This window comes from Sinorhizobium medicae (assembly GCF_007827695.1).
GTDB lineage: Bacteria > Pseudomonadota > Alphaproteobacteria > Rhizobiales > Rhizobiaceae > Sinorhizobium > Sinorhizobium medicae.
This window is the reverse complement of record NZ_VITA01000009.1, coordinates 1-57,166: the sequence shown is the minus strand read 5'-3', so window position 1 is coordinate 57,166 and position 57,166 is coordinate 1. Positions and strand designations below refer to the sequence as shown.

50 protein-coding genes, 3 tRNA genes and 1 pseudogene are annotated in these 57,166 nt (G+C 61.1%); 27 read left to right on the top strand and 27 right to left on the bottom strand.

Annotation, left to right across the window (positions count from 1 at the left end; genetic code table 11):
• The first annotated feature begins 81 nt into the window (after positions 1-81).
• From proS to dnaE, 4 genes are all read left to right on the top strand, one after another.
• Entirely contained in the window at positions 82-1,410 is a 1,329-nt protein-coding gene (gene proS / locus FB009_RS16770; RefSeq protein WP_011975110.1) for a proline--tRNA ligase, read from the top strand.
• Positions 1,411-1,425: 15 nt separating this feature from the next.
• The gene (locus tag FB009_RS16765) at positions 1,426-2,739 is read left to right on the top strand and encodes a lipoprotein-releasing ABC transporter permease subunit (RefSeq protein WP_018208662.1); all 1,314 of its coding nucleotides are present in this window, start codon (positions 1,426-1,428) and stop codon (positions 2,737-2,739) included.
• A gap of 17 nt (positions 2,740-2,756) precedes the next feature.
• Positions 2,757-3,443, top strand: a complete 687-nt coding sequence (locus FB009_RS16760) for an ABC transporter ATP-binding protein (RefSeq protein WP_011975112.1) — start codon at positions 2,757-2,759, stop codon at positions 3,441-3,443.
• 423 nt (positions 3,444-3,866) lie between these two features.
• On the top strand, positions 3,867-7,364 hold the full coding sequence (gene dnaE / locus FB009_RS16755; RefSeq protein WP_018011499.1) for a DNA polymerase III subunit alpha: 3,498 nt from the start codon (positions 3,867-3,869) through the stop codon (positions 7,362-7,364).
• A 42-nt stretch (positions 7,365-7,406) separates the two neighbouring features.
• On the opposite strand, the gene FB009_RS16750 is transcribed toward dnaE, so the two are convergent.
• From FB009_RS16750 to FB009_RS16740, 3 genes are all read right to left on the bottom strand, one after another.
• Positions 7,407-8,633, bottom strand: a complete 1,227-nt coding sequence (locus tag FB009_RS16750; RefSeq protein ID WP_011975114.1) for a L,D-transpeptidase family protein — start codon at positions 8,631-8,633, stop codon at positions 7,407-7,409.
• Between the two features lie 125 nt (positions 8,634-8,758).
• Positions 8,759-10,051: a DNA polymerase IV gene (locus tag FB009_RS16745; RefSeq protein WP_011975115.1), complete on the bottom strand. Its 1,293-nt coding sequence runs from the start codon at positions 10,049-10,051 to the stop codon at positions 8,759-8,761.
• 173 nt (positions 10,052-10,224) lie between these two features.
• On the bottom strand, positions 10,225-10,497 hold the full coding sequence (locus FB009_RS16740; RefSeq protein ID WP_011975116.1) for a DUF3572 domain-containing protein: 273 nt from the start codon (positions 10,495-10,497) through the stop codon (positions 10,225-10,227).
• Between the two features lie 156 nt (positions 10,498-10,653).
• On the opposite strand from FB009_RS16740, the gene FB009_RS16735 reads away from it, so the two are divergent.
• A complete protein-coding gene (locus tag FB009_RS16735; RefSeq protein WP_003537642.1) occupies positions 10,654-11,025 on the top strand; it encodes a response regulator in 372 nt (123 codons plus the stop codon).
• 17 nt (positions 11,026-11,042) lie between these two features.
• The gene (locus FB009_RS16730; protein ID WP_024311649.1) at positions 11,043-12,410 is read left to right on the top strand and encodes a PleD family two-component system response regulator; all 1,368 of its coding nucleotides are present in this window, start codon (positions 11,043-11,045) and stop codon (positions 12,408-12,410) included.
• Positions 12,411-12,935: 525 nt separating this feature from the next.
• On the opposite strand, the gene rpmG is transcribed toward FB009_RS16730, so the two are convergent.
• From rpmG to FB009_RS16680, 10 genes are all read right to left on the bottom strand, one after another.
• Positions 12,936-13,103 carry a 50S ribosomal protein L33 gene (gene rpmG / locus FB009_RS16725; RefSeq protein WP_011975118.1) on the bottom strand — a complete coding sequence of 56 codons (168 nt, stop codon included), beginning with the start codon at positions 13,101-13,103 and terminating at the stop codon, positions 12,936-12,938.
• A 95-nt stretch (positions 13,104-13,198) separates the two neighbouring features.
• On the bottom strand, positions 13,199-14,383 hold the full coding sequence (locus FB009_RS16720; RefSeq protein ID WP_011975119.1) for an MFS transporter: 1,185 nt from the start codon (positions 14,381-14,383) through the stop codon (positions 13,199-13,201).
• Between the two features lie 11 nt (positions 14,384-14,394).
• Positions 14,395-15,111, bottom strand: coding sequence for an NUDIX hydrolase (locus tag FB009_RS16715; RefSeq protein WP_011975120.1), 717 nt, complete (start codon positions 15,109-15,111; stop codon positions 14,395-14,397).
• Positions 15,108-15,563 carry a DUF983 domain-containing protein gene (locus tag FB009_RS16710; RefSeq protein ID WP_011975121.1) on the bottom strand — a complete coding sequence of 152 codons (456 nt, stop codon included), beginning with the start codon at positions 15,561-15,563 and terminating at the stop codon, positions 15,108-15,110. The genes FB009_RS16715 and FB009_RS16710 overlap by 4 nt, the downstream gene beginning before the upstream one ends.
• A 34-nt stretch (positions 15,564-15,597) precedes the next feature.
• Entirely contained in the window at positions 15,598-17,967 is a 2,370-nt protein-coding gene (gene rnr, locus FB009_RS16705; RefSeq protein ID WP_011975122.1) for a ribonuclease R, read from the bottom strand.
• Positions 17,968-17,969: 2 nt separating this feature from the next.
• Complete coding sequence (gene topA / locus FB009_RS16700) at positions 17,970-20,654, bottom strand: type I DNA topoisomerase (protein WP_024311648.1); 2,685 nt, start codon at positions 20,652-20,654, stop codon at positions 17,970-17,972.
• Between the two features lie 210 nt (positions 20,655-20,864).
• On the bottom strand, positions 20,865-22,016 hold the full coding sequence (gene dprA, locus FB009_RS16695; protein WP_018011506.1) for a DNA-processing protein DprA: 1,152 nt from the start codon (positions 22,014-22,016) through the stop codon (positions 20,865-20,867).
• Positions 22,016-22,627 carry a glycerol-3-phosphate 1-O-acyltransferase PlsY gene (gene plsY, locus FB009_RS16690; RefSeq protein ID WP_011975125.1) on the bottom strand — a complete coding sequence of 204 codons (612 nt, stop codon included), beginning with the start codon at positions 22,625-22,627 and terminating at the stop codon, positions 22,016-22,018. The genes dprA and plsY overlap by 1 nt, the downstream gene beginning before the upstream one ends.
• Before the next feature lie 29 nt (positions 22,628-22,656).
• Complete coding sequence (locus FB009_RS16685) at positions 22,657-23,949, bottom strand: dihydroorotase (protein ID WP_011975126.1); 1,293 nt, start codon at positions 23,947-23,949, stop codon at positions 22,657-22,659.
• Positions 23,946-24,887, bottom strand: coding sequence for an aspartate carbamoyltransferase catalytic subunit (locus FB009_RS16680; RefSeq protein ID WP_011975127.1), 942 nt, complete (start codon positions 24,885-24,887; stop codon positions 23,946-23,948). The genes FB009_RS16685 and FB009_RS16680 overlap by 4 nt, the downstream gene beginning before the upstream one ends.
• Positions 24,888-25,071: 184 nt before the next feature.
• On the opposite strand from FB009_RS16680, the gene FB009_RS16675 reads away from it, so the two are divergent.
• Positions 25,072-26,724, top strand: coding sequence for an acyl-CoA dehydrogenase family protein (locus FB009_RS16675; protein WP_011975128.1), 1,653 nt, complete (start codon positions 25,072-25,074; stop codon positions 26,722-26,724).
• Here FB009_RS16675 and FB009_RS16670 read toward each other — a convergent pair.
• Positions 26,706-27,641, bottom strand: a complete 936-nt coding sequence (locus FB009_RS16670; protein ID WP_011975129.1) for an AEC family transporter — start codon at positions 27,639-27,641, stop codon at positions 26,706-26,708. The genes FB009_RS16675 and FB009_RS16670 overlap by 19 nt on opposite strands.
• Before the next feature lie 197 nt (positions 27,642-27,838).
• Between FB009_RS16670 and FB009_RS16665 the strand changes: the two genes are divergently transcribed.
• A complete protein-coding gene (locus tag FB009_RS16665; protein WP_192923580.1) occupies positions 27,839-27,994 on the top strand; it encodes a hypothetical protein in 156 nt (51 codons plus the stop codon).
• The gene (locus tag FB009_RS16660; protein ID WP_011975131.1) at positions 27,991-28,326 is read left to right on the top strand and encodes a DUF6105 family protein; all 336 of its coding nucleotides are present in this window, start codon (positions 27,991-27,993) and stop codon (positions 28,324-28,326) included. Before FB009_RS16665 ends, FB009_RS16660 begins: the two co-directional genes overlap by 4 nt.
• On the opposite strand, the gene ruvX is transcribed toward FB009_RS16660, so the two are convergent.
• Positions 28,260-28,757 carry a Holliday junction resolvase RuvX gene (gene ruvX, locus FB009_RS16655; RefSeq protein WP_024311646.1) on the bottom strand — a complete coding sequence of 166 codons (498 nt, stop codon included), beginning with the start codon at positions 28,755-28,757 and terminating at the stop codon, positions 28,260-28,262. The genes FB009_RS16660 and ruvX overlap by 67 nt on opposite strands.
• A 118-nt stretch (positions 28,758-28,875) precedes the next feature.
• On the opposite strand from ruvX, the gene FB009_RS16650 reads away from it, so the two are divergent.
• The 3 genes from FB009_RS16650 (at position 28,876) to gatA (ending at position 31,494) form a co-directional block, all read left to right on the top strand.
• Positions 28,876-29,580, top strand: a complete 705-nt coding sequence (locus tag FB009_RS16650) for a metal-dependent hydrolase (protein WP_011975133.1) — start codon at positions 28,876-28,878, stop codon at positions 29,578-29,580.
• Between the two features lie 95 nt (positions 29,581-29,675).
• Positions 29,676-29,963, top strand: a complete 288-nt coding sequence (gene gatC / locus FB009_RS16645) for an Asp-tRNA(Asn)/Glu-tRNA(Gln) amidotransferase subunit GatC (RefSeq protein ID WP_011975134.1) — start codon at positions 29,676-29,678, stop codon at positions 29,961-29,963.
• 49 nt (positions 29,964-30,012) lie between these two features.
• Positions 30,013-31,494, top strand: a complete 1,482-nt coding sequence (gene gatA, locus FB009_RS16640; protein ID WP_011975135.1) for an Asp-tRNA(Asn)/Glu-tRNA(Gln) amidotransferase subunit GatA — start codon at positions 30,013-30,015, stop codon at positions 31,492-31,494.
• 102 nt (positions 31,495-31,596) lie between these two features.
• Here the strand turns inward: gatA and FB009_RS16635 are convergent, their stop codons facing one another.
• Positions 31,597-31,851, bottom strand: a complete 255-nt coding sequence (locus tag FB009_RS16635; protein ID WP_024311645.1) for a YjhX family toxin — start codon at positions 31,849-31,851, stop codon at positions 31,597-31,599.
• 334 nt (positions 31,852-32,185) lie between these two features.
• Here FB009_RS16635 and gatB point away from each other — a divergent pair, with 334 nt between their 5' ends.
• The 4 genes from gatB (at position 32,186) to FB009_RS16615 (ending at position 35,371) form a co-directional block, all read left to right on the top strand.
• Complete coding sequence (gene gatB / locus FB009_RS16630; RefSeq protein WP_011975137.1) at positions 32,186-33,688, top strand: Asp-tRNA(Asn)/Glu-tRNA(Gln) amidotransferase subunit GatB; 1,503 nt, start codon at positions 32,186-32,188, stop codon at positions 33,686-33,688.
• A 2-nt stretch (positions 33,689-33,690) separates the two neighbouring features.
• Positions 33,691-34,188, top strand: coding sequence for a GNAT family N-acetyltransferase (locus FB009_RS16625; RefSeq protein ID WP_024311644.1), 498 nt, complete (start codon positions 33,691-33,693; stop codon positions 34,186-34,188).
• A gap of 152 nt (positions 34,189-34,340) precedes the next feature.
• Positions 34,341-34,736, top strand: coding sequence for an NADH:ubiquinone oxidoreductase subunit NDUFA12 (locus FB009_RS16620; protein ID WP_011975139.1), 396 nt, complete (start codon positions 34,341-34,343; stop codon positions 34,734-34,736).
• A 182-nt stretch (positions 34,737-34,918) separates the two neighbouring features.
• Positions 34,919-35,371 carry a DUF2155 domain-containing protein gene (locus tag FB009_RS16615; RefSeq protein ID WP_102045561.1) on the top strand — a complete coding sequence of 151 codons (453 nt, stop codon included), beginning with the start codon at positions 34,919-34,921 and terminating at the stop codon, positions 35,369-35,371.
• A gap of 154 nt (positions 35,372-35,525) precedes the next feature.
• Here FB009_RS16615 and FB009_RS33160 read toward each other — a convergent pair.
• From FB009_RS33160 to FB009_RS16585, 6 genes and pseudogenes are all read right to left on the bottom strand, one after another.
• Positions 35,526-35,711, bottom strand: a pseudogene (locus FB009_RS33160) (DUF2167 domain-containing protein); the annotation flags it as partial.
• 121 nt (positions 35,712-35,832) lie between these two features.
• Positions 35,833-36,447, bottom strand: coding sequence for a leucyl/phenylalanyl-tRNA--protein transferase (aat, locus tag FB009_RS16605; RefSeq protein WP_011975141.1), 615 nt, complete (start codon positions 36,445-36,447; stop codon positions 35,833-35,835).
• A 9-nt stretch (positions 36,448-36,456) separates the two neighbouring features.
• Positions 36,457-37,800 carry an acetyl-CoA carboxylase biotin carboxylase subunit gene (accC, locus tag FB009_RS16600; RefSeq protein WP_011975142.1) on the bottom strand — a complete coding sequence of 448 codons (1,344 nt, stop codon included), beginning with the start codon at positions 37,798-37,800 and terminating at the stop codon, positions 36,457-36,459.
• Positions 37,801-37,812: 12 nt separating this feature from the next.
• Entirely contained in the window at positions 37,813-38,289 is a 477-nt protein-coding gene (accB, locus tag FB009_RS16595; RefSeq protein ID WP_011975143.1) for an acetyl-CoA carboxylase biotin carboxyl carrier protein, read from the bottom strand.
• Between the two features lie 23 nt (positions 38,290-38,312).
• Positions 38,313-38,759 carry a type II 3-dehydroquinate dehydratase gene (gene aroQ, locus FB009_RS16590; RefSeq protein ID WP_011975144.1) on the bottom strand — a complete coding sequence of 149 codons (447 nt, stop codon included), beginning with the start codon at positions 38,757-38,759 and terminating at the stop codon, positions 38,313-38,315.
• Between the two features lie 156 nt (positions 38,760-38,915).
• A complete protein-coding gene (locus FB009_RS16585) occupies positions 38,916-39,683 on the bottom strand; it encodes a DsbA family protein (protein ID WP_011975145.1) in 768 nt (255 codons plus the stop codon).
• 227 nt (positions 39,684-39,910) lie between these two features.
• On the opposite strand from FB009_RS16585, the gene FB009_RS16580 reads away from it, so the two are divergent.
• The gene (locus tag FB009_RS16580; RefSeq protein ID WP_024311643.1) at positions 39,911-41,068 is read left to right on the top strand and encodes a pyridoxal phosphate-dependent aminotransferase; all 1,158 of its coding nucleotides are present in this window, start codon (positions 39,911-39,913) and stop codon (positions 41,066-41,068) included.
• A 250-nt stretch (positions 41,069-41,318) separates the two neighbouring features.
• On the opposite strand, the gene FB009_RS16575 is transcribed toward FB009_RS16580, so the two are convergent.
• Complete coding sequence (locus FB009_RS16575) at positions 41,319-44,147, bottom strand: Rne/Rng family ribonuclease (RefSeq protein WP_024311642.1); 2,829 nt, start codon at positions 44,145-44,147, stop codon at positions 41,319-41,321.
• Positions 44,148-44,904: 757 nt separating this feature from the next.
• Between FB009_RS16575 and FB009_RS16565 the strand changes: the two genes are divergently transcribed.
• The 3 genes from FB009_RS16565 (at position 44,905) to prfB (ending at position 50,299) form a co-directional block, all read left to right on the top strand.
• Positions 44,905-46,125: an N-acetylmuramoyl-L-alanine amidase gene (locus FB009_RS16565; RefSeq protein ID WP_024311641.1), complete on the top strand. Its 1,221-nt coding sequence runs from the start codon at positions 44,905-44,907 to the stop codon at positions 46,123-46,125.
• Between the two features lie 435 nt (positions 46,126-46,560).
• Positions 46,561-49,014 carry a penicillin-binding protein 1A gene (locus tag FB009_RS16560; protein WP_011975149.1) on the top strand — a complete coding sequence of 818 codons (2,454 nt, stop codon included), beginning with the start codon at positions 46,561-46,563 and terminating at the stop codon, positions 49,012-49,014.
• 153 nt (positions 49,015-49,167) lie between these two features.
• A protein-coding gene (gene prfB / locus FB009_RS16555) for a peptide chain release factor 2 (protein WP_101777569.1) occupies positions 49,168-50,299 on the top strand; the annotation gives its coding sequence in 2 pieces (ribosomal slippage) (positions 49,168-49,236 and positions 49,238-50,299; 1,131 coding nt in all).
• Between the two features lie 112 nt (positions 50,300-50,411).
• Here the strand turns inward: prfB and FB009_RS16550 are convergent.
• On the bottom strand, positions 50,412-50,912 hold the full coding sequence (locus tag FB009_RS16550; protein ID WP_011975151.1) for a hypothetical protein: 501 nt from the start codon (positions 50,910-50,912) through the stop codon (positions 50,412-50,414).
• A gap of 86 nt (positions 50,913-50,998) precedes the next feature.
• A complete protein-coding gene (locus FB009_RS16545; RefSeq protein ID WP_011975152.1) occupies positions 50,999-51,772 on the bottom strand; it encodes an NAD kinase in 774 nt (257 codons plus the stop codon).
• A 182-nt stretch (positions 51,773-51,954) separates the two neighbouring features.
• Between FB009_RS16545 and FB009_RS16540 the strand changes: the two genes are divergently transcribed.
• A tRNA-Thr gene (locus tag FB009_RS16540) sits at positions 51,955-52,030 on the top strand.
• A 342-nt stretch (positions 52,031-52,372) separates the two neighbouring features.
• Positions 52,373-52,741, top strand: coding sequence for a hypothetical protein (locus tag FB009_RS16535; RefSeq protein ID WP_011975153.1), 369 nt, complete (start codon positions 52,373-52,375; stop codon positions 52,739-52,741).
• Positions 52,742-52,942: 201 nt separating this feature from the next.
• Here FB009_RS16535 and FB009_RS16530 read toward each other — a convergent pair whose 3' ends face one another.
• A complete protein-coding gene (locus FB009_RS16530) occupies positions 52,943-53,887 on the bottom strand; it encodes a LysR family transcriptional regulator (RefSeq protein ID WP_011975154.1) in 945 nt (314 codons plus the stop codon).
• Positions 53,888-54,093: 206 nt separating this feature from the next.
• Between FB009_RS16530 and FB009_RS16525 the strand changes: the two genes are divergently transcribed.
• The gene (locus tag FB009_RS16525; protein ID WP_102045559.1) at positions 54,094-54,714 is read left to right on the top strand and encodes an FMN-dependent NADH-azoreductase; all 621 of its coding nucleotides are present in this window, start codon (positions 54,094-54,096) and stop codon (positions 54,712-54,714) included.
• A 201-nt stretch (positions 54,715-54,915) separates the two neighbouring features.
• Entirely contained in the window at positions 54,916-55,200 is a 285-nt protein-coding gene (locus tag FB009_RS16520) for a hypothetical protein (protein ID WP_011975156.1), read from the top strand.
• On the opposite strand, the gene FB009_RS16515 is transcribed toward FB009_RS16520, so the two are convergent.
• Positions 55,190-56,065 carry a TrmH family RNA methyltransferase gene (locus tag FB009_RS16515; RefSeq protein ID WP_011975157.1) on the bottom strand — a complete coding sequence of 292 codons (876 nt, stop codon included), beginning with the start codon at positions 56,063-56,065 and terminating at the stop codon, positions 55,190-55,192. The two genes, FB009_RS16520 and FB009_RS16515, sit on opposite strands and share 11 nt — an antisense overlap.
• 216 nt (positions 56,066-56,281) lie before the next feature.
• Here FB009_RS16515 and FB009_RS16510 point away from each other — a divergent pair.
• The 3 genes from FB009_RS16510 to FB009_RS16500 form a co-directional block, all read left to right on the top strand.
• Positions 56,282-56,366: transfer RNA gene (locus FB009_RS16510), tRNA-Tyr, on the top strand.
• 23 nt (positions 56,367-56,389) lie between these two features.
• Positions 56,390-56,463: transfer RNA gene (locus FB009_RS16505), tRNA-Gly, on the top strand.
• Between the two features lie 263 nt (positions 56,464-56,726).
• The coding region (locus FB009_RS16500; protein WP_145161685.1) for a GTP-binding protein at positions 56,727-57,166 on the top strand (440 nt) is incomplete at its 3' end.

The following is a 57,166-nucleotide window of genomic DNA, read 5'->3' as shown; positions in this document are numbered from 1 at the left end:
TACGTTGTAGAGGCGGCCGAAGCCAACGTCATTTCGCCCGAATCCGTCGATAGTGCGAATTCACCAGTTCTGGAACCCGTCATGCGCCTGTCCCGCTTTTTCATGCCCATCCTGAAGGAAAATCCGAAGGAAGCGGAGATCGTTTCCCATCGATTGATGTTGAGGACAGGCATGATCCGCCAGCAGTCCGCCGGCATCTACACGTGGCTGCCGCTCGGCAAGCGCGTGCTGGACAAGGTCAATGCGGTCATTCGCGAGGAGCAGAACCGGTCGGGCGCCATCGAGCTGCTGATGCCGACGCTGCAGTCGGCGGAGCTCTGGCAGGAGAGCGGGCGATATGACGCCTATGGCAAGGAGATGCTGCGTATCAAGGACCGGCAGGACCGGCCCATGCTCTACGGACCGACGAATGAGGAGATGATCACCGACATCTTCCGCTCCTATGTCAAGTCCTACCGGAACCTGCCGCTGAACCTCTATCATATCCAGCTGAAGTTCCGCGACGAGATCCGCCCGCGCTTCGGAACCATGCGCTCGCGCGAGTTTCTGATGAAAGATGCCTATTCCTTCGACCTGGACCGGGCAGGGGCGGAGCACGCATACAAGCGGATGTTCGCCGCCTATCTGCGCACTTTCGACCGGCTGGGCCTGCGCGCGATCCCGATGCGCGCGGACACCGGTCCGATCGGCGGAAATCTGAGCCACGAGTTCATCATCCTTGCAGACACGGGCGAGTCCGAGGTGTTCTGCCACAAGGACTTTCTCGGCTTCGACATTCCGGGCGAGGATACGAACTTCGACGATGTCGCGAGCATGAATGCGATCTTCGAAAAATGGACGTCGCGTTATGCGGCGACATCGGAAATGCATGAAGAGGCTGCCTTCGACGCCATTCCGGAAGGTGAGCGCCTTTCCGCTCGCGGGATCGAGGTGGGGCACATCTTCTATTTCGGTACCAAATATTCGGAGGCGATGGGAGCCAAGGTGCTTGGACCGGATGGCAAGGAACACACGGTGCACATGGGCTCCTATGGGATCGGCCCGACCCGCCTCGTGCCTGCCATCATCGAAGCGTCGCATGACGATAACGGCATTATCTGGCCGAAGGGCATCGCCCCCTTCGACATTGTCGTCATCAACATGAAAACGGGCGATGATGCTTGCGATACGGCTTGCGGCAGGCTCTACTCCGATCTGGGCAAGGCTGGATTCGACGTTCTTCTTGACGACACCGACGAGCGTGCCGGCGGAAAGTTTGCGACCGCCGACATCATCGGTGTGCCGGTGCAGGTGATCGTCGGGCCTAGGTCGATCGCAAATGGCGAGGTCGAAGTGAAGGACCGCAAGACCGGTGCGCGAGAGACGATGACAGTCGAAGCGGCGATCAACAAACTGGTCGCGGCGAGATAACAGGCGAAGGGATCAATGATGACTGCGGCGACGGACGAGCAAGTGCAGGCTGCCGCTCCATCCAGCATACCTTCCGGCCGTCCCTTCTCCGCTTTCGAGCGTATGGTCGCCTGGCGCTACCTGCGTTCGCGGCGGAAGGAAGCCTTCATCTCGGTCATCGCCGGCTTTTCTTTCATCGGGATCATGCTCGGGGTCGGAACGCTGATCATCGTCATGGCGGTGATGAACGGCTTCAGAACCGAGCTCATTTCACGCATTCTCGGCATGAACGGCCATATGATCGTTCAACCGCTGGATGGACCGCTCACAAATTACGCCGATCTCGCCACCAGGTTTTCCGCCGTTCCCGGCGTCACCATGGCCATTCCGATCGTCGAGGGCCAGGTTCTCGCGCAAGGCTTCGGGGATGCCTCGACGGGTGCGCTCGTTCGCGGAATACGCGCTGACGACCTCACCAAGCTCAAGTCGGTCTCGGAAAAAATCCAGGCGGGCGACCTCGTCGGTTTCGCTTCGGGCAGCGGCGTCGCCATCGGCTCGCGCATGGCCGAGCAATTGGGTATCCGCGTGGGCGGGACGATCACGCTCACCTCGCCGAACGGCGACGTGACGCCGATGGGCATGAATCCGAGGGTCAAGGGCTATACCGTTTCGGCCATATTCGAGATGGGCATGTCGGAATACGACGCGACCATCATCTTCATGCCGCTCGAGGAAGCACAGCTCTATTTCAACGCCGAGGGCCTCGTCCAGTCGATCGAGCTTTTCGTCGAGCATCCGGATGCCGTCGACACGCTTCGCGAGCCGGTGGAGAAGGCGGCCGGCCGGCAGATATTCATCACCGACTGGCGCGAACGGAACAGGACGTTCTTTTCCGCGCTCGAGGTGGAGCGGAACGTCATGTTCATGATCCTGACGCTCATCGTGCTGGTCGCGGCGCTGAATATCATCTCCGGCCTGATCATGCTGGTGAAGGATAAGGGCAGTGACATCGCGATCCTCAGGACGATGGGGGCGACCTCCGGCTCGGTGATGCGAATCTTCTTCATGACCGGCGCAGCCATAGGCGTCACGGGAACGATCGCCGGCGTCGTCCTCGGGGTCGTCGTCTGCCTGAATATCGAATCGATCCGCCAGTTCTTCTCCTGGGTCTCGGGCGCCACGCTTTTCGATCCGGAGCTTTACTTCCTGAGTCAGCTTCCGGCTGACATGAATGCCGACGAGACTGTCACCGTCGTCATCATGGCGCTCGCGCTTTCCTTCCTTGCCACGATCTTCCCGGCCTGGCGCGCCTCGCGCCTCGATCCGGTGCAGGCCCTGCGGTACGAATAACAAGGACATCAGCATAAATGAATGCGCGCGTGGCACTGCAGCTCTCCGGCATCGAGCGGCATTATGGCGAGGGCGAAACCTTCCTGCCGATCCTCAAGGGGGCGGACCTGACTTTGCGAAGCGGCGAGACGGTCGCCCTCGTGGCGCCGTCCGGCACTGGCAAATCGACATTGCTTCACATCGCCGGGCTGCTCGAACATCCCGATGAGGGGGAGGTGCTCGTGAACGGAGCCTCCTGCAATGGGCTCAGCGACGACCGGCGCACGGCCATCCGCCGCAACGAGATCGGGTTCGTCTACCAGTTTCACCATCTCCTGCCGGAATTCTCCGCGCTGGAGAACATCATGATGCCGCAGCTGATCGCGGGGTTATCCAAAGCCGAGGCGGCGGAGCGGGCATCGGCTCTCCTGGACTATATGCGCATCGGCCATCGGGGCAGCCATCGTCCAACCGAACTTTCCGGCGGCGAACAGCAGCGCGTTGCCATTGCAAGAGCGGTCGCCAATGCTCCGCTAATCCTTCTGGCGGATGAGCCCACCGGCAATCTCGATCCGGAGACGGCCGGCTATGTGTTCGAGGCGCTGGAAGCGCTGGCGCGCCAGTCCGGCCTGGCTGCGCTGATCGCAACCCACAATCACGAGCTCGCTTCCCTGATGGACCGTCGCGTTACGATCGAGGACGGCAAGGTGGTCGAGCTAAGATAGTTCGGCCTTCGCGGCATCAGAACAGACCTCGGCACTCACGCAATCCCAGACCCGGGACGCGGCGGAAATTCGCGCGCGTTAACCATGGAGATCGGTCAGCAAGTCTTCCATGCAGTCTTCCTTGACTACCGAACAAAAATGGAACATAACAGGAACATTAGCGGAAAAGGAGACAAGTTATGGCTGATTTCATACGCGATCTTGCTGCCTTCGCCTCGATGAGCCTCTTCATCGCGAGCATCTCGGTAATCGCCCTGGGCTTGTGACCCGCATACGTGCCCCTGCATTCGCCCAGCTCATGAGTGCCCCTCTAGCGGTGTGTGCCACGGACTGATCAAAACCTCTGTCCTTCCACGCTTGAGACTGGACAGCGGGGACAGGAAACAGGATATCCTCGACGCCGACGAGAATCGGAGTGCGGCGATGACAGGCAACCAGGGTATCGGACAGGTCGCAGGGGCTGTGGCGGATCCGCAGTTCGTCCACCTGCGCGTGCATTCCGCCTATTCCTTGCTGGAAGGCGCCTTGCCCTTGAAGAAGATCATCGGCAAGGCGATCGCCGACGATCAGCCGGCGATCGGTATCGCCGACACCAATAACCTCTTCGCGGCGCTCGAATTCTCGCAGAAGGCCGCCGGGGACGGACTGCAACCGATCATCGGTTGTCAGCTCTCGATCGACATGGAGGATGAGGCCGAAGGCGAGCGGCGCGGCCATGCGCATCAGTTCGTCAAACTTCCGTCGCTTGTGCTGATCGCAGCAACCGATGACGGTTATGCCCGCCTCGTGGAGCTGGTTAGCCGCGCCTACCTCGAAGGCGAGGGGCACCATCAGGTGCGAATAAGCCGCTCCTGGCTTTCGGCGGGCGGCACATCCGGTCTCATTGCGCTTACCGGGGCAGGTACCGGGCCGATCGATATGGCGGTGAAGGCGGGTTCGCCGGCCCTGGCCGAGGCGCGGTTGAAGACGCTGATCGAACTTTTCGGCGATCGGCTCTATGTCGAGTTGCAGAGGCATGGGAATTACGACCGCAGTCACGAAAACCGCATGATCGATCTTGCCTATCGGCTCGACGTTCCGCTCGTTGCCACCAATGAGGCGTTTTTCCCGTCGCCGGCGGACTACGATGCCCATGATGCGCTGATGGCCGTCGCCCATAATGCCATGGTCTCCGACGACAGCCGTTTTCGTCTGACGCCGGACCATTATCTGAAAAGCCGCAAGGAGATGGCGGCGCTTTTCGCAGACCTGCCGGAGGCGCTGGAGAATACGATCGAGATCGCTCGACGCTGCTCCTTCATGCTGAAGACCCGCAGCCCGATCCTACCGCGCTTTACCGGCGCTTCGGGTGATCCGGAGCAGGCGGAACGCGCCGAGGTGGCCGAGCTGCGCCGTCAGGCGGAGGAGGGATTGGAGGGGCGCCTCGCCAAGCTCGGCATGGCCCCCGGCTACAAGGAAGAGGACTACCGGGAGCGGCTGGCCTTCGAACTCGGCGTCATCGAGCGGATGAAGTTTCCGGGTTACTTCCTCATCGTTGCCGACTTCATCAAATGGGCCAAGCAGCATGACATCCCGGTCGGGCCGGGGCGCGGCTCCGGCGCCGGCTCACTGGTCGCCTATGCACTGACGATTACCGACGTCGATCCGATGCGCTTCTCGCTGCTGTTCGAGCGCTTCCTCAATCCCGAGCGCGTGTCGATGCCGGACTTCGATATCGATTTCTGCCAGGATCGGCGTGAGGAGGTCATCCGCTACGTACAGCAGAAATATGGACGCGAGCAGGTAGCGCAGATCATCACCTTCGGATCGCTGCAGGCGCGCGCAGCACTTCGTGACGTCGGTCGCGTCCTGGAAATGCCCTACGGCCAGGTCGACAAGATCTGTAAGCTGGTGCCGAACAATCCCGCAAATCCGACACCGCTTTCCAAGGCCATAGAGGAGGAGCCGCGGCTGCAGGAAGAGGCGGAGAAGGAGCCGGTCGTCGGCCGGCTTCTCGACATTGCGCAGAAGATCGAAGGACTTTACCGCCACGCCTCCACACATGCGGCCGGTATCGTCATCGGCGACCGCCCGCTCTCGCAGCTTGTGCCGATGTATCGCGATCCGCGCTCCGACATGCCGGTGACCCAGTTCAACATGAAATGGGTCGAGCAGGCAGGCCTCGTGAAGTTCGACTTCCTGGGCCTGAAGACGCTGACGGTGCTGAAGACGGCGGTCGACTTCGTCGCCAAGCGCGGCATCCATATCGACCTTGCAAGCATTCCCCTCGACGACCCGAAGACATATGAGACCCTCTCGCGCGGCGAGACGGTCGGCGTGTTCCAGGTGGAAAGTGCCGGCATGCGCAAGGCGCTTATCGGCATGCGCCCGGACTGCATCGAGGACATCATCGCGCTTGTGGCGCTCTATCGTCCGGGGCCGATGGAGAACATCCCTATCTACAACGCCCGCAAGCACGGCGAAGAAGAGATCGAATCGATCCATCCGAAGATCGATTACCTGCTCAAGGAGACACAGGGCGTCATCGTCTATCAGGAGCAGGTGATGCAGATCGCCCAGGTGCTCTCGGGTTACTCGCTCGGCGAGGCAGACCTTCTGCGCCGTGCCATGGGCAAGAAGATCAAGGAGGAGATGGACAAGCAGCGTGCCCGCTTCGTCGATGGCGCAGTCAGGAACGGCGTTTCCAAGCCGCAGGCCGATCTGATCTTCGACCTTCTCGCCAAATTCGCCAATTACGGGTTCAACAAATCGCACGCGGCCGCCTACGCCATCGTTTCCTATCAGACCGCCTATATGAAGGCACACTATCCGGTCGAGTTCCTCGCAGCCTCGATGACGCTCGACATGTCGAACACCGAGAAGATCAACGATTTCCGCCAGGACGCGATGCGCCTCGGAATACAGGTGATCGCGCCATCCGTGCAGACCTCGCACCGTCACTTCGAAACCGGCGAAAAGCGCATCTATTACTCGCTTGCCGCCCTCAAGGGCGTCGGCGAGTCGGCCGTCGACCACATCGTCGCCGTGCGTGAAGACCGGCCTTTCGCAAGTCTCGAGGATTTCTGCCTGAGGATCGACCCGAAGCTCTTGAACCGCCGTGTCTTCGAAAGCCTGATCGCTGCCGGTGCTTTCGACTGCTTCGGCTACGACCGGGCGGAACTCGTCGGCGGGCTCGATCGTATCCTCGGTTTCGCGCAGCGTGCCCAGGAGAACAAGGTGAGCGGCCAGAGCGACATGTTCGGCGCGGGTGCCGCTACCGGGCCCGAGAAGATCGCGTTGCCGCCCTATACCCCTTGGCTCGCCTCGGAAAAGCTGCACCGCGAGTTCCAGGTGCTGGGCTTCTATCTCTCCGCTCATCCGCTCGACACTTACAACAGTCTTCTGGCGAAGATGCGCGTGCAGACATTCGCGGATTTTTCGGCCGCCGTAAAAAAGGGAGCGACGGCGGGCCGCCTCGCAGGGACGGTGACGTCGAAGCAGGAGCGCAAAACGCGCACCGGTAACAAGATGGGGATCGTCGCCTTCTCGGACGCCTCCGGCCAGTTCGAAGCAGTCCTTTTCTCCGAAATGCTGAACCAGTATCGCGATCTCTTGGAGGCCGGCAAATCGCTGGTGATGACCGTCGACGCCGAAGAGCGGCCGGAGGGCATCGGCCTTCGCATTCGCACACTGCGTTCCCTCGAGGAGGAATCGCTGCAGATGCAGAAGGCGCTGCGCGTCTATGTGCGCGACTGCGGACCGTTGCGCTCCATCGCGTCGCATCTCAACGCCAGAGGAGACGGCCTGGTCTCCTTCATCGTCATCAAGGATAACGGGCAGCGGGAAATCGAAGTCGAACTCAGCGAGAAATACCGGATATCACCCGAGATTGCGGCCGCCCTTCGCTCCGCACCCGGTGTCGTGGACGTCGAACTGGTTTAATCGGCGAGGGGGCAAACCATGCAGCGGAGTTCACCAGTTTCCTCATTCGCGTGTCTCTCTGGTGATCGTGATGAAATCCGTACCCTTGCCGGTCTCCAGCCCAAATTCGATATCGGTGATGGAGAGTGACGAACCGTTGGACAGGAGGCCGGAGATGCGTTCGCGAACGTCCTCGGGCACAGTGATGCGATCGAGCGTCCATTCCAGTGTAGAGGTCAGGTCAGGGCCGCCTTCGGCTGTGATACCGAGCCGCTTCTTCGTCGCCTTTGACAGCCTGTTCTCGAGTGAAATGCCGAACCATTTGCCCTCTCCGGTTCGCGCGTCGAGATTCTGAAACTGCAGCAGATGCGTTCCGAGCGGGCTTTCCGGTTCTGCAATGGCGATCTCGGCCTCGAAAACCGGCTGGAATTGTCTGCGCACCCGCAGCACGCCGTTCAGCGGTGCACTGCGGCCCGCCTTGCGAAAGACGGCGTCGATCAACTCCGGTGTTATCTTGCCGTCGACGGGTCGGCCCTCTTCCCCTTGAAATGTTTCGATCGCAGCGGCGGTCGTCGGGCCGTTGACGCCGTCCGGCACGCCGGCATCGTAGCCGAGCGTGTTGAGGAGTGTCTGGAGATCGCGCACGTTTTCTTGGGTGCCGCGGCGTGTGATCAATATGCGGATCGGGGCCTTCTCTTCGGCGGATGCAATGGGCGCGGGGCGCTTGTCGGTCATCGCGACTTCGACTGCGCTCCGGTTGAGACCCCCGATTGCCGGCCGCAGGGGGATGTCCGACAGGGCTGGCCCTTGCGGCGGCGGCCTGCTCGGCTGAAAGAGCATTTCGTCCGCAACCTCGACCGGCGCGACCTGTCGATCCGATACGATCACATGCATGCCGTGGCTCGTCATCTTGAACAGACGGGCTGCGAATTTGCTCGGCAGCCTCACGCAACCATGCGAAGCGGGATAGTCCGGCACATGGTTCGAGCCATGCAGTGCGATGCCCGACCAGGTCAGTCGCTGCATGAACGGCATCGGTGCATTGGAATAGATGTTCGACTCGTGACGCCGGCGCTTCTCCAAAATCGAGAAGATGCCCGTCGGGGTAGCGTGTCCCGCCTTGCCGGTGGACACTCTCGACGTGGCGACAACGGTGTCGCCATCATAGACGACGAGAGACTGCTGCTCCCGCGATACGACGACCTGCAAAGGCGCTTTGGCGCCGGCCGCAAACGCGGATGGCGACGCCATGATGAAGACTGCAAATCCCATCCGGAGAGCGGAACGCAAGACTTACCCTCGTTCAGAAAGTGGCGGCGCTGCAGAGCGTAAGGCGGCGCCGTGGGATCAGCCTAACCTTCAATATTTAAGGAATTGCCCATTTTTGATGTGGCAGCCGAGGCAAGGCTCACCGGCTATCGATCGCGCGGTCCCTTGCCGAACGTGTATCCGGTCTCGACGGTCGCCTTGCCGAACTTGTCCCGCAATCTGTTGATCGCATCTTCGGCGGCAGCCCGCCGGGCAGCCAGCGGATCGACGAGATCGGGCGGATCGGCGAGGTCGGGATCCACGAGATCGCTGACGCCGATCCCGATCAGCCGATATTTCGTCCCGTCGACCTCCTTCTCCAGCAGTTGCAGGCCCGTGCGGAAAATGCGATCGGCAAGGCGGGTGGGGCTTTCGAGCCGGCGGTTGCGAGTGCGGATCTTGAAGTCCGAGGTCTTGAGCTTCAGCACCACCGTCTGGCCGGCCAGGGCGGAGTTTCGCAAGCGCGAAGCCACCTGTTCGCTGAGGCGCCTTAGATGCGATACGAGTTCATCGCGGCGCGCAAGGTCGTCGTTGAAGGTGGTCTCGGAGGAGACGCTTTTCGCTTCGCCCTCGATTTCGACAGTCCTTTCGTCAAGGCCGCGCGAAAGCCTGTAGAGCCGCTGGCCCATCGTACCGTAGCGGCGCATGAGGTCCGCCTCTTCCATCGTCTGGAGCTGCCCGATCGTGCGGATGCCGTCCCTTTCGAGCGTGGTGGCAAAGACTTTGCCGACGCCCCAGATGAGGGTAACGGACTTGTCTTTCAGGAAGGTCACCGCTTCTGCCTGGCCGATGACAGAGAAACCGCGCGGCTTCTGAAGATCCGAGGCGACCTTGGCCAGGAATTTGCAATAGGAAAGGCCGACGGAAACCGTAATGCCGATCTCCTGCTCCACCCGCTTGGCGAAGCGGGCAAGCGTCCGGGCGGGCGGATCGTGGTGAAGCCGCTCGGTGCCGCTCAGATCGAGGAAGGCCTCGTCTATCGATAGCGGTTGCACGAGAGGCGTCAGTTCCGACATCATCGCTCTGACCTCGCGCCCGACACGCACATATTTCTCCATGTCGGGCCTGATAACGACGGCCTGGGGACAGGCTTCGAGGGCTTTGAACATTGGCATGGCGGAGCGCACGCCATGAATGCGGGCGATGTAACACGCCGTGGAGACGACGCCACGCTTGCCGCCGCCGATGATCACCGGCCGGTCGGCAAGTTCCGGATTGTCACGCTTCTCCACTGAGGCATAGAAGGCGTCGCAGTCGATATGCGCCAGGGTCAGGCGATAGAGTTCGGAGTGCCGGAGGAGCCGTGGGCTGCCGCACCCAAGACACCGTCGCGTCTGGGCGGTTTGCTCCTTGAGGCAATCACGGCAGAAACCGGAGGTTGGGGCGGCGCTGTCGGTCATATCCGGAACAAATGTTGAACGCAGCGACTTTACGCTCTACGCTGCTGAGTCTCAAGGCGGCGGCTGGAGGCGGTTTTGGATATCGCTGTAAATTTTGGAATAGCGCCGGCAGATTGCCTGCGGGACTTCGGAACGCTCTTCGGCCGGCGGTTGGTGCCGCCTGCCGGCCGCGCTCAGTCTTCCTCGAAGTCACGCGCTCCGGAGAGGGCATGGTGCGCCCGAACGACCTCTTCCGGCGAGGTGTGCGTTTTGTTGCAGAAGGCCATCAGTGTAGGCTCATGCTCCATCAGAAACGCAACAATGCCGCCCATGAATCCCGGCTCGCCGATCGCGCTGCGCAGTGAGGTGGGATCGGTGCCGGTGAGCGCCAGAAAGCGTGACATCAGTTCAGGCTCGTCCGCGAGCCAGGTGAGGATGGCGATCGCCGTTTCTTCAGCGTTCTTCATGATATCCGCTCTCTTCTCGGTTGGCGGCCGCAATTACCTATTTTTCAACCAAATCGCGCTAGCCTGGCGATCGATGAAATGGGTCGAGTCACCGTTGTTGCAACTTAAATCTCTCCAGGGGACTTGCAAGGCGGCGGCAGACAGCAAGGGACCGACATGCCCAAACAGGTTATGATTGTTGAGGATAACGAGCTGAATATGAAGCTCTTCCGCGACCTGATTGAGGCTTCGGGATACGCGACGATTCAGACTCGCAACGGTATGGAAGCGCTTGAACTTGCGCGCAAGCACCGGCCGGACCTGATTCTGATGGACATCCAGTTGCCGGAGGTCTCCGGTCTCGAGGTCACGAAATGGCTCAAGGAAGACGATGAGCTCCACGTGATCCCAGTCATTGCCGTAACCGCCTTCGCCATGAAGGGCGACGAGGAGCGCATCCGCCAGGGAGGATGCGAGGCCTATGTTTCCAAGCCGATTTCCGTTCCCAAATTTATTGAAACGATCAAAACATATCTGGGCGATGCCTGAGCGCCGGAAAGATCGATATGACTGCGCGTATCCTCGTCGTTGATGACGTACCAGCCAACGTGAAGCTATTGGAAGCGCGGCTGGTTGCTGAATATTTCGAAGTGCTGACGGCTGCAGACGGACACGCAGCGCTGGCTATTTGCGAACAGACGTCCGTCGACCTCGTTCTGCTCGATATCATGATGCCTCATATGGATGGGTTCGAGGTTTGCGAAAGGCTCAAGGCCAGCAGCCGCACCGCGCATATTCCGGTGGTGATGATAACCGCGTTAGACCAGCCGTCCGACCGTGTGCGCGGGCTGAAAGCCGGTGCGGACGACTTTCTGACAAAACCGGTCAACGATCTGCAGCTCATGTCCCGCGTAAAGAGCCTCGTGCGTTTGAAGAACGTCAGCGACGAGCTGCGTCTCAGGGCGCAGACGGCACAGACGATCGGATTGCAGGAGTTGAGTCGCCTTGATCGGCCCGACGAGCCCGGCAGCGTTCTGCTGGTCGATGGCCGCGCATCCTCGCAGGAGCGGCTCACTCGCGCTCTGAGGCCCATCGCCGATGTTGCTGTCCTGTCGGATCCGCAGGCTGCTCTGTTCGAGGCCGCCGAGAACAGTTTCGACCTTGTCATCGTCAATGCGAACTTCGACGATTACGATCCGCTACGTCTGTGTTCGCAATTGCGCTCGCTCGAGCGGACCCGCTTCATTCCCATCCTGCTGGTTACCGAACAGGGAAACGACGAGATGATCGTCCGTGCACTCGAACTGGGCGTGACGGATTACATCATGCGCCCCGTCGATCCGAACGAACTTGTCGCCCGCTCCCTCACGCAGATCCGGCGCAAGCACTGCAATGACCGCTTGCGCGCAAGTGTTCAGCAGACGATCGAGTTGGCAGTGACCGATGATCTCACCGGTCTTCACAACCGGCGCTATCTGGAGAATCACTTGAAACTGCTGATCGATCGTGCGGGCGCCCGAGGGCGTCCGCTGTCGATCTGCATTACCGATATCGATCGCTTCAAGCGTGTGAACGACACCTACGGACATGATGCCGGCGACGACGTGCTGCGCGAGTTCGCAAACCGAGTCCGCGCAACGGTGCGTGGCGCGGACCTCGCCTGCCGGTTCGGTGGGGAGGAGTTCGTCGTCGTCATGCCGGACACGACACCTGAAATGGCGGCAATCGTTGCCGAGAGGCTTCGGCTGTCAGTCGAGAGTCGCGGGTTCGACATTGCGGAGGCTGCGACGGTACTGACAGTCACCGCGTCGCTCGGCATAGCGAGCCTGAGGCCGGACGGCGACACGGCAGAGGCTCTGCTGAAAAGGGCCGACATGGCGCTCTACGAGGCAAAGAACGGCGGGCGCAATCGTGTCGTCGCAGCCGCGGCCTGAATTTTCATAAAGCGATCTGGAGGCAATCGGTGGCCGTCGAGCCCTATTGGCGCTCTTGCACGGTCGCCCTTTCGCATCGAGCAGGAGGCGCTGTTCGATTCTGAAACAGAATTAACCAAAACCCGAGCAACCTTGTTTCAGCGATTAAGAATACATTGATTTTTTTTTAGTTTCAGGCAATGCTGATAAGCGAGGAAGGAAACTTCCACAGCAATCGGTTACCCCATGATGCTCAGGTCCGCCGCATCTCCTGGGTCGTGGGGTCGGTCGGCTGGCCTCGGATTTGCGGATTCCTCGTGCTGCAACCGGAACCAGCCGACCCCCATTCGAAAACGCCGCTTCGAAAGAGGCGGCGTTTTCGATTGTGTCGTTCGTTCACCTGAGCGGAATGAGGAGAAGTGGTTGCGGTTTTCCGCCAGCGTCCCGCCTCTCAACTCCTTGGAAGGTATCTCGTCCCGGGAAGGACGCAAAGAAAAAGCGCCGGCCCCGAGGGGCGGCGCTCCGGGATCGAAGTAAGCAGCGAGCTTACTTGATTTTGGCTTCCTTGAATTCGACGTGCTTCCTCGCAACCGGGTCGTACTTCGTCTTCGTCATCTTGTCCGTCATCGTGCGGCTGTTCTTGGTGGTGACGTAGAAGAAACCCGTGTCGGCCGTCGACAGCAGCTTGATCTTGATGGTGGTAGCTTTCGCCATGGTCGTCCTGCCTTTATGAAAAAATGAAAGCCGTGAACAACCGGTTGCGGGCCACGGTCAAGGTTGGCGCGAAACTACAAATCGCGACCGAAAAGTCAAGGCCGTTTTGGTTTCAAAACGATGCGGACCAGGGAAAGTACGACATAAAGCCCGAAGAAGCCTGCGATTGCCCAGGCAAAGCCGTCATTGCCGGTCACATCCATCGCCGCGCCGATCACCTGCGGACCCGCCACCGTGCCGACGGCGTAGGAGAACACGAAGGCCGCGTTGGCGGCAGCGAGGTCGGCTCCCTGAAGCCGTGAGCCGAGATGGCTGAGGCCGACCGTGTAGAGACCGGAAACGCATCCACCCCAGAACAGAAGCACCAGCGCCATCAATATCCAGTTCTCCACCAGCATCGGCAGGAACAGGGCGCCGACGAGGCCGATCAGGGTCAGTGCCGACAGAATCGTGCGGCGGTCTTTCACGCGGTCGGAAAGCATGCCGAGCGGAATCTGGAATATGAAATTGCCGATGCCCATGACGGTCAGCAGCAGCGCTGCCTGCGATTCGCTGAAGCCCGCGCGTGTACCGAAGATCGGAAAGAGGGAAAGCCCGCCATATTCCACGGCGCCGAAGATGAAGACGGCTGCCGTGGCGGTCGGCACGAGAAAGACGTAACGCATGAAATGGCGTTTCGGCTTTTCGTCGAGCACCGGGCTCTCGTTGCGCGCGAGGAAGATCGGGATCGCGGAAAGCAGGATGACGCCCGCACCGACGGCGAAGGGCAGTAAGCCTTCGCTGCCCAGTATCGAGAAGAGCAGGGGACCGCTTGCGAAACCGAGCGACAGCACGGTGCCGTAGACGCCGAGCACGAAGCCGCGCCTATTGGGCGGCGCGGTTGCGTTGATCCAGAATTCGGAAAGAATGAAGAGAACGGTGATCGCGCCGTGGAAGACGATGCGCAGAGGAAACCAGAGCCAGAAATTCGTGAGATAATAGAAGCCGAGCGAACTCGTCGCCGCAAACGCGATTGCCAGCAGCATGGTCGGGGCGACGCCGTGACGGTGGGCGAATTTCATCGTGAATGGAGCGGCGGCCATGGATGCGAGACCGGCCATTGCGGCATTCAACCCGTTCAGCGTGGGCGCGATGCCGCGTTTCTCCATGATGACGCTGAGCAGCGGGAGCCCCAGGCCGATGGCAATGCCAACGGCAGTGATCGACGCGAGCGCCGCGATCAATGAAGGCCAGTGGATCTCGTCAACCGGTCCTGAGGTACCGGGCGGCGGCTTCAACATGCGACAGGACCTCAGAGAAGCGTACGGTGAAAGCGCCCGTGGCGCGTAAAATAAAATGGAACCGTTCTTTCAGGAGGAAGCGACGGGTCCGATTCTAGACCGTTTCTCAGATCAGAGAGAATGATTGCGGTGATCTCCGGCACGCGGAGCGAGGAAAAGTCATTGACATCGATCCACTGCAAATCCTGAAGCTCCTGGCTTTCCAGCACCCGAGAGGGATCTATCCCGGCTTCTTCCGTGAAAACGGCAAAGAAACGCGTGTCAAATCGCCTCGGCAGGCCCGGAGGAGTAATGGCACGAGCCATATAGCGCAAGTTTGTAAGATCGGGAAGAAACGGGAGCGCCGCGCCTGGGCGTTCGTGCGCCCGGCCCAGGGCGACGCCCGCTTCTTCGTAGAGTTCCCTCGCGGCCGCCAGCGCTAACGCCCGTGCGCGCGTCTCCGTTATCGTCCGCCCTTCGCCTGACCTGAGCGACCTTAGGACCGCCGGGTGCAGATCTCCGGAAAATCCCAGACCATGGTCGCCGGGATCGCGGCGCCCGCCGGGGAAGACGTAAAGATCCGGCATGAAGACGTGGGCGCTGTGGCGCTTGCCCATCAGCACGCGAACGTCCTTGCCCGATCGGTCGAGGAGCATGATGGACGCTGCGTCGCGTGTCCTGACCGTCGGAGAGCTGCCCGCGTCGGCCGGCAGCGAGCGAGCGCGGGCGCCGAGCGGCTCCACCGTCATGCCGAAGTTTCTCGCGGAGGCAGAATGTCTTCGGGCCCGTCGTCATGACCGCCGAAGCCGTGCATTCTCAAGGCCCATTGCAGTCCGATGACTGCGCCCTTGACCGGCTGCATGAGGGCAAGCGAACTGGCAAGCGTCACCGGCGCCCAGATTGCGAGATGCTGCCACGTCGAAAGCGGCAGCACGAGATCGGTCATCATGTAGCCGCCAAGTACGACATGGCCGACGATCGTGACGACGATATAGGGTGGGAAGTCATCGGCCCGGTGATGATCCATGCGCTCGCCGCAGGCGTCGCAAGCCTCCACCGATTTGAGAAAGCTGCGAAACAGCCGGCCACGGCCGCAGGCCGGGCAAGTCCCGAAAAGGCCACGCTTGATCGACCGGCCGACCGGCCGTTCGTCGCCCTGCGCTCCGCCAAGCTGAAGCATGTCTGTCGCGGTTGCCTTCATGTTCGATCCTTGTGCGGACGCATGCGTCCGGCTGTCATTGCCTGCCGCGAGGCGCTCGTGTCCCGGGCCGTTTGCGCGCACCAGTTCGATCGCGCCGGCCCGACTTGTGGAACGAGCGCATTGCCGTCGGCATTTTTCGCCCCTCGCTCAGCATCTCGAAACGGAGTGCGCCGGCCAGCGGCACCGCTTCGACAAGTTTGACCTGCACCGGGTCCCCGAGGCGGTAGCCCAGTCCCGTTTTCTCGCCGGAGAGGGCCTGGTGCGCTTCATCATAGATGAAATAGTCGCGTCCGAGCGTAGATATAGGGATGAACCCGTCGGCGCCATAGGAGGGGAGGGTGACAAAAAGTCCCGCCTTTGTGACGCCGGAAACACGTCCTTCGAACTCCTCGCCGACGCGGCCATTCAGATGATGAGCGATCAGCCGATCGGTGGTATCGCGCTCGGCGGCCATTGCGCGCCGTTCAAAGGTCGAAATTTCGGCGGCGATATCGTCGAGGGTGCCTTCTTCTTCGGGCGTTATGCCCCCTTCGCCGAGCCCGAGCGAGGAGACGAGCGCGCGATGCACGATCAGGTCGGCATAACGCCGGATCGGCGAGGTGAAGTGCGCATAGCGCAGCAGGTTCAAGCCGAAATGGCCGATATTTTCCGGGCTGTAGATCGCCTGGCTTTGCGAGCGCAGCACCATCTGGTTGACAATCGTCTCGAAGGGCTTTCCGTCCGCCTTGGCGAGAATGCCGTTGAAGTGGTTCGCCCGCATGTTGCCGCCCTTGGCGAGCGAGATATCGAGCGTGGCCAGGAATTCACGCAGGCTCTCCTGCTTGGCGAGCGACGGTTGATCGTGGACTCGGTAGATCAGAACCTGGCGTTTCTGTTCCAGCGTCTCGGCCGCGGCCACATTCGCCTGGATCATCATCTCTTCGATGAGCTTGTGCGCGTCAAGGCGGTCCGGCACGAACACACGATCGACCGTTCCGTCCGGCTTCAGGATGATCTTGCGTTCCGGCACGTCGAGTTCGAGCGGCTGGCGCCGCTCCCGCCCGCGCGTGAGAATGCGATAGGCTTCCCACAGCGGCTTGAGGATCGTTTCCAGAATGGGCCCGGTCTTTTCGTCCGGCGCACCGTCAATCGCGGTCTGCGCCTGCTGGTAGGAGAGCTTGGCCGCGCTTCGCATCATGATGCGGTGGAAGGTATGACCGGCCTTGCGGCCTTCCTTTGAAAAGCGCATCCGGACCGCAAGCGCCGGTCGGTCGACGTCCTCCTTCAGGGAGCAGAGGTCGTTTGAGATACGTTCGGGGAGCATTGGCACGACCCGATCCGGGAAATAGACGGAGTTCCCGCGTTTCAACGCCTCGAGATCGAGTGCCGACCTTGCCCTGACGTACCAGGAGACGTCGGCGATCGCGACTGTGACGATGACGCCGCCGGGATTGTCCGGCGACGGGTCGGGCTCCGCATAGACAGCGTCGTCGTGATCCTTGGCATCGGCCGGGTCGATGGTGATCAGCGGAAGGGAGCGCCAGTCCTCGCGATGCGACATGGTTGCGGGCTGTGCTGCGTCCGCCTCCTGCAAAACCCGCTCCGGAAAGACGTGAGGGATTCCATGCGCGTGGATCGCGATCATCGAGATTGCTTTTTCGGACGCTACCGAGCCGATGACGTTCTGCACCTGGGCGCGGGGCAGGCCGTAGCGACCGATGCGCGAAAGATGCGCCTCGACGAGATCGCCTTCCTTGGCGTCGCCCGTAAACTCCGGATCGATGAGCAGTTCCTCGCCGCGCTTGTCGATGGGCATCAGCCGGCCGCCGCCACCCGGCGTCGCACGGAAAACGCCGAGCACCGCATCTTTTCGCTTGTCGAGCACCTTGATGATACGCGCGGTATAGGCAGGGCCCCCGCGCTCCTTAGAGGGGAAAATCTTCGCGAGCACCCGGTCGCCCAGGCCACCGACCGGCGTTTTGCCCTTGGCCCTGGCGATGCTTGACTGCTTGATCAGGACCGCAGGCGCGACCCCGTCATCGTCAAGCCATTCGGCCGGCCGGCCGATCAGATCGCCGTCGATGTCGCGAATGGTAATGTCCAGAACGGTGACTGGCGGCAGCCCGCCGGGGCGGATCAACGACTTTCGCTTCTTCTCCACGAGCCCGTCTGCCTCGAGTGAACGAAGCAGCGTCTTGAGCTCCACCCGTGCCTCGCCCTTGAGGCCGAATGCCTTGGCGATATCGCGCTTTGAGGCGTGCTGCGGGTTCTCCGCGATGAAGCGCATCAGCACCTCGCGGGAAGGAACGGCGCCCTGGACGATCGTCTCCTTCTCCCCGGCCGGTGCCGTCCTCGCCGCGCGGCCGTTTTTCTTGCCTGCACCCTTTGCGGGCGTATCGGTCGGGTCGCGCGGAATCCTGGTCAAGATCAGTCCTTCTTGGCCTTCGCGGCCGACTTCGTTTTCGTCTTTGCTGCGCGTTTCGGCTTCTCAGCTGTCGCAGTTCCGGCCGCCTTGGCAGTCTTCGTTCCGGCTTGTTTTCTCCCGGCCGACTTCCCCTTGGCCGTCTTGCCTTTCGTCACGCCGCCTTTCGCTGCTCGCTCGGCGATGAACGCAAGCGCTTCCTCGACCGTGACCGATTGCGGGTCCTTGCCCCGAGGCAGGGTGGCATTCACCTTGCCCCAGTTGACATAGGGTCCGTAGCGGCCGTCGCGAACAGTAATCGCCCCGCCGTCAGGATGTTCCCCAAGTTCCTTCACGGCTGCCGCGCCGGTGCGGCCGCCCGCACCGCCGGCGCCCTTGGACTGCTTGTCGGCCAGGACGGAAGTCGCGCGGTTGAGACCGATCGAGAAGACGTCCTCGACCGACTCCAGATTGGCATAGGTTCCGTTGTGGAGTACGAAGGGGCCATAGCGGCCGATCCCGGCGGAGATCATCTTGCCGGTTTCCGGATGCGGACCGAGGTCGCGTGGCAGGGAGAGAAGGGCAAGCGCCTTTTCGTGATCGATCGTTGCCGGCGTCCAGCCCTTCGGCAGACTGGCGCGTTTCGCCTCCTTGCCGTCGCCGCGCTGGACATAGGGGCCGAAGCGGCCGTTGCGCAGCGTGATTTCCTCGCCGGTATGCGGGTCCTTGCCGAGGCTTTGGGGCTCGTTCGAGGCGGCTGCTTCCGCGTCACCGCTGCTGTCAGAGGAAAGCTGGCGTGTATAGTTGCATTCCGGATAGTTCGAGCACCCGACGAAGGCGCCGTATTTACCGAGCTTCAAGGAGAGTTTGCCGGTGCCGCAGACCTGACAGATGCGCGGATCGCCACCATCTTCCCGCTTCGGAAAGACGAGCGGAGCCAGTTCCTCGTTGAGCGCATCGAGCACATTGGTGACGCGCAGTTCCTTGGTGTCTTCGATCTGGGAGAAGAAGTCCTTCCAGAAGTCGCGCAGTACGTCCTTCCAGTTGAGTTCGCCGGCCGAAATCCGATCCAGCTTTTCTTCGAGCGATGCGGTAAAATCGTATTCGACGTAGCGGGTAAAGAAGCTCTCGAGAAATGCCGTGACAAGGCGGCCCTTGGCCTGCGGCAACAGCTTGCGCTTGTCGATCTCCACGTAATCGCGGTCGATAAGCGTCGTGACGGTCGCCGCGTAGGTGGAGGGGCGACCGATACCGAGCTCTTCCATTTTCTTGATGAGCGTCGCTTCCGAATAACGCGGCGGGGGTTCGGTGAAGTGCTGGCTTGCGTTGATCTTCTGCTTGGCGAGGTTTTCACGCGCGTTGATTTCCGGAAGGCGGCCGTCTTCGTCGCCATCATCCGTCTGTTCGCCGTCTTCCTTCATGTCGGTATAGGCCGCGATGAAACCGTCGAAGCGGATGACCGAGCCGGTTGCCCTGAGACCTGCTCTCTTGCCAGCATTGTCGGCGACAATCTCGGCGGTGGTGCGCTCTATCTCCGCGGACGCCATCTGGCTCGCTATACCGCGCTTCCAGACGAGGTCGTAGAGCCTCAGCATGTCGCCATCGAGGAAGCGGCGGACCTGGTCGGGGGTACGGTTGAAATCGGTGGGGCGAATGGCCTCGTGCGCTTCCTGGGCATTTTTTGCCTTGGTCGAATAGAAACGCGGCTTTTCAGGCAGATAACGTTCGCCGAACTGGCTGCCGATCGCCTGGCGTGCGGCGTCGATCGCCTCCGGCGCCATCTGCACGCCGTCAGTACGCATATAGGTAATGAGGCCGACCGTCTCGCCGCCGATATCGATGCCTTCGTAGAGCTTCTGCGCCACCTGCATGGTGCGCGAAGCCGAGAAGCCGAGCTTGGAGGAGGCCGCCTGCTGCAGCGTCGAAGTCGTGAAGGGGGGCGAGGGGTTGCGTTTGACCGGCTTGGCCTCGACGCTCTCGACCACGTAGCTTGCGCCGTCGAGCAGGGTCTTCAACCGGTTGGCTTCCTCGCCGTTGCCGATTGCCTTTGCCGGTAGCCGCTTGCCGTCCGCCGAAACGAGGCGCGCTTCGAATTCGTCACCGCGGGGCGTCTTCAGAAGTGCCGAAATATTCCAGTATTCTTCGGTGACGAAGCGCTCGATTTCCGATTCGCGGTCGCAGACGAGGCGCAGCGCCACCGACTGCACGCGGCCCGCCGAGCGCGCGCCCGGCAGCTTGCGCCAGAGCACGGGCGAAAGGTTGAAGCCGACCAGGTAGTCGAGGGCGCGGCGGGCGAGATATGCGTCGACCAGCGAGGCATCGATGTCGCGAGGTTGAGCCATCGCATCGAGCACGGCCTTTTTTGTGATCGCATTGAAGACGACGCGCTTGACCGGCTTGTCGCCGAGAACCTTCTTTTTTCTGAGAAGGTCGAGCACATGCCAGGAGATCGCCTCGCCCTCGCGGTCGGGGTCGGTTGCCAGAATGAGACCGTCGGACGCTTTCACCGCGTCCGCGATGTCTTTCATCCGCTTTGCGGAAGCGCCGTCGACCTCCCAGGACATCTCGAAGTCTTCGTCGGGGCGAACCGATCCGTCCTTGGCAGGCAGGTCACGCACGTGGCCGAACGAGGCAAGCACCTTGTAGCCGGGGCCCAGGTACTTGTTGATCGTCTTGGCCTTGGAAGGCGATTCCACCACTACAACATTCATCGACATTCTCTGAAACAATTGCTTTGGCGACCATGCGCGCCAATACCGACGCCACGACATGGACAGGGATTCGGGCGCGGTCAAGGGGTCTTATCGAAAATAGCAAGATAGCGCTCGGCCGCAACCAAGCGGCAACATTCGAATCGGCTCAACCGGTGGTCGTCGTTCTTGCCACCATATTTGCCCCTGTGGATCGGCAAAAATTCACCGTCATTCGGCGGTCGCAATGGATACCAGATTGCCCCCGTGCCGGCAGAGCTGGCCGGCAAGGTCGAGTTCCACGAGGACCAGATGGATCTGCGGTGCGGCGAGCCCGGTATGTCGAATGAGGTCGTCGATCTCGACCGGCGTCGGTCCGAGCGCTTCGACGACGCGCGATCGATCGCTGTCGTCCGGCGCTCGCGGTACCGGCCGAAGTTCCTCGAGCGCGGGTTCGTTGACGTGCAGCCGCGAGAAAAGATCGTCGCGGCTGAGAGGCGCCAGCGCCTCGATCACGTCCGCCGAGGAGGTCGTGACGGTCGCCCCCTGCTTCAAGAGGTCGTTTGTGCCGTGGCAACGCGGATCGAGAGGCGATCCGGGGACGGCAAAGACCAGCCGCCCGAAATCCGCGGCATAACGCGCAGTGATGAGAGAACCCGACCGGTTGGCGGCCTCGACGATGGCAACACCGAGGCTAATTCCTGCGACAAGCCGGTTGCGTCTCGGGAAATCGCGGGCACGCGGCTCCCAGCCGAACGGCATCTCGCTGATCGCCAGCCCGCCGCCGGAGACGATCTCCTGCAGCAGTCCGATGTTTTCCGGCGGATAAGGGCGGTCCAGGCCACCGGCGAGCACCGCGATCGTGCCTGTCCTCAGACTTGCGCGGTGGGCGGCGGTGTCGATGCCGCGCGCTAGACCGGACGTGATGACATATCCGGCAGCGCCGGCATCGCGGGCGATCATGGCAGCAAATTTCGCGCCGCTAACCGAAGCATTGCGCGAACCGACGATACCGAGCGAGGGGCGGGCCGTGGCTTTGAGGTCACCCTTCGTCGCGACAAGCGGCGGGGCGCCGTCGATCTGCCTGAGCGCATCCGGATATTCAGGCTCGCCGATGCCCACGAAAACTGCGCCGAACCGGTATGCGGCTTCGAGTTCACGTTCCGCATCCTCCACTGTGGCGACACGAAAGGACCGTTCCGCCCCGCCACGACGCGAGAGTTCCGGCAGCGCCTCCAGCGCCGCCTCGGCAGTGCCGAAATGGTTGATCAGATCTCTGAAGGTCGCGGGGCCTACATTGTCGCTGCGGATCAGCCGCAGCCAGGCGATCTTCTGCCGCTCCGTCAGCGCAACCACGGCGCCACGAGCGCCCCCTTGCGGCATCAGCCCTTTTCCCCGATCCGGCTTTCGGTCCCGCTCATGAGTCGCTGGATGTTGGCGCGGTGCTTGACCCAGGCGATAAGCGTCATGACTGCAAAGAGCAGGGCCACCTTGCCGTTGCCGGTCGCATAGAGTGCGACGGGAATGATGGCGGTGGCGACGAGCGCCGAAAGAGAGGAATAGCGGGAGATCTTCGCGACGGCCAGCCAGGCGGCGGCGAAAAGAAGCACCATCACCGGCACGAGGCCGAGCAGAACTCCGATATAGGTCGCAACGCCCTTGCCGCCCTTGAAGGAAAGCCAGACCGGAAAAAGGTGCCCGAGAAAGGCGGCCAGCCCGGCGGCCATGCCTGCCTCTACTCCCCAGAGGGACGCGATCGCTGCAGCCGCCGTCCCCTTCAGCGCATCCAGCAGCAGCGTGGTGGCCGCAAGCTTCTTATTGCCGGTTCTAAGCACATTGGTCGCACCGATATTGCCGGAGCCGATCTTGCGCACATCACCGAGGCCCGCCATTCGCGTCAGAATGAGGCCGAATGGGATCGAGCCCAGCAGATAACCGAAAACAAGGCATGCGAGCGTAGAAGGCAGCCCCAACTGCCAGGAAAATATGTCCACCGGTCCCCCCTTCCGTTGAGCCGCGCCGGCTATGCCGAGTGCACGAGTTCGCCCGCAACATAAGTTTGGACGACCCGTCCGGTAAAGCGTGCATTTTCGAAAGGCGTGTTCTTCGAGCGCGAGACGAGTGTCTCCTTGTGGAGAACCCAGGGCTCGTCGATATCGATGACGGCGATATCGGCTCGCGCCCCAGGCTTCAGCGTTCCGGCGTCGAGGCCGAAGATCGCGGCCGGGCGGGTCGATAAAGCATCGATCAGCCGCATCAGCGGAACATGTCCGCTGTGATAGAGCCTGAGCGCCGCGGCCGCCAGCGTTTCGAGGCCGATCGCCCCATCTGCGGCGTCCGCGAAAGGCAAGCGCTTGGTATCGACATCCTGCGGATCATGGGAGGAAACAATGATGTCGATCGTGCCACTGGCGAGTGCCTCGACCATCGCGACACGATCATCCTCGGTGCGCAAGGGCGGCGAGAGCTTGAAAAAGGTCCTGTATTCGCCGATGTCGTTCTCGTTCAGCGTCAGGTTGTTGATCGAGATACCGCTGGTAACGCTGCTGCCGCTCTCTTTGGCAACGCGGATGCATGCGGCCGATTCCGGAACGGATATCTTCGCGGCGTGGTAGGCCGCCTTCGTCAAGGCCGCTATGCGGAGGTCGCGCTCGAGCGGAATGATTTCGGCTTCGCGCGGCACGCCCGGAAGGCCGAGCCAGCTCGCCAGCAATCCTTCGTTCATGACGCCGTTGGCGCCGAGATATTTGTCGCGGGTCTCGAGCGCGACGACTGCGCCGAACTCGCGCGCATAGGTCATCGCGCGGCGCAGCACGAGCGTGTCGTGGACCGGCTGCCGCCCGTTTGTAAGGCAGACGGCGCCCGCATCGCGAAGCAGTCCGATCTCGGTCATTTCCTTTCCGAGCAGGCCCTTGGTCAGCGCCGCGGCCGGATAAACATTGACGAGTGCCTTGTCGCGGGCGGTCTTCTGTACAAATTCGACGAGCGCGATCTCGTCGATCACGGGTTCGGCATCGGGCATGGAGATGAACGAAGTCACGCCGCCGGCCGCCGCCGCGCGCGAAGCCGATTCGATCGTCTCCCGGTGCTCGCTGCCTGGCTCTCCGAGAAAGACGCGCGCATCGACCAGCCCAGGGACAGCGATGAGGCCGGCGCAATCCTTGACGACGGCGCCCGCAGGTGCGCCCTGATTCTGGGCATCTTTTCCCGCGGCAAGAATGCGGCCGTCGTCTGTGACGATGATGGTGCCGTTTTCGTCGAGGCTTCGCGAAGGATCGACGATGCGCAGGTTTTGCAGAACGAGTGGTCTGGTCATACGCGCGGCCCCTGGTTCTGGGAAAGTAGCAATGTTTCCATCACCGCCATCCGTACGGCGACGCCCATCTCGACTTGCTGTTCGATGACGCTCTGCGGACCGTCGGCAATCTCCGAGGCGATCTCGACCCCTCGGTTCATCGGTCCTGGGTGCATCACCAGCGCATCGTCCTTGGCAGCCTTCAGCTTTTCGGCGTCGAGCCCGTAGTAATGGAAGTATTCGCGCACCGAAGGCACGAAGGAGCCGGCCATGCGCTCGCGCTGAAGCCTCAGCATCATGACCACGTCGGCATCCTTCAGGCCTTCAGCCATGGAGTGGTAGACCTCCGCGCCCATCTCGGCGATGCCGGCGGGAAGCAGAGTTGCCGGCGCAACGACGCGCACGCGCGCGCCCATCTGGTTCAACAGCAGGATATTGGAACGGGCGACGCGCGAGTGCAGCACGTCGCCGCAGATCGCCACGATGATCCGCGAGAGCTTGCCTTTGGCACGCCGTATCGTCAGCGCGTCGAGCAGCGCCTGCGTCGGATGCTCGTGCTGGCCGTCGCCGGCATTGACGACGGAGCAGGAGACCTTCTGGGCGAGAAGCGAGGCAGCCCCCGCCGATGAGTGCCTGACGACCAGCACATCGGGATGCATGGCGTTCAGCGTCATCGCCGTATCGATGAGCGTCTCGCCTTTCTTGACCGACGAGTTGCCCACGGACATGTTCATGACATCGGCCCCGAGCCGCTTTCCGGCGAGTTCGAAAGACGACTGCGTCCGGGTCGAGGCCTCGAAGAAAAGATTGATCTGCGTCAGCCCGCGCAGCGAGGAGGTCTTCTTCTCTCTCTGACGAGAGATCTTGACGGCTTCATCGGCGCGATCGAGCAGGAGCGTGATATCCTGTTCCGTTAGCCCCTTGATGCCGAGCAGGTGGCGATGCGGGAAGGTGATCATGGGCCGCCCTTGCATTTCTGGAATTCGGGTCGCTCTATAGAACGTGGCCCCCGGCGCGGCAAGCGCCGCGCCACCTCTTCCAAAGAAAACCGGGCGGCAAGCGCCGGTCTCCCGTTTGGAAGAAAACTTGCGTCGCCCAGGCGTCCCTGTTTCGCGCCTCGGAAACTTGCGCTAGAACCGGCCCATGAATCAGATGAACCGGACCGAGCAGAAACTTGCAGAACTGAACCAGCCTAAGCCCTGGTCCGGTGTCAATGCCTTTCGCTCCGACCCGCTGGTGGTCGACATCACCTCCAGTATGCCGAAGTCGCTACGCGACGAGTTCGATGGACTTGGGCGTTACGTGACTTCGCCCGAGGCACAGGAATTGGCCCGTATGGCCAATGAAGGGGTGCCGAAACTGAAGACGCACGGGCCCCGCGGCGAGCGCCTCGACGTCGTCGAGTTCCATCCCGCCTGGCATGCGCTGATGCGCCGCTCCATGACGACGGGGCTGCATTCCTCAGCCTGGGAGAACCTGCCCGATGAGCGCGGCCGTTCGCACAAGGTTCGGGCAATCCGCTTCTACCTGACGGCGCAGCTCGAATGTGGCCATCTATGCCCGCTGACGATGACCAGCGCATCGGTCGCGGCGATCACGTCATCGCCCGCCGTCCAGAAGGAATGGGCGCCGAAGATCCTCTCGCGCAAATATGATTCGACCAACCGGCCGTGGATGCAGAAATCCGCCGTCACGATCGGCATGGGCATGACCGAGAAGCAGGGCGGCACGGACGTGCGCGCCAATACCTCCACGGCCGAACGCGTGGGCGAGGGCATTTATCGCCTCACGGGACACAAATGGTTCATGTCCGCGCCGATGAGTGATGCCTTCGTCATGCTGGCGCAGACCCGGGAGGGGCTCGGCTGCTTCCTGGTCCCGCGGCTGCTGGAGGACGGAGGGGCGAACGGCCTGCGTTTTCAGCGCCTGAAAGACAAGCTCGGCAACCGGTCGAATGCATCCTCCGAGGTCGAGTTTTCGGATACTTTCGGCTTCCTGCTCGGAGCGCCGGATGCCGGCATTCGCACGATCCTCGATATGGTGACGCTGACCCGGCTCGATTGTGCGCTCGCCTCGGCCGGTATGATGCGCGCGTCGCTCGCCGAAGCGGTGCATCATACACGCGGTCGCAAGGTCTTCGGCAAGGCGCTTGTCAGCCAGCCCATGATGACCAGGGTGCTTGCCGACATGGCTCTGGATGTCGCAGCTGCAAGCGCGCTGTCGTTCCGGCTTGCCGAAGCTTTCGACAATGCCCATAGCAGCGCGGAGGATGCTGCCTACGCCCGTATCATGACGCCGGTTGCGAAATACTGGTGCTGCAAGATCGCCCCCGCGCTGATCTACGAGGCCATGGAGTGCATGGGCGGCAATGGCTATGTCGAGGAGCGGGCGCTTGCCCGCCACTACCGCGAAGCGCCGGTCAATGCGATATGGGAAGGGTCCGGCAACGTCATGGCGCTCGATGTCCTGCGGGTACTTTCGCGACGGAAGGAACTGTTCGAGCAGCTCTTCGCAACGATCGGCCGCGATCTCGGTCCCGCCGGGCGAAAGACGATTGAAGTTCTGCGTGCCGCCATGTCGCTCTGCGAGCGTGACGAAGGCGCCGCGCGGATGCTGGTCGAGCAACTTGCGCTGGCCGCGGCTGCCGCCGAGCTCTACAGGCTCGGGGCGGGGCGCATCGCCGATGCGTTCCTGGAATCCCGCCTCGCCGCGGGCTGGCGCTCGACTTACGGCATGCTCGATTCGCGTTTCGATTCGGCCTACGTCCTCGATTTGCTTTATCCGGCCGCAACATAGCCGGTAATGAGAAGCACGAGCGGTATGGTCACGAACGAAGCCGCGGTCTGGATCGTCGCGACGGAAGCGTAAAGCCCTGCATCACCTCCCATTTGCTTGGCCAGGAGATAGCCGTTCATGGCGGTCGGGACGGCCGCGCCCACGGCGATGACGAGCAGGGCATCGCCCCGTATGCCGAGGAGCACGCTTCCACCGACCATGAACATTGGCATGACGATCAGCTTTAGGGCGACCGCGAGAAGTGCGGGCACGCTCGGCGTCAGGGTGTCGGCGACCTTGAGCCCGGCGCCGACCAGGATCAGCCCGAGCCCGAGCGAGGCGCTCGCCAGCATATCGATCGCCGTCATCACCGGGTCATAGGGCTCAAGGCCGGTAAGATTGAATGCTATTCCGAGCGCCGAAGAGATGATCAGCGGATTGGTGACGATCTTCAAAAAGAAAAACCCGATTCCGCGGCCGGCGCCGCCGAACCAGGTCAGAACAGCAATATTGAAGAAATTGATCGGGATGATGAGCAGCGCCATTATGAGGGCCGTCAGACTGAGGCCGATCGCACCGAAGAGTTTTTCGGCGACCGCCAGTGCAATGAAAGCATTCCAGCGCGTGGCCGTCTGAAAGATCGATGTGAAGGTGGCGGCCGGAATCCCGCCCTTACGCAGGAGGGGCCAGGTCGAGAGAAGGGCCGCAGACATCAATGTCACGCTACCGACAGTCGCAACTGCCGTCGCGTCGACCTCCAATCCCGCCAGATCAGCCTTCGCCAAAGTCGAGAAGAGCAGGGCGGGGAAGAGAAAATAATAGCCGAACTGTTCGAGCCCGACCCACATGCCCTGGTCGACAAGTGTCGACCGGCGGAGCGCGACCCCGAGGAGCACGAGCAGGAAGACCGGCAGAATGCTTTCGAAGACGATGGTCATCAGGGCTCCAGCTCGAGGACGGTTCGCGCATGCGGTACGGCTGCGTCTTGCCGGACGCTCAGATTGCTGTAGTGCGCTGAACCGGCGGCCACAAGCCGGAGCGACGCTGAATATTAACCTTAACAAAGGGTTTACGTTGCGTTTCGGCCTCTCCACCGGAGATACTGGCGGTGCGATTTTTACGAATGGAGCGGTTGGTGAGAACTGCCTTGTTGATCATCATGGTGATCTTTTTTGCCGGCCTGGCGCTCGACATAGCGACCCTCGCTGCCGTCCTGACCGCATTCGTCGTGTTTGATCGCGCGATAGGTCCACGCGTTCGCGGCCAGCAGGCGGAGGGGAGTGCTTCATGAAGTGGCTGCTGATCCTCTGGGGCGGTCCCGTGACGCTGCTTACCGGCTGGTACGGGCTCTCCTACTACGACATGAGCTTCGGCATCTTCATGCTGACGCGCGAGGCGCATGACCTCGTCTTTCGCGTCTATGGGCATATCCTCGGGATGCCGCCGGAAACCATTCCGCCGCTCGTCGCCCGCGCCATGATCATCGACAGCCTCATCGTCTTCGGCCTTGTCGCAATGAGAAAGCGGAGGCAGATCACAGCCTGGTACCGACGGCATTACGGCGCGTCGCGATCGCCGGAAGCGCCTCTCGCCAGCAATGCCAATCTATCCAGTGCTCCCTGAAGAATGAAGGATGCGGCGGCCGAGTCGATGCGATCGGCTCGCTTTTTCCGGGAGACGTCCATCTCGATCAACACCCGTTCCGCGGCGACCGTCGACAGACGCTCGTCCCAGAGGACGAAGGGAATATCCGTCCTTTCCCCCATCGTGCGTACGAATGCACGGGTCGCCTGGCAGCGCGGCCCCTCCGAGCCGTCCATATTGACCGGCAGGCCGATAACGAAGGCCGCGACCTTTTCCTTTTCCGCAAAAAAGAGGAGCGCTTGCGCGTCGATGCCGAACTTGACGCGGCGGATCACGTCACGCGGCGTCGCAAAGCGCCGCCCGAGATCCGAAACCGAAAGGCCGATCGTTTTCGTTCCGAGGTCCAGGCCCGCCACCGCCTGGTATGGCGGCAACCGTTCGGCCAGTTCCTCGATCGTAAGAATAGCCATGGGATTTACCGATTCGATCTTTCCACTGCGCTGGCCTGATCCATATGCTTGTCCTACAGATAAATCGATCAATTTGTGGCCGGAAAGATCCGGTACTTCGCGATCTGAGGAGAAGATCATGAAAATCAAATGGCTGGGGCACTCCGCCTTCCACGTCGAAACGGCGAAAGCCAAAATACTGATAGATCCGTTTTTCACCGGCAATCCGGCTTTTAGGGATGGCGAGCGCAGGGCGGTTACGGCGGGGTTGACCCACATCCTGCTCACGCACGGCCATGGCGACCATGTCGGCGACACCGTCGCGATCGCCAAGGAAACCGGCGCAACGGTTCTTGCCAATTTTGATCTCTGCATGTGGCTCGGTCGTCAGGGCGTGGCGAAACTGGAGCCGGGCAATACCGGTGGGACCATTCGTCTCGGGAGCTTTTCCGCCACTTTCGTCAACGCTTTGCATTCGTCGGCCCAGATAACCGAGGATGGCGTTTCCCATTCGCTCGGCAATGCCAATGGTCTCGTTCTCCATTTCGACGACGAGCCGACGCTCTACCATATGGGAGACACGGACATCTTTTCCGACATGGCGCTCGTTCAGGAACTGCACGAGCCGGAAATCGGCATCGTGCCGATCGGCGACCGTTTCACCATGGGTGGTGCGGTGGCGGCGCTCGCATGCCAACGCTACTTCAAGTTCGCGACGGCCATCCCCTGCCATTATGGTTCCTTTCCGATCATCGACCAGACCCCGGAGACCTTCGTGGCCGGCATGGACGGCGCCTCGACCCTCGTCGCCACGCCCGAGGTCGGCGGCATCGTGAACGCGTAAACGGCACGCCGCTCCAGTCTCTGCGCTATTCCCCCGTTGCGTGCCCGGCGTCTCGCCTTTATAGCGGGGGAAACTTTGCGATACCGGAGACCGCCATGTCCGTAGACCTTGCCACCGTCAAGCGCGTCGCGCGCCTTGCCCGCATCGCCGTCAGCGACCAGGAAGCCGAGCGGATGACGAGCGAGATCAACGGTATATTGGGCTTCGTCGAGCAGCTTTCCGAAGTGAATGTCGACGGAGTCGAGCCGATGACATCGGTGATGCCTATGACGATGAAGAAGCGCGAGGACGTTGTCGCAGATGGCGACAAGGCGGCCGACATTGTCGCCAATGCACCCAATTCGGACCGCAATTTCTTCGTCGTCCCGAAGGTGGTCGAGTAACCGTCCGCCGCCCGCCCAGTCGTCCCGATTGCGAAAGTCCAAATACGCCATGACCGACCTTACGAGCCTCACGATCGCAGAAGCCCGCGCGAAGCTTTCCGACAAGGAAATCACCGCGGTCGAGTTGACCGACGCCTATCTTGCCGCGATCGAGGCAGCCAATGAGACGATCAACGCCTATATCGCGGTCACGCCCGATAAGGCACGCGAGATGGCAAAAGCCTCTGACGCGCGCATCGGGGCCGGCAAGGCGGGTGCGCTCGAGGGTATACCGCTCGGGATCAAGGATCTCTTCGGCACGCAGGGCCTCCATACGCAGGCGTGCAGCCATATACTCGACGGGTTCAGGCCGCACTATGAATCAACTGTCACCCAGAACCTGTGGAACGACGGCGCCGTCATGCTCGGCAAGCTGAACATGGACGAGTTCGCGATGGGCTCGTCGAACGAGACCTCCTATTACGGGCCGGTCAAGAACCCGTGGCGTGCCAAGGAATCCAATCTCGACCTGGTTCCGGGCGGGTCTTCCGGCGGTTCTGCGGCTGCGGTCGCTGCACGCCTGTGCGCCGGAGCCACGGCGACGGACACCGGTGGCTCCATCCGCCAGCCGGCGGCATTCACCGGAACCGTCGGCATCAAGCCGACCTATGGGCGCTGCTCGCGCTGGGGCGTGATCGCCTTCGCGTCGTCGCTCGATCAGGCGGGCCCGATCGCTCGCGACGTGCGCGATGCCGCGATCCTCCTGAAGTCGATGGCGAGCGTCGATCCGAAGGATACGACATCCGTCGATCTGCCGGTGCCGGATTACGAAGCGGCGATCGGCCAGTCGATCAAGGGCATGCGGATAGGGATCCCGAAGGAATACCGCGTCGAAGGCATGCCCGAGGAAATCGAGGCGCTCTGGCAGCAGGGCGTTGCTTGGCTCAAGGACGCCGGCGCCGAAATCGTCGATATCTCGCTGCCGCATACCAAATACGCGCTGCCCGCCTACTACATCGTCGCTCCAGCCGAAGCCTCGTCCAACCTCGCGCGCTACGACGGCGTTCGTTATGGCCTTCGCGTCGACGGCAAGGACATCGTCGACATGTACGAGAAGACGCGGGCGGCGGGCTTCGGGCAAGAGGTCAAGCGCCGCATCATGATCGGCACCTATGTTCTCTCTGCGGGATATTACGATGCCTATTACCTTCGCGCGCAGAAAGTCCGCACCCTGATCAAGCGCGACTTCGAACTCGCCTTCCACGCCGGCGTCGATGCTATCCTGACGCCGGCCACGCCGTCCTCCGCCTTCGGCATCGCCGATGAAGACCTCGCATCAGACCCGGTGAAGATGTATCTGAACGACATCTTTACCGTGACGGTGAACATGGCCGGGCTTCCGGGCATCGCAGTGCCGGGCGGGCTCGATCACAAGGGGTTGCCGCTCGGTTTGCAGCTCATCGGCAAACCCTTCGACGAAGAAACGCTGTTCAAGACGGCTCACGTCATCGAGCAGGCGGCTGGCCGCTTCACGCCCTCCAAATGGTGGTGACCGCGCAGGGCGGCCATAAGCCGGCGGTAATCCCGCCGCGACGGCCAGCCCTGGTCTGGGATACCGGAGACGAGATCTCCGGTATCCCATTGGATCGCCGGCTCAACGGTTGTTGAGTTCCGATCTGACCAGATGCAGCCCGCGTTCGGTAATGCGGTAGGGCTTACCGGCGGACGAGCGGATCGCTCTTTTTCGTTTCAGCTTGCGAAAGAGTTCGAGATCGACGCCAGGGTAAACCCAGCCGTCCCTCGTAAAGCAGCGAATTTCAGTAATGGTTTTACCCTCGCGGGTGATTTCGATGCGGCCGCCCTGGGCCAAATGATGAAGTATGCGCTGTTCGGCGCGCGAAATGTCCATGGGTCGAGTATTCCGGAATGGCATTCGTGAGAACGCAAGAAAACGTTCCGCAAATCACGACGTGATCGGCGGGGGTTCACGTTTTCGGCCCGTGCACGCTATTCAGTGAAAGCGGGCAGGGCCCTTACCGGGACTCAGACTGGTTGAACATAAAAGCTCCTGTCGGACGCGGCGTTTTTAGGAGATCGCCGCGCAAACGTCAAGGTTGCAAGGGCGAGGACAAGAACCGTGATCGCCCGGCACCCGATACGCGGCCGCCCCTTACAAGCTTGCACCCAGTGGCCAATTGCTCTACCGAGAAACCACGAATTCAGGCCTCAAAGAAGAGCATGACATGAGCATCGTCGACGTCCGCACTCCTGATCCGAAACGCTTCATTCCGGGCGCCACCGGCGACTGGGAGGTCATCATCGGCATGGAAGTCCATGCGCAGGTGCTGAGCAATTCGAAGCTGTTCTCCGGTGCATCGACCGAGTTCGGGTCCGAGCCGAACGCCAACGTTTCGCTTGTCGATGCTGCAATGCCCGGCATGCTTCCGGTGATCAATGAGGAATGCGTCAAGCAGGCCGTGCGCACGGGCCTCGGCTTGAAGGCAAAGATCAACAATCGTTCGATCTTCGATCGGAAGAACTACTTCTATCCGGACCTGCCACAGGGCTACCAGATCTCGCAATACAAGGACCCGATTGTCGGAGAAGGCAAGATCATCATCTCCGTCGGACCGGACCGCCAGGGCCATTTCGAAGATGTGGAGATCGGCATCGAGCGTCTGCATCTGGAGCAGGATGCCGGCAAGTCGATGCACGACCAGCATCCAGCCATGTCCTATGTCGATCTCAACCGCTCGGGTGTTGCGCTGATGGAGATCGTCTCGAAGCCGGATCTGCGTTCGTCGGACGAGGCGAAGGCCTATCTCACGAAGCTTCGCTCGATCCTGCGCTATCTCGGCACCTGCGACGGCAATATGGACGAGGGCTCGATGCGCGCGGACGTCAACGTCTCCGTTCGCCGCCCCGGCGAAGCATTCGGCACGCGCTGTGAAATCAAGAACGTCAACTCGATCCGCTTCGTCGGTCAGGCGATCGAATACGAGGCCCGTCGCCAGATCGCCATCCTTGAAGACGGTGGGGCAATCGATCAGGAAACGCGTCTCTTCGACCCGGGCAAGGGCGAGACGCGTTCCATGCGGTCGAAGGAAGATGCGCACGACTACCGCTACTTCCCCGACCCGGATCTGCTGCCGCTCGAATTCGACGATGCGTTCGTAGAGGCGCTGAAGGCACACCTGCCGGAGTTGCCGGACGACAAGAAGGAGCGCTTCGTCAGAGATCTCGGCCTGTCCGTCTACGACGCGTCCGTTCTCGTGTCGGAAAAGGCGATCGCCGACTACTTCGAGGCCGTGGCAGCTGGTCGCGACGGCAAGACCGCGGCGAACTGGGTCATCAACGACCTTCTCGGCGCGCTGAACAAGGCTGGAAAGCCTATTGAGGGAACGCCCGTCTCGCCGGCACAGCTTGGTGGCATCATCGATCTCATCAAGGATGGGACCATCTCCGGCAAGCTTGCGAAGGACCTCTTCGAAATAGTCTGGAACGAGGGCGGCGATCCGGCGCAGATTGTCGAGAGCCGTGGTATGAAGCAGGTAACCGATACCGGTGCGATCGAGAAGGCCGTCGACGAGATCATCGCAGCCAACCCCGACCAGGTGGAAAAGGCGAAGGCGAAGCCCTCGCTTGCCGGCTGGTTTGTAGGGCAGGTGATGAAGGCGACCGGCGGCAAGGCCAACCCGCAGGCGGTGCAGGCGCTCGTAAAGTCCAAGCTCGGATTCGAGGAATGACGGTGTTCTTCGTCCGTACCGCAGGCGAGCGCGACCTCGATAAGGTTCGCGCTCTGCTCGCCGAGACGTGGCATGCAACCTACGACACGTTCTACGGTGTCGAAAAGGTTAAGGAGCTGACGGCGAAGTGGCATTCCATAGATGCTCTTCGAGCCCGGCTGCAGCGCAAACATTCCGAATTCGTCGTCGCCGACACCGGCAGCGAGCTTGCCGGCATGGGCTATGCCGCCATGTCGGAGTCGCTGCAAAAGACGGTCGTTCTGCACCAGCTCTATGTCCTGCCCAGATTCCAACGTCGTGGTGTCGGACGCGATATGTTTGCGGAGCTTGAGACCTGCTTCCCCGATGCGGAATGCATGCTGGTGGAGGTAGAGCCGCAAAACCTTCACGCGCTCGCCTTTTATCAGGCGCATGGATTTGCGGAAGTCGCGAAAACGTCCAGTTGCGGCGACGAACAGTCCGGCATACCGGCGATCATCCTCGAAAAGCGTCTCTCCTGACCTCGACGGGGATCTTCTTGTGCGGTCGAATCGCGTCAAGATGCAGGTGACTGAGGGCGGAATCACTGGACAAGCCGTAAGCGGCGCGGCATAAGCGGGGGCGAGATTTTGATATCCGGCTGGCTCCCATCGGCCGGTAAAGGACGAGGCATATGAAGCTCCTGCTGCAGATTTTCACCTGGTGGAACGGACAGACGATCGGTACCCGCTTTCATACCTGGCGCCACGGTCAGCGCGTCGGCGAAGACGAGTTCGGTAATGTCTATTATCAGGGCGGCAAGGATTCCGAAGGCCGGACGCGGCGTTGGGTGATCTATAATGGTCCTGCCGAGGCCTCCGCCATTCCTCCGGGTTGGCACGGCTGGATGCACCATCGCACCGATGTCGCGCCCGCCGATGAGAATTATGTCGCCCGTGAGTGGCAGAAGCCGCACCGGGCCAATCCGACCGGTACGCCCTATGCTTATCGTCCGAAGGGTTCGATCGCCGGCACCGGCAAGCGCCCGCGTGTGACTGGCGATTACGACGCCTGGACGCCGCGCTCCTGAGCTATGCAGCGGGGCTGCATCAGGCATCGTATCGCTGCCAGAGCGGGATAAGGAAAAGTGCGTGCGGTTTTCCGCCCGCGTCCCGGTCTAACGGATTGTAACGATCACGGCGCAGCCACATTTCGGGTTTAGCGCCTGAAGTCCATCCAAGCTGAAAAGTAATGTGCGGGGGATTGTCGGTAATGGCGGGGTTCAGTCTGGGGGATTTGTTTGGCCGGGGGGCCCGGCTTGCGGCCATTGCCCTTCTCCTCGCCGCTCCGGTGGTTTCAACCACAGAGCCCGCGCAGGCGGCCCGCCTTCCCAATGCCGTCGCGGTGTTCTCGGGCATCGACAAGATCACCGGCCGTATTACCAGCTTTGACGTCTATATCGGTGAAACGGTGCAGTTCGGCGCTCTGCAGGTAACTCCGCGCGTCTGCTACAGCCGGGACGAAACAGAAGCGCCGAAGACGACCACCTTCGTGGAAGTCGACGAGATCACCCTCGACCGAAAGATCCGCCGTATTTTTACCGGTTGGATGTTTGCGGACAGCCCCGGCCTGAATGCCGTCGAGCACCCCGTCTATGACGTCTGGCTGCAGTCCTGCAAGACGACGTCCGAAGTTCCGCCGCCGGACACGGCAGAGAAACAATAGATCCTAACCGCGGATTTGATTTGATTTCTGTCAGGCGGCGGGTGGGTGTCTTTCGACCGAGCAGCCCTCTTAGAAACTGTGCGATAGCGACGTCGGCGACCACGATCAGGAAACCGCCCTTTTTCAGCAAGGCGAGTGCAATCACCAGAAGGCCGGCTTTCGCCGCAATCTTCGCACCCGCTCCGGCTGCGATCAAATCGGCCGTACCGTAAGCCGCGACCTTGTCGCCCTCCTGGAAGTCCGCATAGGCTTTACCCGAATCGAAGCGAACCATTTCGGTGACGCTCGGCAAGCCCGACTTGATCTCTTCCAATTGGTCCTTGCGGGCGACGAAATTCATCTGAAGAACGCCTCCCTGCCACGGATGCGAATCGAATAATTGAGAGGGTGAAGTCCTTGCCGAAGACGAGGCCGCGCCCTATGCATGGTGTGGCAAGGTCATAATGTGGCGGCGATGCCCTTCAAAAATCCAGATTCGGCGAAGCTATGGCTTTCGCGAGCAGGACCTCGTACTCGACCTTCGGCACATCGACGGCGCCGAAAGACTTCAGGTGTTCTGTCGTGAACTGCGTGTCGAGGAGTTGAAAGCCTTTCGATCTCAAACGCTGGACCAGATGAACCAGGCAGATCTTGGAAGCATCTGTGCGCCGCGAGAACATGCTCTCGCCGAAAAAGGCGGCGCCGAGCGAAACGCCATAGAGACCGCCCACAAGCGTATCTCCCTCCCAGGCTTCGACACTATGCGCATGGCCCATTTTATGCAGCGCCGCATAGAGCGCGCGGATCGTGTCGTTGATCCAGGTCGTCGGCCTGTCCGGTGCGCGCTGCGCGCACCCTTCGATGACTTCGGAGAAGGCCGTATCGAAGCGAATGTCGAAGGGACGCCTGCGTATCACCTTGGCAAGGCTGCGCGAGACGTGAAATCGGTCCAGCGGAATAATGCCGCGGATTTCCGGCTCGACCCAGAAAAGTTCCGGGTCGTCGGCTGAATCCGCCATGGGAAAGAGGCCGATCGAGTAGGCGCGCAACAACATGTCCGGCGTGATATCCGGTTGTTTGCTGCGCGTCTCCTTCAATGGCGTATCCTATGCGGACGTTGTGGCCAGATGGTGCTCCAGCCAATGGATATCATAATCGCCGTTTGCGATATCCTGATTGTTGATCAGGTCTTGAAAAAGGGGAAGCGTTGTCTTGATCCCGTCGATGACAAATTCGTCAAGCACGCGGCGCAGCCGCATCATGCACTCGACACGGGTCCGGCCGTGAACGATCAGCTTGCCGATCAGACTGTCGTAATAAGGGGGTATCCGATAGCCCTGATAGGCGCCGCTGTCGACGCGTACGCCAAGACCGCCCGGAGCGTGGAAATGCGTTATCGTGCCCGGGGAGGGGACGAAGGTACGCGGATCCTCGGCATTGATGCGGCATTCGATGGCGTGACCGGAGAAGACGATATCCTCCTGCTTGGCCGAGAGGCCGGCGCCGGATGCCACGCGAATCTGTTCGTGCACGAGATCGATACCGGTGATCGCTTCCGTGATCGGGTGCTCGACCTGCAGGCGCGTGTTCATCTCGATGAAGTAGAACTCTCCGTTTTCATAGAGAAACTCGACCGTGCCCGCACCGCGATATTTCAGCTTTTGCATCGCTTCGGCGCAGATCTGGCCGATGTTCATGCGCTGTTCGACGTTGAGCGCCGGAGAGTTTGCTTCCTCCCAGACCTTCTGGTGGCGGCGCTGCAGCGAGCAGTCGCGCTCACCCAGATGGATCGCATTGCCTTCGCCGTCGCCGACGACCTGGATTTCGATGTGGCGTGGCTTGCCGAGGAATTTTTCCATGTAGACGGCATCATTGCCGAACGCTGCTGCGGCCTCGGAGCGTGCCGTCGCAACCGCATTTTCGAGTTCGGCTTCGGTGCGGGCGACTTTCATGCCGCGGCCGCCGCCGCCGGCCGTCGCCTTGATCAGTACGGGAAATCCTATCTGGCGGGCAATTTCCAGCGCATTCTCCGGCTTCACTTCACCGTCGGACCCCGGAACGACTGGTATGCCGAGTTCTTCCGCGGTCTTCTTGGCGGTGATCTTGTCGCCCATGAGACGGATGTGCTCGGCGGTCGGGCCAATGAAGGTGATGCCGTGTGCCTCGAGGATCTCGGCAAACTTGGCGTTTTCCGAGAGGAAGCCGTAGCCCGGATGCACCGCATCCGCGCCGGTGATTTCGCAAGCGGCAACGATCTGATGGATGTTCAGATAGCTGTCGCGAGAAGGCGGCGGACCGATGCAGACGCTCTCGTCGGCGAGCCGGACATGCATGGCGTTGCTGTCGGCCGTCGAGTGCACGGCTACGGTCGCAATGCCAAGCTCCTTGCACGCGCGCAGCACGCGCAGAGCGATTTCGCCGCGATTGGCAATGAGGATTTTTGAGATCATCGCCACCGTGCCTTACTCGATCACGATCAGGGGTTCGCCATATTCGACCGGGGCCGCGTCCTGCACGAGAATTTCCGTTATCTTGCCGGAGCGGGGAGCCGGAATCTGGTTCATCGTCTTCATGGCTTCGATGATCAGGATCGTCTGGCCTTCCTTGACCGTTGCGCCGACTTCAATGAAGGGGCGGGAGCCTGGAGCCGGGGCGAGATAGGCGGTGCCGACCATGGGCGCCGTCACCGCGTTCTTGGCGTTGTGGCCGCCTTCGGAGGCAGACTGGGCTGCAGGGGCGGACTGGCCGCCGGTGGCGGCGGGCGGCACCTGGTAGGCAGGCATCGCCGGCATCGACATCGCGACAGGCGTGCCGTTCCGCGAAACGCGGATGCGCAGATCGTCCTGCTCCACTTCGATCTCAGTCAGGTCGGTGTCGTTGAGGATATTGGCGAGATCACGAATCAGCGCCTGATCGATACCCGGTTTCTTTTCAGCCATGGGATGTGAGCCTCGTGTTCTTCTTATTTGGATTTTTCCGTCAGGTTCTTTAACGCATGCAGCGCCAGAATGTAACTCTGAGCGCCGAAGCCGCAGATAACGCCTTTGACGGCTGGCGCGATCATCGACTTATGCCGGAATTCCTCGCGCGCGTGAATATTCGAAAGATGCAGTTCCACCACCGGGACAGTAATCGCACGAATGGCATCGTGCATGGCGATAGAGGTGTGTCCGTAGGCGGCTGGGTTGATCGCGATGCCGACGGATTTTTCGCCAGCTTCGTGTAACCAGTCGACCAGCGTGCCCTCATGATTCGACTGGCGGAAGTCGATATCAAACCCCAGGAGCTTTGCCTCCGCCTTGCACATGGCCTCTATGTCGGCAAGCGTCTTGCCGCCATAGATACCCGGTTCGCGTTTGCCGAGCGCGTTCAGGTTTGGGCCGTTCAGCACAAAGATAGTCGAAGCCATAAGGGATTCCGGTGATGGAGGGTTACCTATAGGGTAATCGAGGGTTACCTATAGACTGATGGTCCCCTAAGGAAAAGCCCCCTGAGTCCCCGTGGGATTTGTCCACAAGTCTCGCTCTGTTTTGACAACGAACGCCTCCGCCGAGATGGCACGACGTCAGCAGACGGTCTTGCCGCAGGCCCGCATGTTGGCGACCTTCTCTTCGATCTCCGGCGCGCCGACGGCGCCGAACACCGCCTCATTGCCGATGACATAGGAAGGCGTGCCCGTAATGCCGAGGTCGCTGGCAAGCGAATAGGCCTCCCGCATGGAAGCGTCATACGACCCGTCTTCCATTTTCTCGCGCAATTGCTCCTCCGTTACGCCAAGCTTGGCGGCAACGGCGATCGCGGTTTCCTCAGTCGCCCGCTCCTCCGACCCGAGCAGCGCTCGGTGGAAATCGCCGTATTTCTCCGGTGCTACCGTGCGGAAGGCGGCGCTGACCTTGTGGGCCGCCAGCGACTCGGGTCCGAGAATGGGAAGCTCCTTGAGAACGAAGCGGACATTCTTGTCCTCAGCGAGGATGGCGTCCATGTCGGACAGAGCGCGCTTGCAATAGCCGCAATTGTAATCGAAGAACTCGACGATCGTCACGTCGCCGTTCGGATTGCCGAGAGCTATGTCGTGGGTGGAGTTGAAGATCGCCTCGCTGTTGCCGGCGATTGCCGCCTGGGCGGATTCCTGCTGCTTTGCCCGCTGCTTGGCGGACAGCGCCTCCTGCACTTCCAGCATAATCTCCGGATTGGCGAGCAGATACTCCTTGATGAAGGCGCCGAATTCTTCCTTCTGCTTGGCATCGAGTGCCGCCGCGGGAGCGGGCAGGACCACGCCGGCAGCAAGCGCTATCACGGATGCTGTGGCAATCATCTTCATCTTGAGCGTCATTCTTTCCTCGTGGTCTGCTGTTCTCTGTCTGTCATCGGTTTCGTGCGCACTGTTCAATGCGCCAGTTTGGAGGCGACGACAAGTCCGGCCCGCTTCGATTGGTTGAACCATAGGGGGCGTAACACGGACACGAAACGGCAAAGTCGGCCGAATTGCGGCGTTCGTAGACTTGTGAAGCGGCGAGCAATGGGGCAAAGGGCGTCAACAAAGCCGAAAGGACCAGTCATTTGGTGCAAATGTCGAAACGCAGCGAAGTCGAGCCGTTCCACGCCATGGATGTGCTGGCGGAGGCCACGCGGCGGCGTGATGCCGGTCACCCGGTCATATCCATGGCCATCGGCCAGCCGGCGCATCCGGCGCCGAAAGCCGCGCTCGATGCAGCAAGGGAGGCGCTCGGTCATGGTCGGCTCGGCTATACGGACGCTTTGGGAACGGTTTCGTTGAAGAGGGCGATTGCCGCGCATTACCACAGGCGCCATGGTCTGTCGCTTGATCCGCAGCGAATTGCCGCGACCACCGGATCGTCGGCAGGCTTCAATCTCGCCTTCCTCGCTTTGTTCGATCCGGGCGACCGCGTGGCCATCGCCCGACCAGGCTATCCTGCCTATCGCAACATCATGGCAGCCCTCGGGCTCGTCGTGGTCGAGATCGAAGCCGATGCCGATTCCGGCTTCACCCTGACGCCTGAAAGCCTCGAGCGCGCCGCAGCGCGTGACGGAAAACCCCTGAAGGGCGTGCTTCTCGCAAGCCCCGCAAATCCGACGGGAACAGTCACCGGTAAAGCGCGGCTGAAGGCTCTCGCCGACTATTGCCGCCACAACGCCATCGCCTTCATTTCCGACGAGATCTATCACGGCTTGACTTTCGACGGGGAGGAGACGACGGCGCTCGAAGTCGCCGGCGACGCGATCGTGATCAACTCCTTCTCGAAGTACTACTGCATGACCGGCTGGCGTATTGGCTGGATGGTTCTGCCCGAGGCGCGGGTGCGCGCCTTTGAACGTATTGCGCAGAGCCTCTATATTTCCCCGCCCGAGCTGTCGCAGATTGCCGCGGAGGCGGCTCTCGGCGCCAATGAGGAGCTCGACGGGTACAAGCGCGCTTATGCCGCCAACCGCGCATTGCTGCTCGACCGGCTGCCGCAGATCGGCTTTTCGATCGCCTCGCCGATGGACGGCGCATTTTACGCTTATGCGGATGTCAGCCGTTTCACCAATGACAGCATGGCTTTCGCCCGGCGGATGCTGGCCGAGATCAACGTTGCGGCAACGCCCGGCTTCGACTTCGACCCCATCGAAGGGCATCGTACAATGCGCTTCTCCTATGCAGGCTCCGGTGCCGATATGGAGGAGGCGATGAACCGCATCGCGCGATGGCTGGGGTAGAGGGTCCGATGGCTGATCCTTCAACCGCGAAAGCGATTGGGTCTCTCGCCGCCCACATCCCGCTGTCGCGACCCTCTCCCCATCATGATGGGGAGAAAGAACTCCTGTCGCCCGCTCGCCGCGACTATACAGCCGGTGTGCAAGGCCAGGAGAGTGCCGCTTGTGCCCTTCGCCCCGCTTGCGGGGAGAAGGTGCCGGCAGGCGGATGAGGGGGCAGCTCCTCGCACCGGCTCTTGACGAGCGGCGTATCTCAGAAGAAACCGCGGCGCTGCCACCAGCCGCCCTTTTTGGGCTTTGTCGGCTCTTCTTCGCTCTCGCCTTTGCTGGACGTCACGACCGGCTTGGATGCGATCGCCGACAGGTCTCGATTTGAGCGCGCGGGCTTGGCGCCTTCGAGGTCCTCGACCGCTTCCTCGACTGCTTCCTCGACTATTTGAGGCGCAGGCTCTGCGGGTTCCGGCTGAGCCTCGACCACCTTTTCGGCGACCTCGTCGGCATTCACCGCCGGTTCCTCGGTCTTGGTCGTTTTCTTACGGCTGCGGCGCGGTTTGGCCGGCTTCGGCTCTTCGGCCACTCCCTCGACGGCGGCAGCAGCAGCGACGTCGGCCGGCGCTTCCTCAGCCGCAGAGACTGCTGGAATCTCTGCTGCAGTACTGTCGACGGACTCTTCACCAGGCTCTTCGACGGTTTCTGCCGTCGCGCCGGTTTCGCCTTCGGAACCAGCCAGTTCTTCCTGACGATTGCGGCGTCCGCCGCGCTTGCCACGCCGGCGACGCTTGCGCTTCTGCTCACTATCGCCATTCAGGGAGTCCGCAGCGTCGAGTTCATCCTCGGCGTCGTCCGCGGCGGCCTCGTCGCCGGCCTCGTCTTCAGCCGCATCGGCAGACTCTGCGGAAACTGCGTCCGCTCCCTGACCCGCGCCCTTGCCGCGCCGGCGGCGGCGGCGCTTGCGCTTGCGGCCGCCCTGATCGTCGGGCTGCCCCTTCTGTTGGTCCTGATGCTCGGCAGCGGTCTCTTCCGCTTCCTCGTCGTCGAGTTCTTCTTCGATCAGGACCTCTTCTTCTTCTTCTTCTTCCTCCGGTTCCGGCTCGAACTGCAGAATCTGGTCGATCCTGACCGGATTTTCGACCGGTTCACCGCGATCGATCGCGAAGTGTTGGGCGCCGACATGGGCGTCCGCTTCAATGAAGATTGAAACACCGAAGCGCTGTTCATAGTCCGTAATCGAGCTGCGTTTCTGATTGAGCAGATAGAGCGCGATGTCGGGGGTCGTTCTTACGCTGATGTCATGCGTGGTGTTCTTGAGCAGGTGTTCCTCGATGCCGCGCAGCACATGCAAAGCGACAGAGGATTGCGAACGAATGTGGCCCGTGCCGTTGCAGTGCGGGCAGGTTTGCATCGTGCTTTCCAGCACCGAGGCACGGATTCGCTGGCGAGACATTTCGAGCAGGCCGAAATGCGAGATCCGGCCGACCTGGATGCGGGCGCGATCGTTCTTGAGGCAATCCTTGAGCTTCTTCTCGACCGAGCGGTTGTTCCGCTTCTCTTCCATGTCGATGAAGTCGATCACGATGAGGCCGGCGAGGTCGCGCAGGCGCAATTGCCGCGCTACTTCCTCGGCTGCCTCGAGGTTCGTCTGGAGAGCAGTGTCCTCGATCGAATGCTCCCGCGTCGAACGACCGGAGTTCACGTCGATGGAAACCAGCGCTTCGGTCTGATTGATGATGATGTAGCCGCCCGACTTCAACGTCACCTGCGGCTGCAGCATGCGGTCGAGTTGCGCTTCGATGCCGGAGCGCGAGAAGATCGGGTGAACGTCGCGATAGGGCTGCACGACCTTCGCGTGGCTGGGCATCAGCATCTTCATGAAGCCCTTGGCTTCCTTGTAGCCTTCCTCGCCCGAGACGACGATTTCGCTTATGTCCTTGTTGTAGAGGTCGCGGATCGATCGCTTGATCAGGCTGCCCTCCTCGTAAACAAGGCAGGGGGCCGTCGAGTTCAGGGTCAGCGTCCGGACGTTCTCCCACAGACGCATGAGATATTCGAAATCACGCTTGATCTCGACTTTGGTGCGATTGGCTCCGGCGGTGCGCAGGATCACACCCATGCCCTGCGGCACGTCGAGGCCGCGGGCGATCTCCTTCAGGCGCTTGCGGTCCTGCAGGTTGGTGATCTTGCGAGAGATGCCGCCACCGCGCGCCGTGTTCGGCATGAGCACGGAGTAGCGGCCGGCGAGCGAAAGATAGGTCGTGAGTGCCGCACCCTTGTTGCCGCGTTCTTCTTTCGCGACCTGCACCAGCAGGATCTGCCGACGCTTGATCACTTCCTGAATCCGGTACTGCTTGCGCGGTTTGCGGAACTGGCGCTCCGCCACCTCTTCCATGGCGTCTTCGGCGCCGACGGATTCGATGATTTCCTTTTCGCCGTCGTGATTGTCGTCGTCATCGTCGTCGTCGCGCTGGCGGCGCGCGTCGACATCCTCGGAGATCGAGTCGGTTTCGACGATCGCGGCCATTTCGCTCTTGTCGCTTTCGCCGTCTTCAGACGGGCCACCTTCAGGCGCCTCCGACTCCTGGCTCGCCGCGGTCTCCTCGCTTGCCTTCGGCTTCGCACGGCGTGTACGCTTCGGCTTGGCCTTGGGCTTCTCCGCAGCGGCTTGCGCCTCAGCGGCCTCTCCGGCCGCCTCGGCGGCTTCGGCCTGTGCCACCACTTCGGCCACCGAATCGGTAGAAGACGCAGATTTCCGTTCGGCCGAGGTCTCCATCGGCTCGATGTCGTCTTCGCGGCGCGCTTCTTCCGCTTCCGCTTTCAACAGGGCCTGACGATCGGCGAGGGGGATCTGATAATAGTCGGGATGGATCTCGGCGAAGGCCAGAAATCCGTGGCGATTGCCGCCGTAGTCGACGAAAGCTGCCTGGAGCGACGGCTCCACTCTTGTTACCTTGGCCAGGTAAATATTGCCGCGGATCTGCTTTTTATGTTCCGATTCGAAATCGAATTCTTCTATGCGGTTTCCGCGTACGACAACGACGCGCGTCTCCTCTGAGTGAGACGCATCGATAAGCATTTTCTCTGCCATCTAAGCTGTGCTCCTCGGCGCGGCGTCACGACAGATAAAGAGCCTTTTTCAAGAAGGCTGTCGAACACGTCGGAGGCTGCGCCGGATATAAAAGGTCCTGTTTGGCGCAGGCGATGGTGCAGCAGCGAGACGGCAGCCGGAAACTGAGAGTCCCGGGGCCGCCCTGTTTCTGACCGATACTGCTGAGTCACATCAAAGACCAAACAAGAATGCCAATGTCCTGGACCTCTGGAAGAGGCCCGATGAATGCGCCCGCTTGCGGGCATCCGGTGAAAATCACCATCAAGAACTCCGGCCACCGCCGGAAATTTGCGAACCAGTATACGGGGGAGGAAATGCGGCGACGGCGGATGAACACCTGCGGCCGAGGAAGCTTGATACGGTTGCAACCGGTTGGACCGGCTCGATCACTCCCTGGCGCCAAGCTCGTCTAAAAGCTCCGGCTGCCCGGCCGACGTTTCTATCCCGTCAACACTTTCTCCTTGTCACGCTTTTATGTTTTCCATGTCACATTGGCAAGGGAAAAGCCTTTGCCGCCACAATATTGATCGATTCGCTTGCGCGGGTGTAGCCAGATCTTCAGGTCGAAATCGCGGTTGTGGAGCGACGATGCGGCGGGGCCCGTGTCAAGCTTTGGTTAACCCTGAGGGTTCATTGGTCGAAGAGAAGGTAAGCTGTGCCGGAGAGCCCTTTGCCGGTACTTTGAACGAAAGGATGCGGGGTTCAAGTGAAGCGTTCGGCAAATCAGCTGTATTCCATGCGGATGATCGCCCGCCATTGCGGTTTGCGCAGGCTGGTCGCTGCCGTTTTGTTTCTCCTGCTGCCGGTCGTGGGCGTGCACGCCGGCGAGCCGGTGCCTCTCCTTGCCTACGCGGCGCGGATCGCCGGCGATGATGCCCGCACGCGGCTGGTGATCGAGTTCGATCGCGAACCGGTCTTTTCGGTCCACTACGTAGCCAATCCCGTCCGCATCATCGTGGACCTGCCGGAAACCTCCTTCGGGCTTAAGCCCGAGAGCCTGGAGCCCCGCGGGCTGTTCGACGCCATCCGCTATGGAGGAATGGGCGCAGGGGCCTCACGGCTTGTGCTCTCCGCCAAGGAGCCGACGGAATTGACTCATGCGGAAGTGAAGCCGATGGAGGATGGAAAGGGATTTCGCCTCGTGCTCGACGCCGAGAGGATAGGCCAGGACCGCTTCGACAAGATCCTCGCAGAGCAGAAGTGGACGGGCACGGTGCGCGCCGTCAAAACCGACAGGCCGGCCGCAGCACCCGCCAAGGCTGATGCTTTCGTGATTGCCATAGACGCCGGCCATGGCGGCATCGATACCGGCGCAATCGGCAGCGTCACGAAAACCGAAGAGAAACACGTCACACTGGCCTTCGCAAAAGAACTGGTGGAAACGCTCAATCGAGAGCCTGGCATCGAAGCGTTCCTGACGCGGGAACGCGACGAGTTTCTTTCCTTGCCTCAACGCGTGCAGATCGCGCGTCAGCGAGGATCCAGCCTGTTCATTTCCCTGCATGCCGACACTTTGAAGCAAAGGGACATTCGAGGTGCAACGGTCTACACGATTTCCGACAAGGCGTCCGATCACCTTGCCGCCGATCTCGCCGCGCGCGAAAACCTGTCCGACGAGATCGCCGGGATACCGCTTGAAAGCGAACCGGCCGAAGTCGCCGACATCCTCATCGATCTCACCCGTCGCGAAACGCAGGCCTTTTCGGTCAATCTCGCGCGAAGCGTCATCGCTTCGTTCGAAGGGCAGATCAAGCTGATCAACAACCCGCACCGCCATGCGGGATTTCGGGTCCTGCAGGCACCGGACGTGCCCTCGGTGCTGCTCGAGCTCGGCTTCATGTCCAACAAGGAAGATGAGAAGCAACTGCTCGATCCGGAATGGCGAAAGAAGGTGTCCGCGCTGCTTGCCGCCGCCGTACAGAGCTATCGAAACACCGCGGTTGCAAACGGCGGTTGAAGGCGCACGGTGTTTTTAGCCGCCGATCCGATCCCGTGCCGGAAGGGCCTGAGATCATGAATATGACGGATACAATACGTTAGAGCACGTTGGGATGAAGAGCTTTACACGCTTTTCGTCGTCCCTCCCCAGTGAAGTGATTTGTGTCGGCAGGGTAACAGCGATAAGCTTTTCAGCGAGATGCGCACTGAATAACCCGTACACAGCCCTATTTTGCTCACAATCCGGGCCCCTTAGGGAAGGGCGTCCCGATTTGTTGGGAAACAGTGTTGATGCTTCCGCTTCCTCACCATATGAGAAGCCCGGATGCGTGCAACTGCAAATACCAGACGATTTCTTTTGAAAGAGTTTGGCGGGGTCGACTTCGTTCGCGGACCATGAGCTTACGGACACGATCCTGCAAAGGGACGATAATAAGATACCGGTACCTGACTGATGATCAGACTGATTGGATATTTTTTCGGCATTGGTGCGTTTCTGCTGCTTGGCGCTGCCGCGGCCGTCGCCGTTTATCTCGGCGCCGTAACGAAGGACCTGCCGGATTACGAGGTGCTGGCCAATTATTCGCCTCCGGTGACGACGCGCTTTCATGCCGGCAACGGTGCATTGATGGCCGAATATGCACGTGAGCGCCGCTTGTATCTGCCGATCCAGGCGATACCCGATCGCGTCAAGGCTGCATTCATCTCGGCGGAGGACAAGAATTTCTACCGGCATCCCGGCATCGACGTGACCGGTCTGGCGCGCGCCATTGCCGTCAATCTGCAGAATCTCGGCTCCGGCCGGCGCCCGGTCGGTGCATCGACGATTACCCAGCAGGTCGCCAAGAACTTCCTTCTGAGTTCCGACCAGACATATGAGCGCAAGATCAAGGAAGCGATCCTCTCCTTCCGCATCGAACAGGCCTACAGCAAGGACCGGATTCTCGAACTTTATCTCAACGAGATTTTCTTCGGCCTCAATTCCTACGGCATAGCAGGGGCGGCGCTGACCTATTTCGACAAGTCCGTAACCGAACTGACGATAGCCGAGACCGCCTATCTGGCGGCCCTGCCCAAGGGACCGGCCAATTATCACCCGTACCGTAACGTCGAGGCTGCGATCGAGCGTCGCAACTGGGTCATAGATCGCATGGTCGAAAACGGCTATGTCACCAAGGCCGACGGCGAAGAGGCAAAACAGCAGCCGCTCGGCGTCTCGCCCCGCCGCGGCGGTGCACACCTTTTTGCTTCCGACTTCTTTGCCGAGGAGGTGCGTCGGCAGATCATTCAGAAATACGGTGACAAGGCGCTTTACGAGGGCGGGCTTTCCGTGCGCACGTCTTTGGATCCACGGCTGCAGATCTCGGCACGCAAGGCGTTGCAGGCCGGGCTTTTGAGCTATGACGAGCGGCGTGGCTTTCACGGTCCTGTAAAAACGATCGAGATCGGCGGCGACTGGGGAGAGCCGCTGAGCAAGATTCCGAGGCTCAGCGACGTGCCGGAATGGAAACTGGCGGTTGTCCTTTCGGTGGATAGCGAAGGCGCCGAAATCGGTATCCAGCCGGACAAGGAGGCCTCGGGCAAGATCGTGGCGGAACGGGTGACCGGGCGTATCGCGGCGAAGAACATGCAGTGGGCCTATCGCTCCGCAGGCGGAAAGCGCAAGACCGCAAAATCGCCGGAAGGGGTCGTCGGACCGGGCGACGTTATCTATGTCGAGCCGTTGGAAGAGGCGAGCGAGTATCGGCTGCGCCAGCCGCCGAAAGTGCAGGGTGGGCTGGTCGCAATGGATCCGCATACCGGCCGCGTGCTGGCTATGGTCGGCGGGTTCTCCTATGGGCAATCCGAATTCAACCGTGCAACCCAGGCAATGCGCCAGCCCGGCTCCGCTTTCAAGCCCTTCGTCTACGCTGCGGCCCTCGACAACGGCTATACGCCGGCATCGGTCATTCTGGATGCGCCGATCGAGATCGTTGCCGGCGGCCAGGTCTGGCGGCCCGAGAACTATGGCGGCGGTTCTGCCGGACCTTCGACGTTGCGTCTCGGCATCGAGAAATCGCGTAACCTGATGACGGTACGGCTCGCCAACGACCTGGGGATGAACATCGTCGCCGAATATGCCGAACGTTTCGGGATCTACGACAAGATGGCGCCGCTTCTTGCAATGTCGCTCGGCTCCGGCGAAACGACCGTTCTGCGTCTCGTCTCCGCCTATGCCGTCATCGCCAATGGCGGCAAGCAGATCAAGCCGTCGCTGATCGACCGCATCCAGGATCGCTACGGCAAAACCATTTTCCGCCACGAGGATCGCGCTTGCGAAAACTGCAATGCCGGCGACTGGGCGGAGCAGGAAGAGCCGGAGCTGATCGACAAGCGCGAACAGGTCCTCGATCCGATGACCTCCTATCAGATCACCTCCATGATGGAAGGCGTGGTCGCACGCGGGACGGCAGCGGGCAAGATCAAGCTGGACCGTCCCGTCGCGGGCAAGACCGGCACCACCAATGACGAGAAGGACGCCTGGTTCGTGGGCTATACGCCGGATCTCGTTGCGGGGCTCTATCTCGGATTCGACGAACCGGCTCCGCTCGGTCGCGGAGCGACGGGCGGGGGCCTGGCAGCGCCGATCTTCAACACCTTCATGCAGAACGCCGTGGAGGGGACGCGTCCCGGCAAATTCGTGGTTCCCGAAGGCATGAGCCTCATTCCCGTCAACCGTAAGACCGGCATGGCGGCCGTCGAGGGCGAGCCGGATACGATTATCGAAGCCTTCAAGCCGGGCACCGGCCCTGCGGACACCTTCTCCGTCATTGGCGACCTGGACGAGTATGCACCGCCGGAAGAGATATTGAGGAGCTCTCCGCAGGCCAACCAGGCCGTAACCTCCGGCTCCAACGGCCTGTTCTGATTCCCTCCTTCCAGATGCATGTCGCCCGAAAGTGGATACCGGCTTCGGGAGCAAGATCTGCACGAACCAACATGATGCCCGTCGCCTTTACATCGGCGGCGGGCATCGCTATTTGACCGACACGTTTCGAAAAACCACCCAAGAAGCAGGACCATGCGCAGCGAAATCGAGAACATCGTCGACGAAATCAAGCAGGCCATAAGCCTGCTGAGGAGGCATCTTTGACTGGGATCAGGCGGTAAGACGACTGGACTGGTTGAACAACAAGGCCGAAGACCCGTCGCTCTGGAACGACGCGGCAGAGGCACAGAAACTGATGCGGGAGCGCCAGCAGCTCGACGATGGCATCAGTGGCCTGCGTCGGTTCGAGCAGCAGCTCAACGACAACATCGAGCTCATCGAACTCGGCGAAGAGGAAGGCGATTCGGCAATCGTCTCGGAGGCCGAGGAAGCGCTCCGCCAACTGCGCAACGACGCAGCTAAAAAGCAGGTGGAGGCCATGCTCTCCGGGGAGGCCGACCAGAACGATACCTATGTCGAAGTCCATTCGGGCGCCGGTGGCACGGAAAGCCAGGACTGGGCCAACATGCTGCTTCGCATGTATACGCGATGGGCCGAGCGCCAGGGCTACAAGGTCGAGCTCATGGAAATCCAGGATGGGGAAGAGGCCGGCATCAAGTCCGCAACGCTCCTGGTCAAGGGCCACAATGCCTATGGCTGGCTGAAGACGGAATCGGGCGTGCACCGGCTGGTCCGCATTTCCCCCTATGACAGCAATGCGCGCCGTCATACGTCCTTCTCGTCCATCTGGGTCTATCCCGTGGTGGACGAATCGATCCAGGTCGACATCAATGAAAGCGATTGCAGGATCGATACCTACCGCTCCTCCGGCGCCGGCGGTCAGCACGTCAACACGACCGATTCGGCCGTGCGCATCACGCATATGCCGAGCGGCATCGTGGTGCAGTGCCAGCAGGAACGCTCACAGCATAAGAACCGCGCCAAGGCATGGGACATGCTCCGTGCGCGGCTTTACGAGGCCGAACTGAAGAAGCGCGAGGAGGCGGCCAACGCCGAGGCGGCATCGAAGACCGAGATCGGCTGGGGTCACCAGATCCGCTCCTACGTCCTGCAGCCCTACCAGCTCGTGAAGGACTTGAGGACAGGCGTCGAAAGCACAAGCCCGGGCGACGTGCTGGACGGTGAACTGAGCGAGTTCATGGAGGCAGCCCTTGCGCATCGCGTAAGCGGTGGGGCGGATGCGGCGGTCGACGATTTGAGTTGATGTTTTTATCCGACGCGCAAACGCGGCGCCGTGCGCCGCGTTTGCGTTGGAAATGACACGAGTGTGGGCGTGAAGGACGAGGCGGGGGCGCTCTACAAGACTGATCTGGATTTCAGTTTGTGGCCCGCTCGATCTTGATGTCTCCGAGCTCGTCGATCAGCACCGTCCAGGACTCTGGCTCCGTCGCGCCCGGATCGGTCTTAAGATAAACGGTCGCGAACATTCCGGGCTGCGGCGTGATCCCCGTCGATGTTTCGGGGCGGATGTCGGTGACATAAGGTTTCAGCGCTGTGAATTCCTCGAGTTCCGCGGAAGAAACCACCTCGGGGCCTGTGGGGCTTGAGGCGATCTGCTGCAGATGGATTTGCGCGGTCCCGTCCGACTGCCGCAGGGCAATCAGCTTGTAGTAGCCGCGCTGCCCGCCCGGTATCGCAGATTTCTCGCCGGCATCCTGATTGCTGTCGGCGTCCCGTTGCAGCGCGCCTCCGGACTCTTCCCAAAAGCCAGTGCTCGTCACGAATATCACATTTGGCGGCAGCAGGTCGTTTTCCTGGGCTGAGAGCCCGCTCGCAGGCAGGGTCAGGCAAAGCACTATGAGCAGGGCCCTAAACATTCCGGATATCCTTCGCAACCGGGCGTCGGGATCGTAAGGCATGCTACCGTTCGGAACCACATCATATCGGCATGCAACGCGTGATTTCAATTGGAAAACTGCTCGGCCAGGATGCGATCGGACCAGGAATGGTCCGGATCCGAAAGGATGCGCGCAGTAAGCTTCTCGGATTCGGCGATGCGCACGTTGACGACGGACTTGACCTCCTGGTGATCTGCGACGGCGTTGACCGGGCGCTTGTCGGCTTCCAGAATTTCGATGTCCACAGTGACATGATTGGGCAATAGCGCACCGCGCCAGCGGCGCGGCCGGAAGGGACTGACCGGCGTCAGCGCGAGAAGCGGCGCTTCCAGCGGCAGGATCGGTCCATGCGCGGAAAGGTTATAGGCCGTGGAGCCGGCAGGGGTCGCGAGAAGCAGTCCGTCACAAGTCAATTCGTCAAGGCGCGTCTTGCCGTCGACAATGACCTTCAGCTTTGCGGCCTGGTACGATTGGCGGAACAGGTAAACTTCGTTGATCGCAAGCGCCGTGAATTTCTCGCCGGAAACGTCCGTGGTGCGCATCTCGAGGGGATGAAATGCGTTCTCGTCCGCATTGGAGATGCGCTGATGCAGGTTGTCGGTGCTGTAGCGATTCATCAGGAACCCGACCGAGCCGCGGTTCATGCCGTATACGAGCTTGCCTGTGTTCATCGTTTTGTGCAGCGTGTGCAGCATGAATCCGTCGCCGCCGAGCGCGACGATCACATCGGCCTTTTCCGCATCGTGATCTCCATAGATCGCCCGGAGATCCTCGGCCGCCTTCTGCGCTTCCTCTGCCGGTGATGCGATGAAGGCGAGTGAGTTGAACTTGCGGGCCATGAACTCAGTCCGTCGTTACAGGGCAGGGATACTTCATCGTCGTCCGGTAAGGCAGCGCTCAGCTCTGGACGCCAAGCTCGCTTTTTCTGGCACGGCCTCGGCCTGAACGCATCCGAAAAATTGGGAGAAGCCGTATTTTTGCTTTACACCGAGGAAGAATATGGTAACTCCCGCACTAACATGCCCTTATAGCTCAGTTGGTAGAGCGGCTGATTTGTAATCAGTAGGTCGGGAGTTCGAGTCTCTCTGGGGGCACCATCAACGCCTTGCGGCGCCACGGTTTCACTAAGTTTCCCACTTTTCTTCCGACATACGATCCGACTTTTCCGACGCTCTTTTGTCGGACATGTCGGACGATGGATCTTTCGGCTGGTGCAGATCTTCCTCTGAGCGAGCTCCGAGCCCCTATGTGTTCCGCCCCAAACCGGTCCTAAGCGCCGGCTTTAACCACAAAGCCTGGGGTGCGAGACCGGCGAGTTGCAGTTCCTGCGGCTGGCGGCGCTGGAAGTTGTATTGGGGACAGAATAGCGGGGGCCTTTCGCCGATCGCCAAGGCATGCTTTAGGTTGCATCTGGGGATTGTAAAACCGCTGGGGGAAATATGCGCATTTTCATGATCGCCGCCGTCGGCCTCGTGCTTGCCGGCTGCACAACCACGCCTGACCGATATGCAGCACAACTGCCGCATGACGATCCGAAATACAACACGGCCGAGTGCAAAGAAATCCGGCTGAAGGCATTGGAATTCGACAACAAGGTCGGATCGCGCATGGCAATCGGCCTTGCTTCCGGTCTGCTGCTTGGGCCGTTCGGCATTCCGATCGCGGCCGCGGCCGACGCAGAACGAGAGGATGCGCGTCGGCTTTTCGCACGCGAGGTGCATCTGCGGTGCTCGTCGAAGCCGCTACCGAAGAACCTTGAGATCAAACCGCCGGCGAAGCCTAAGCCCGGCCGCACTGAACGCGCCTGACCGGTCCAAAGGCTCTGCTCTGACCCGACAATCAGGGTAGGGCATCATGACCACTCCATATCCCGTCCCCTCAGCATGGGGCAGACAGACATCCCTCGTCCGTGATGGCGGCAAGGTCTGAGGGATCGTTTTTGACCGCGAACAAAACTCCCGATGTCACCGCGCTTTACAGGCATACCCCCGGAGCAACCGGCGTCCGCATCAGATCTCGAACGATGCCGCCGGCCGCGGCGGCTCCACCTCGCGGCACCGCTCCAGCGCCTTGATCAGGTTTTCCGCCAGATAGTCGATCAGGGCGCGGGTCGCGGGCAGCAGCCCGTGGCGCGAGGGAAAGACCAGGTGGACCATGACATTGCCGGAGGTCCACTCCGGCAGGACCGGAACGAGGGCGCCGCTACGGAAGGCCCGCTCGCAGATATGGTCGGGGAGCAGGGCTATCCCCATACCTTCGATGGCAGCGCGCTCCAGGATGAGAAAATCGCTGCAGCCTATGACTGGCCGGTGAGCGATCTCGATCGTTCCCCCGGTTGCGTGCACGAGGCGCCAAATGTCATTGGGGTTCTGCTCGTTCATCGACAGCGTCGGCATTTGCGACAGTTTATCGGTGGTGATTTCGCCGAGGCGTGCGAGAAGCGTCGGACTGGCGGCGAGTCGCTGGCGCACTTCCCCGAACTTTCGCACGATCAGCTGATTGTCCGTGTCGAGCTGGTCGCGTGCGCGCAGGGCGACGTCTATCCGTTCCTCGATCAGATCGATGCGCCGATTGGTGGCTGTGATCAAAAGCCGGACGCCCGGATATCTGCGGTGGAAGGCGGGCAGGATATCGGCGAGCATCGGCGTGAAGCCGATCGGGCAGGCCAGCCGGACGACGCCGGTCGGCTCGGCGCGAACGGCCGCGATCTCGGCTTCGGCTGCGGCCACGCCGTCGAGCAGCCCCTGAGCGTGTTCGTAGAAGATCCGGCCGATTTCGGTCATCCTAAGCTTGCGGGTCGAACGCTCGAGCAGGCGAACACCCAATTGCTCCTCAAGGCGCGCGACATGCTTGCTGAGCTTGGATTTCGGCACGTTCAGATCGCGCGCAGCGGCGCTGAAACCATTGTTCTTGACGACCGCAGCGAAAAGCGCGATGTCGTTCAGGTCCTGCATGAATGCCTCCTGGATGATATGGAAGGTCGTGCGGGTTCTGGCGCGTCCATTATCGTGACAGCTGCCATCGAGCCCAAGCCACCATGTGTGGGGTATAAGCGGAATTGTTTCCCTGAGGAAACGGAATGTCGAAGATTCACTGACTTATCGAGGGATTGTTTGCAGATCATATGTGATGCACCGCAACGAAAGCAAAGGTGCTTCCCATGAAAATCCTTCATATCGACTCCGGCATTCTCGGCGAACACTCCGTCTCCCGCCGCCTGACGGCAGCGATCGTATCGCAGATCAAGGCGGACCGACCCGACGCTGACATCACCTATAGGGATCTCGCATCCGAGCGCGTTCCGCACCTGACGGGCGCTCAGATCATGGCGCCTGCCGATCTGGAAGGAGTGGATCCGGATCTTGCCGCTGACGTGCGCATCGGACGTCAGATGCTCGAGGAATTCCTCGCCGCTGAAACGGTTGTCGTCGGTGCGCCGATGTACAACTTCTCGATCCCTAGCCAGCTCAAGGCCTGGATTGACCGTCTGGCGGTCGCCGGCAAGACCTTTCGCTATAGCGAAGCCGGAGCGGAAGGCCTGGCCAAGGGCAAGAAGGTGATCGTGGCCTCGACCGGTGGCGGTCACTATTCCGTGGCGCCGGCCTCCGCCATGGATCACCAGGAAACCTACCTGCGCTCGGTCTTTGGCTTCTTCGGCATAACGGACATCGAGTTCATCCGCGCAGAGGGTCTGAACCTCGGCGCCGATCAGAAGCAGTTCGCTATCGCGGAAGCCGAAAAGACGATCGCTGAGGGGAACGTTTTCAAGCTCGCAAGCTAAGCAATTCCAGGAAAAGCGCATAGCGGTTTTCCATCCGGAGATACGGGCAACAAAGGGTGGAGCGTTTCAGTCATTCCACGAATGCTGAACCCCCAGGAATTCGACCGGCGCTTTGTGCCGTTCGTTGCGGAGGATGCCGGCTGAGCAATCAGCCGGCATTCTCCGTTTTGGGTTGGATCGAAATTGCGCTATTCTGTTGGCATGAAACGCGTGCGCGCCCTGCGGTTTCTGGCGTTGTCGCTCGCGGCTGTCGCTCTGGCTGCCGAAGGTGTTTCTGCGTCTGCGCCGGACCGGCGATGCACCTGCCGCCACCGCGACGGAGGCAAATACGAACTCGGCCAGACGACCTGCATCCGCATCGGCGATATCTCCTACCTCGCGCGTTGCGAAATGGACCTCAACGTCACGACATGGAAAAGATTGCGGGACGGCTGTCCGACGGCCGGGCTTGCGGCAACGATCGTCCCACCGGCTCCTATCCCTTGAGATGATGTCTCGCCGCATACATGGCGATCGCGGCGGCATTCGACACATTCAGCGATTTGATTGCACCGGGCATGTCGAGACGGGCGAGCGCCTTGACCGTCTGCCGCGTTTTCTGCCGCAAACCCTTGCCTTCCGAGCCGAGCACGAGCGCGATCTTGTCGCCTGCGAATGTACCTTCGAGCGGCTGTGGCCCCTCCGAATCGAGGCCGATCGTCATGAAGCCGAGGGCGTGGAGCTCGTCGATCGTATCGGCGAGATTGCTGATCTGGATGTAAGGGATGAGTTCCAGCGCGCCGGAGGCCGATTTCGCCAATACGCCCGATTCGGTGGGACTATGGCGCATCGTCGTAATGAGGGCGCCGGCGTCGAATGCAACCGCCGAACGCATGATCGCTCCAACATTGTGGGGATCGGTCACCTGATCGAGGACGAGGATCAGGGGGCAGTCGCGAAGCGCCTCGAGCTTGCGGTGCGGCAGCGGCCGCGTCTCCAGCATCACGCCCTGGTGGATGGCGTCTGGTCCGAGAATCCGATCGAGCTCCTGCGGCGTCACGGTCTCGACCGGAAAGGGAAGCGCCGCCGAGTCGCCGAGATCAAGGCGCGCTGCGGCGTTCTGTGTGACCGAGAGCCGGATGATCCGCCGTTCCGGATTGTCGAGGGCGGCGCGGACCGTGTGCAGGCCATAGAGCAGCACCTGATCGGGGGCGAGTGCCGGCGGCTTCCAGTCGGCAGAAGGCTTGCCGCGCTTGTCCTGGCGCGGCGTCGGGATTTCCCCGCGTTCGCGGCGGCCGTCTCGATGCGCCCGCCGGAGATTTGCATAATGGGTGTCTCTGGCGCTCTTGTCGCCCGTTTTGTCCTTGCTCATGCGGCTCTTATAGTTGGCTTCGATACGGGTTGAAACTGATTTCGGAATATCGCCGTCGCAGCCGGCTGTGGAGAAATTCTCAAATTTTCGAATTCGCCGTGTTGACAGGATGAATGCAGGCGGTCATATACCCGGCGCAGATCGAGAGGCGGCGACAAACGGCGCCGGTTCCTTCGCGATCTCAAATGCTTGGTCGATTGATCCCGACAGAAAAATGGAGGGATGCCCGAGTGGTTAAAGGGGACGGACTGTAAATCCGTTGGCTCAGCCTACGTTGGTTCAAATCCAACTCCCTCCACCATTCTGCTTCTGGATCGAAGGCCCGCGGGTATAGCTCAATGGTAGAGCAGCAGCCTTCCAAGCTGAATACGCGGGTTCGATTCCCGCTACCCGCTCCAGCCTCTTTCTCAAGAACAAGATAAAAATTCTGCCGCGCTTTAACTCCGCGCCGCATGCGTCTGTTTATCCTCTGGTTTCCGCCCCACAGGCTTGCGACGGCCGTGCGTCCGGTGCCCCTTGCAGCCGCCCTTCGAAAGCGGTCGGGCCTTGCCGTTCCGGCGTACGCAATTAAGTCTTGCGCAAATGCGACGAAACCCTTAAACGGCTCGACAAACCGGCCCCGCCGGCTGATCCATCCGATTTGACCACAGGAAGCGTACCCATGGCAAAGAGCAAATTTGAGCGCAATAAGCCGCACGTCAACATTGGCACGATTGGCCACGTTGACCATGGCAAGACGTCGCTGACGGCAGCGATCACGAAGTATTTCGGCGAGTTCAAGGCGTACGACCAGATCGACGCTGCGCCGGAAGAAAAGGCCCGCGGTATCACCATTTCGACGGCGCACGTCGAATACGAGACGCCGAACCGTCACTATGCGCATGTCGACTGCCCCGGCCACGCCGACTACGTCAAGAACATGATCACCGGTGCGGCGCAGATGGACGGCGCGATCCTGGTTGTTTCGGCTGCCGACGGCCCGATGCCGCAGACGCGCGAACACATTCTGCTGGCCCGCCAGGTCGGCGTTCCGGCGATTGTCGTGTTCCTGAACAAGGTCGACCAGGTCGACGATGCGGAGCTGCTGGAGCTCGTTGAGCT

Coding starts and splice junctions, on each gene's coding strand:
- FB009_RS16650 (WP_011975133.1), top strand. CDS start 28,876: ATGAAAATCAAATGGCTGGGGCACTCCGCCTTCCACGTCGAAACGGCG.
- FB009_RS16740 (WP_011975116.1), bottom strand. CDS start 10,497: ATGAAGAACGCTGAAGAAACGGCGATCGCCATCCTCACCTGGCTCGCG.
- topA (WP_024311648.1), bottom strand. CDS start 20,654: ATGAATGTTGTAGTGGTGGAATCGCCTTCCAAGGCCAAGACGATCAAC.
- FB009_RS16675 (WP_011975128.1), top strand. CDS start 25,072: ATGAATCAGATGAACCGGACCGAGCAGAAACTTGCAGAACTGAACCAG.
- FB009_RS16550 (WP_011975151.1), bottom strand. CDS start 50,912: ATGTTTAGGGCCCTGCTCATAGTGCTTTGCCTGACCCTGCCTGCGAGC.
- FB009_RS16745 (WP_011975115.1), bottom strand. CDS start 10,051: ATGACCGACAGCGCCGCCCCAACCTCCGGTTTCTGCCGTGATTGCCTC.
- gatA (WP_011975135.1), top strand. CDS start 30,013: ATGACCGACCTTACGAGCCTCACGATCGCAGAAGCCCGCGCGAAGCTT.
- FB009_RS16660 (WP_011975131.1), top strand. CDS start 27,991: ATGAAGTGGCTGCTGATCCTCTGGGGCGGTCCCGTGACGCTGCTTACC.
- FB009_RS16720 (WP_011975119.1), bottom strand. CDS start 14,383: ATGTTGAAGCCGCCGCCCGGTACCTCAGGACCGGTTGACGAGATCCAC.
- FB009_RS16560 (WP_011975149.1), top strand. CDS start 46,561: ATGATCAGACTGATTGGATATTTTTTCGGCATTGGTGCGTTTCTGCTG.
- dnaE (WP_018011499.1), top strand. CDS start 3,867: ATGACAGGCAACCAGGGTATCGGACAGGTCGCAGGGGCTGTGGCGGAT.
- FB009_RS16545 (WP_011975152.1), bottom strand. CDS start 51,772: ATGGCCCGCAAGTTCAACTCACTCGCCTTCATCGCATCACCGGCAGAG.
- gatC (WP_011975134.1), top strand. CDS start 29,676: ATGTCCGTAGACCTTGCCACCGTCAAGCGCGTCGCGCGCCTTGCCCGC.
- gatB (WP_011975137.1), top strand. CDS start 32,186: ATGAGCATCGTCGACGTCCGCACTCCTGATCCGAAACGCTTCATTCCG.
- FB009_RS16620 (WP_011975139.1), top strand. CDS start 34,341: ATGAAGCTCCTGCTGCAGATTTTCACCTGGTGGAACGGACAGACGATC.
- FB009_RS16685 (WP_011975126.1), bottom strand. CDS start 23,949: ATGACCAGACCACTCGTTCTGCAAAACCTGCGCATCGTCGATCCTTCG.
- rpmG (WP_011975118.1), bottom strand. CDS start 13,103: ATGGCGAAAGCTACCACCATCAAGATCAAGCTGCTGTCGACGGCCGAC.
- FB009_RS16615 (WP_102045561.1), top strand. CDS start 34,919: ATGGCGGGGTTCAGTCTGGGGGATTTGTTTGGCCGGGGGGCCCGGCTT.
- FB009_RS16525 (WP_102045559.1), top strand. CDS start 54,094: ATGAAAATCCTTCATATCGACTCCGGCATTCTCGGCGAACACTCCGTC.
- FB009_RS16635 (WP_024311645.1), bottom strand. CDS start 31,851: ATGGACATTTCGCGCGCCGAACAGCGCATACTTCATCATTTGGCCCAG.
- ruvX (WP_024311646.1), bottom strand. CDS start 28,757: ATGGCTATTCTTACGATCGAGGAACTGGCCGAACGGTTGCCGCCATAC.
- FB009_RS16680 (WP_011975127.1), bottom strand. CDS start 24,887: ATGATCACCTTCCCGCATCGCCACCTGCTCGGCATCAAGGGGCTAACG.
- FB009_RS16530 (WP_011975154.1), bottom strand. CDS start 53,887: ATGCAGGACCTGAACGACATCGCGCTTTTCGCTGCGGTCGTCAAGAAC.
- FB009_RS16710 (WP_011975121.1), bottom strand. CDS start 15,563: ATGAAGGCAACCGCGACAGACATGCTTCAGCTTGGCGGAGCGCAGGGC.
- FB009_RS16535 (WP_011975153.1), top strand. CDS start 52,373: ATGCGCATTTTCATGATCGCCGCCGTCGGCCTCGTGCTTGCCGGCTGC.
- proS (WP_011975110.1), top strand. CDS start 82: ATGCGCCTGTCCCGCTTTTTCATGCCCATCCTGAAGGAAAATCCGAAG.
- FB009_RS16670 (WP_011975129.1), bottom strand. CDS start 27,641: ATGACCATCGTCTTCGAAAGCATTCTGCCGGTCTTCCTGCTCGTGCTC.
- FB009_RS16715 (WP_011975120.1), bottom strand. CDS start 15,111: ATGACGGTGGAGCCGCTCGGCGCCCGCGCTCGCTCGCTGCCGGCCGAC.
- FB009_RS16730 (WP_024311649.1), top strand. CDS start 11,043: ATGACTGCGCGTATCCTCGTCGTTGATGACGTACCAGCCAACGTGAAG.
- FB009_RS16585 (WP_011975145.1), bottom strand. CDS start 39,683: ATGACGCTCAAGATGAAGATGATTGCCACAGCATCCGTGATAGCGCTT.
- accB (WP_011975143.1), bottom strand. CDS start 38,289: ATGGCTGAAAAGAAACCGGGTATCGATCAGGCGCTGATTCGTGATCTC.
- FB009_RS16565 (WP_024311641.1), top strand. CDS start 44,905: ATGCGGATGATCGCCCGCCATTGCGGTTTGCGCAGGCTGGTCGCTGCC.
- accC (WP_011975142.1), bottom strand. CDS start 37,800: ATGATCTCAAAAATCCTCATTGCCAATCGCGGCGAAATCGCTCTGCGC.
- dprA (WP_018011506.1), bottom strand. CDS start 22,016: ATGCCGCAAGGGGGCGCTCGTGGCGCCGTGGTTGCGCTGACGGAGCGG.
- FB009_RS16760 (WP_011975112.1), top strand. CDS start 2,757: ATGAATGCGCGCGTGGCACTGCAGCTCTCCGGCATCGAGCGGCATTAT.
- FB009_RS16765 (WP_018208662.1), top strand. CDS start 1,426: ATGATGACTGCGGCGACGGACGAGCAAGTGCAGGCTGCCGCTCCATCC.
- FB009_RS16735 (WP_003537642.1), top strand. CDS start 10,654: ATGCCCAAACAGGTTATGATTGTTGAGGATAACGAGCTGAATATGAAG.
- aroQ (WP_011975144.1), bottom strand. CDS start 38,759: ATGGCTTCGACTATCTTTGTGCTGAACGGCCCAAACCTGAACGCGCTC.
- FB009_RS16515 (WP_011975157.1), bottom strand. CDS start 56,065: ATGAGCAAGGACAAAACGGGCGACAAGAGCGCCAGAGACACCCATTAT.
- FB009_RS16575 (WP_024311642.1), bottom strand. CDS start 44,147: ATGGCAGAGAAAATGCTTATCGATGCGTCTCACTCAGAGGAGACGCGC.
- FB009_RS16520 (WP_011975156.1), top strand. CDS start 54,916: ATGAAACGCGTGCGCGCCCTGCGGTTTCTGGCGTTGTCGCTCGCGGCT.